This window comes from Bacillus benzoevorans (assembly GCF_014207535.1).
Classification (GTDB): Bacteria; Bacillota; Bacilli; order Bacillales; family Cytobacillaceae; genus Bacillus_BD; species Bacillus_BD benzoevorans.
This window is the reverse complement of record NZ_JACHGK010000005.1, coordinates 173,015-230,685: the sequence shown is the minus strand read 5'-3', so window position 1 is coordinate 230,685 and position 57,671 is coordinate 173,015. Positions and strand designations below refer to the sequence as shown.

The 57,671-nt window shown below is 38.2% G+C and carries 54 protein-coding genes (1 of these 54 cut by a window edge); 18 read left to right on the top strand and 36 right to left on the bottom strand.

Translation table 11 applies throughout. The features are described 5' to 3' along the window. Positions 1-301: 301 nt before the first annotated feature. Positions 302-1,420 (top strand): tyrosine-type recombinase/integrase, encoded by a 1,119-nt coding sequence (locus HNR53_RS09795; RefSeq protein WP_184525375.1) that lies wholly within the window; start codon positions 302-304, stop codon positions 1,418-1,420. 375 nt (positions 1,421-1,795) lie between these two features. Here the strand turns inward: HNR53_RS09795 and HNR53_RS09790 are convergent, their stop codons facing one another. Then, complete coding sequence (locus tag HNR53_RS09790) at positions 1,796-3,529, bottom strand: methyl-accepting chemotaxis protein (RefSeq protein WP_184525373.1); 1,734 nt, start codon at positions 3,527-3,529, stop codon at positions 1,796-1,798. A 1,150-nt stretch (positions 3,530-4,679) separates the two neighbouring features. Between HNR53_RS09790 and HNR53_RS09785 the strand changes: the two genes are divergently transcribed. Then, positions 4,680-4,877 (top strand): DUF8096 family protein, encoded by a 198-nt coding sequence (locus tag HNR53_RS09785; RefSeq protein ID WP_184525371.1) that lies wholly within the window; start codon positions 4,680-4,682, stop codon positions 4,875-4,877. A 155-nt stretch (positions 4,878-5,032) separates the two neighbouring features. Here the strand turns inward: HNR53_RS09785 and HNR53_RS09780 are convergent, their stop codons facing one another. After that, a complete protein-coding gene (locus HNR53_RS09780; protein ID WP_184525369.1) occupies positions 5,033-5,956 on the bottom strand; it encodes an SDR family NAD(P)-dependent oxidoreductase in 924 nt (307 codons plus the stop codon). Between the two features lie 48 nt (positions 5,957-6,004). Then, complete coding sequence (locus tag HNR53_RS09775; protein WP_184525367.1) at positions 6,005-6,574, bottom strand: TetR/AcrR family transcriptional regulator; 570 nt, start codon at positions 6,572-6,574, stop codon at positions 6,005-6,007. A 184-nt stretch (positions 6,575-6,758) separates the two neighbouring features. Here HNR53_RS09775 and HNR53_RS09770 point away from each other — a divergent pair, with 184 nt between their 5' ends. Beyond that, positions 6,759-6,881, top strand: coding sequence for a DUF4023 family protein (locus HNR53_RS09770; RefSeq protein ID WP_184525365.1), 123 nt, complete (start codon positions 6,759-6,761; stop codon positions 6,879-6,881). A gap of 175 nt (positions 6,882-7,056) precedes the next feature. On the opposite strand, the gene HNR53_RS09765 is transcribed toward HNR53_RS09770, so the two are convergent. Then, the gene (locus HNR53_RS09765; protein WP_184525363.1) at positions 7,057-7,917 is read right to left on the bottom strand and encodes a dimethylarginine dimethylaminohydrolase family protein; all 861 of its coding nucleotides are present in this window, start codon (positions 7,915-7,917) and stop codon (positions 7,057-7,059) included. A 156-nt stretch (positions 7,918-8,073) separates the two neighbouring features. Here HNR53_RS09765 and HNR53_RS09760 point away from each other — a divergent pair, with 156 nt between their 5' ends. Continuing rightward, positions 8,074-8,991, top strand: coding sequence for a DUF4003 family protein (locus tag HNR53_RS09760; RefSeq protein WP_184525361.1), 918 nt, complete (start codon positions 8,074-8,076; stop codon positions 8,989-8,991). A gap of 210 nt (positions 8,992-9,201) precedes the next feature. Here the strand turns inward: HNR53_RS09760 and HNR53_RS09755 are convergent, their stop codons facing one another. The 10 genes from HNR53_RS09755 to HNR53_RS09710 all read right to left on the bottom strand — a co-directional run bounded on the left by HNR53_RS09755 (position 9,202) and on the right by HNR53_RS09710 (position 21,306). Continuing rightward, positions 9,202-9,372, bottom strand: a complete 171-nt coding sequence (locus tag HNR53_RS09755; protein ID WP_184525359.1) for a hypothetical protein — start codon at positions 9,370-9,372, stop codon at positions 9,202-9,204. A gap of 208 nt (positions 9,373-9,580) precedes the next feature. Then, on the bottom strand, positions 9,581-10,168 hold the full coding sequence (locus tag HNR53_RS09750; protein WP_184525356.1) for a DUF3501 family protein: 588 nt from the start codon (positions 10,166-10,168) through the stop codon (positions 9,581-9,583). A 221-nt stretch (positions 10,169-10,389) separates the two neighbouring features. Beyond that, complete coding sequence (locus HNR53_RS09745) at positions 10,390-10,818, bottom strand: rubrerythrin family protein (RefSeq protein ID WP_184525354.1); 429 nt, start codon at positions 10,816-10,818, stop codon at positions 10,390-10,392. Positions 10,819-11,140: 322 nt separating this feature from the next. Next, positions 11,141-12,127, bottom strand: coding sequence for a VOC family protein (locus HNR53_RS09740; protein WP_221452275.1), 987 nt, complete (start codon positions 12,125-12,127; stop codon positions 11,141-11,143). A 161-nt stretch (positions 12,128-12,288) separates the two neighbouring features. After that, on the bottom strand, positions 12,289-12,705 hold the full coding sequence (locus HNR53_RS09735; RefSeq protein ID WP_184525352.1) for an NUDIX hydrolase: 417 nt from the start codon (positions 12,703-12,705) through the stop codon (positions 12,289-12,291). A 57-nt stretch (positions 12,706-12,762) separates the two neighbouring features. After that, entirely contained in the window at positions 12,763-14,604 is a 1,842-nt protein-coding gene (locus tag HNR53_RS09730) for a 2-aminoethylphosphonate aminotransferase (RefSeq protein WP_184525350.1), read from the bottom strand. Continuing rightward, positions 14,597-15,727 carry a phosphonopyruvate decarboxylase gene (gene aepY / locus HNR53_RS09725; protein WP_184525348.1) on the bottom strand — a complete coding sequence of 377 codons (1,131 nt, stop codon included), beginning with the start codon at positions 15,725-15,727 and terminating at the stop codon, positions 14,597-14,599. Before aepY ends, HNR53_RS09730 begins: the two co-directional genes overlap by 8 nt. Continuing rightward, complete coding sequence (aepX, locus tag HNR53_RS09720) at positions 15,724-17,241, bottom strand: phosphoenolpyruvate mutase (RefSeq protein WP_221452274.1); 1,518 nt, start codon at positions 17,239-17,241, stop codon at positions 15,724-15,726. Before aepX ends, aepY begins: the two co-directional genes overlap by 4 nt. A gap of 18 nt (positions 17,242-17,259) precedes the next feature. Then, positions 17,260-18,669, bottom strand: a complete 1,410-nt coding sequence (locus HNR53_RS09715) for a Mur ligase family protein (RefSeq protein ID WP_184525346.1) — start codon at positions 18,667-18,669, stop codon at positions 17,260-17,262. Beyond that, entirely contained in the window at positions 18,670-21,306 is a 2,637-nt protein-coding gene (locus HNR53_RS09710) for a putative amidoligase domain-containing protein (protein WP_184525344.1), read from the bottom strand. A gap of 170 nt (positions 21,307-21,476) precedes the next feature. On the opposite strand from HNR53_RS09710, the gene HNR53_RS09705 reads away from it, so the two are divergent. Next, the gene (locus HNR53_RS09705) at positions 21,477-22,163 is read left to right on the top strand and encodes an N-formylglutamate amidohydrolase (RefSeq protein ID WP_184525342.1); all 687 of its coding nucleotides are present in this window, start codon (positions 21,477-21,479) and stop codon (positions 22,161-22,163) included. 53 nt (positions 22,164-22,216) lie between these two features. Here HNR53_RS09705 and speE read toward each other — a convergent pair whose 3' ends face one another. Both speE and zupT read right to left on the bottom strand, forming a co-directional pair. Beyond that, positions 22,217-23,101: a polyamine aminopropyltransferase gene (gene speE, locus HNR53_RS09700; RefSeq protein WP_184525339.1), complete on the bottom strand. Its 885-nt coding sequence runs from the start codon at positions 23,099-23,101 to the stop codon at positions 22,217-22,219. Between the two features lie 158 nt (positions 23,102-23,259). After that, positions 23,260-24,066: a zinc transporter ZupT gene (zupT, locus tag HNR53_RS09695; RefSeq protein WP_184525337.1), complete on the bottom strand. Its 807-nt coding sequence runs from the start codon at positions 24,064-24,066 to the stop codon at positions 23,260-23,262. A gap of 359 nt (positions 24,067-24,425) precedes the next feature. Here zupT and HNR53_RS09690 point away from each other — a divergent pair, with 359 nt between their 5' ends. Then, on the top strand, positions 24,426-25,325 hold the full coding sequence (locus HNR53_RS09690) for a LysR family transcriptional regulator (RefSeq protein ID WP_184525335.1): 900 nt from the start codon (positions 24,426-24,428) through the stop codon (positions 25,323-25,325). Between the two features lie 402 nt (positions 25,326-25,727). After that, the gene (locus tag HNR53_RS09685; protein WP_184525333.1) at positions 25,728-26,000 is read left to right on the top strand and encodes a hypothetical protein; all 273 of its coding nucleotides are present in this window, start codon (positions 25,728-25,730) and stop codon (positions 25,998-26,000) included. Positions 26,001-26,071: 71 nt separating this feature from the next. Here the strand turns inward: HNR53_RS09685 and HNR53_RS09680 are convergent, their stop codons facing one another. The 4 genes from HNR53_RS09680 to HNR53_RS09665 form a co-directional block, all read right to left on the bottom strand. Continuing rightward, complete coding sequence (locus HNR53_RS09680) at positions 26,072-27,124, bottom strand: amidohydrolase family protein (protein WP_184525331.1); 1,053 nt, start codon at positions 27,122-27,124, stop codon at positions 26,072-26,074. A gap of 34 nt (positions 27,125-27,158) precedes the next feature. Next, positions 27,159-28,073, bottom strand: a complete 915-nt coding sequence (locus HNR53_RS09675) for a VOC family protein (RefSeq protein WP_184525329.1) — start codon at positions 28,071-28,073, stop codon at positions 27,159-27,161. Positions 28,074-28,329: 256 nt separating this feature from the next. Beyond that, positions 28,330-28,971, bottom strand: coding sequence for a nitrous oxide reductase accessory protein NosL (locus HNR53_RS09670; RefSeq protein ID WP_184525326.1), 642 nt, complete (start codon positions 28,969-28,971; stop codon positions 28,330-28,332). Positions 28,972-29,098: 127 nt separating this feature from the next. Further along, positions 29,099-29,326: a group-specific protein gene (locus HNR53_RS09665; RefSeq protein WP_184525324.1), complete on the bottom strand. Its 228-nt coding sequence runs from the start codon at positions 29,324-29,326 to the stop codon at positions 29,099-29,101. Between the two features lie 223 nt (positions 29,327-29,549). Here HNR53_RS09665 and HNR53_RS09660 point away from each other — a divergent pair, with 223 nt between their 5' ends. Continuing rightward, the gene (locus tag HNR53_RS09660) at positions 29,550-30,578 is read left to right on the top strand and encodes a M42 family metallopeptidase (RefSeq protein WP_184525416.1); all 1,029 of its coding nucleotides are present in this window, start codon (positions 29,550-29,552) and stop codon (positions 30,576-30,578) included. A 50-nt stretch (positions 30,579-30,628) separates the two neighbouring features. Here HNR53_RS09660 and selB read toward each other — a convergent pair whose 3' ends face one another. Continuing rightward, positions 30,629-32,509 carry a selenocysteine-specific translation elongation factor gene (gene selB, locus HNR53_RS09655; RefSeq protein WP_184525322.1) on the bottom strand — a complete coding sequence of 627 codons (1,881 nt, stop codon included), beginning with the start codon at positions 32,507-32,509 and terminating at the stop codon, positions 30,629-30,631. Positions 32,510-32,652: 143 nt separating this feature from the next. Beyond that, on the bottom strand, positions 32,653-32,853 hold the full coding sequence (locus tag HNR53_RS09650; RefSeq protein ID WP_184525320.1) for a cold-shock protein: 201 nt from the start codon (positions 32,851-32,853) through the stop codon (positions 32,653-32,655). A gap of 454 nt (positions 32,854-33,307) precedes the next feature. Here HNR53_RS09650 and HNR53_RS09645 point away from each other — a divergent pair, with 454 nt between their 5' ends. After that, positions 33,308-33,454 (top strand): hypothetical protein, encoded by a 147-nt coding sequence (locus tag HNR53_RS09645; RefSeq protein WP_377802221.1) that lies wholly within the window; start codon positions 33,308-33,310, stop codon positions 33,452-33,454. A gap of 64 nt (positions 33,455-33,518) precedes the next feature. Here the strand turns inward: HNR53_RS09645 and HNR53_RS23405 are convergent, their stop codons facing one another. Next, on the bottom strand, positions 33,519-33,644 hold the full coding sequence (locus tag HNR53_RS23405) for a hypothetical protein (protein ID WP_281391788.1): 126 nt from the start codon (positions 33,642-33,644) through the stop codon (positions 33,519-33,521). A gap of 187 nt (positions 33,645-33,831) precedes the next feature. On the opposite strand from HNR53_RS23405, the gene HNR53_RS09640 reads away from it, so the two are divergent. From HNR53_RS09640 to HNR53_RS09630, 3 genes are all read left to right on the top strand, one after another. Continuing rightward, on the top strand, positions 33,832-34,731 hold the full coding sequence (locus tag HNR53_RS09640; protein WP_184525318.1) for a TetR/AcrR family transcriptional regulator: 900 nt from the start codon (positions 33,832-33,834) through the stop codon (positions 34,729-34,731). 148 nt (positions 34,732-34,879) lie between these two features. Further along, positions 34,880-35,380 (top strand): MerR family transcriptional regulator, encoded by a 501-nt coding sequence (locus HNR53_RS09635; RefSeq protein ID WP_184525316.1) that lies wholly within the window; start codon positions 34,880-34,882, stop codon positions 35,378-35,380. A gap of 121 nt (positions 35,381-35,501) precedes the next feature. Then, entirely contained in the window at positions 35,502-36,215 is a 714-nt protein-coding gene (locus HNR53_RS09630) for a TVP38/TMEM64 family protein (RefSeq protein ID WP_184525314.1), read from the top strand. A gap of 53 nt (positions 36,216-36,268) precedes the next feature. Here the strand turns inward: HNR53_RS09630 and ltaS are convergent, their stop codons facing one another. From ltaS to HNR53_RS09605, 5 genes are all read right to left on the bottom strand, one after another. Beyond that, a complete protein-coding gene (gene ltaS, locus HNR53_RS09625; RefSeq protein WP_184525312.1) occupies positions 36,269-38,233 on the bottom strand; it encodes a lipoteichoic acid synthase in 1,965 nt (654 codons plus the stop codon). A gap of 382 nt (positions 38,234-38,615) precedes the next feature. After that, positions 38,616-38,900 (bottom strand): ferredoxin family protein, encoded by a 285-nt coding sequence (locus HNR53_RS09620; protein ID WP_184525310.1) that lies wholly within the window; start codon positions 38,898-38,900, stop codon positions 38,616-38,618. Then, positions 38,900-40,195 (bottom strand): FAD-dependent oxidoreductase, encoded by a 1,296-nt coding sequence (locus HNR53_RS09615; protein ID WP_184525308.1) that lies wholly within the window; start codon positions 40,193-40,195, stop codon positions 38,900-38,902. Before HNR53_RS09615 ends, HNR53_RS09620 begins: the two co-directional genes overlap by 1 nt. Continuing rightward, a complete protein-coding gene (locus HNR53_RS09610; RefSeq protein ID WP_184525306.1) occupies positions 40,188-41,216 on the bottom strand; it encodes an electron transfer flavoprotein subunit alpha/FixB family protein in 1,029 nt (342 codons plus the stop codon). Before HNR53_RS09610 ends, HNR53_RS09615 begins: the two co-directional genes overlap by 8 nt. 29 nt (positions 41,217-41,245) lie before the next feature. Then, positions 41,246-42,064: an electron transfer flavoprotein subunit beta/FixA family protein gene (locus HNR53_RS09605; RefSeq protein ID WP_184525304.1), complete on the bottom strand. Its 819-nt coding sequence runs from the start codon at positions 42,062-42,064 to the stop codon at positions 41,246-41,248. A gap of 507 nt (positions 42,065-42,571) precedes the next feature. Between HNR53_RS09605 and HNR53_RS09600 the strand changes: the two genes are divergently transcribed. Continuing rightward, entirely contained in the window at positions 42,572-43,108 is a 537-nt protein-coding gene (locus tag HNR53_RS09600; protein WP_184525302.1) for a ribonuclease H-like YkuK family protein, read from the top strand. Between the two features lie 238 nt (positions 43,109-43,346). Here HNR53_RS09600 and HNR53_RS09595 read toward each other — a convergent pair whose 3' ends face one another. The 3 genes from HNR53_RS09595 to HNR53_RS09585 are packed head-to-tail and all read right to left on the bottom strand — an operon-like array spanning position 43,347 to position 48,580. Further along, positions 43,347-44,981: a response regulator gene (locus HNR53_RS09595; protein ID WP_184525300.1), complete on the bottom strand. Its 1,635-nt coding sequence runs from the start codon at positions 44,979-44,981 to the stop codon at positions 43,347-43,349. A gap of 17 nt (positions 44,982-44,998) precedes the next feature. Further along, the gene (locus HNR53_RS09590) at positions 44,999-45,859 is read right to left on the bottom strand and encodes a CheR family methyltransferase (protein WP_184525298.1); all 861 of its coding nucleotides are present in this window, start codon (positions 45,857-45,859) and stop codon (positions 44,999-45,001) included. Between the two features lie 12 nt (positions 45,860-45,871). Beyond that, on the bottom strand, positions 45,872-48,580 hold the full coding sequence (locus HNR53_RS09585) for a response regulator (protein WP_184525296.1): 2,709 nt from the start codon (positions 48,578-48,580) through the stop codon (positions 45,872-45,874). A gap of 287 nt (positions 48,581-48,867) precedes the next feature. Here HNR53_RS09585 and HNR53_RS09580 point away from each other — a divergent pair, with 287 nt between their 5' ends. The 3 genes from HNR53_RS09580 (at position 48,868) to HNR53_RS09570 (ending at position 51,396) form a co-directional block, all read left to right on the top strand. Next, a complete protein-coding gene (locus HNR53_RS09580) occupies positions 48,868-49,818 on the top strand; it encodes an endonuclease I family protein (protein ID WP_184525294.1) in 951 nt (316 codons plus the stop codon). Between the two features lie 88 nt (positions 49,819-49,906). After that, on the top strand, positions 49,907-50,647 hold the full coding sequence (locus tag HNR53_RS09575; protein WP_184525293.1) for an ABC transporter ATP-binding protein: 741 nt from the start codon (positions 49,907-49,909) through the stop codon (positions 50,645-50,647). Beyond that, entirely contained in the window at positions 50,644-51,396 is a 753-nt protein-coding gene (locus tag HNR53_RS09570; RefSeq protein ID WP_184525291.1) for an ABC transporter permease, read from the top strand. The genes HNR53_RS09575 and HNR53_RS09570 overlap by 4 nt, the downstream gene beginning before the upstream one ends. A 69-nt stretch (positions 51,397-51,465) precedes the next feature. On the opposite strand, the gene HNR53_RS09565 is transcribed toward HNR53_RS09570, so the two are convergent. Continuing rightward, on the bottom strand, positions 51,466-51,678 hold the full coding sequence (locus tag HNR53_RS09565; RefSeq protein ID WP_184525289.1) for a DUF1540 domain-containing protein: 213 nt from the start codon (positions 51,676-51,678) through the stop codon (positions 51,466-51,468). 215 nt (positions 51,679-51,893) lie between these two features. Here HNR53_RS09565 and HNR53_RS09560 point away from each other — a divergent pair, with 215 nt between their 5' ends. Then, complete coding sequence (locus HNR53_RS09560) at positions 51,894-52,724, top strand: hypothetical protein (protein ID WP_184525287.1); 831 nt, start codon at positions 51,894-51,896, stop codon at positions 52,722-52,724. Between the two features lie 35 nt (positions 52,725-52,759). Here HNR53_RS09560 and HNR53_RS09555 read toward each other — a convergent pair whose 3' ends face one another. Together HNR53_RS09555 and HNR53_RS09550 are read right to left on the bottom strand one after the other, a co-directional pair. After that, the gene (locus HNR53_RS09555) at positions 52,760-54,748 is read right to left on the bottom strand and encodes an acetoacetate--CoA ligase (RefSeq protein WP_343065310.1); all 1,989 of its coding nucleotides are present in this window, start codon (positions 54,746-54,748) and stop codon (positions 52,760-52,762) included. 98 nt (positions 54,749-54,846) lie between these two features. Next, on the bottom strand, positions 54,847-55,602 hold the full coding sequence (locus HNR53_RS09550; RefSeq protein WP_184525285.1) for an NRDE family protein: 756 nt from the start codon (positions 55,600-55,602) through the stop codon (positions 54,847-54,849). Positions 55,603-55,760: 158 nt separating this feature from the next. Here HNR53_RS09550 and HNR53_RS09545 point away from each other — a divergent pair, with 158 nt between their 5' ends. Then, a complete protein-coding gene (locus HNR53_RS09545; protein WP_184525283.1) occupies positions 55,761-56,330 on the top strand; it encodes an NAD(P)/FAD-dependent oxidoreductase in 570 nt (189 codons plus the stop codon). Positions 56,331-56,425: 95 nt separating this feature from the next. On the opposite strand, the gene HNR53_RS09540 is transcribed toward HNR53_RS09545, so the two are convergent. Then, positions 56,426-57,328, bottom strand: a complete 903-nt coding sequence (locus tag HNR53_RS09540) for an AEC family transporter (protein WP_184525281.1) — start codon at positions 57,326-57,328, stop codon at positions 56,426-56,428. 285 nt (positions 57,329-57,613) lie between these two features. Then, positions 57,614-57,671, bottom strand: the 3' end of a protein-coding gene (locus tag HNR53_RS09535) for a GNAT family N-acetyltransferase (protein ID WP_184525279.1). Its footprint extends 620 nt past the window's final position; 58 of the gene's 678 nt are visible here — the last part of the coding sequence; its start codon lies off the right edge, out of view; its stop codon occupies positions 57,614-57,616.

The window sequence follows — 57,671 nt, the reverse complement described above, 5'->3', positions numbered from 1 at the left end:
CTTACATCCCCTATTACACAGAAATCTAGTTAATTCAATTACGCTAAAGAGTAAATATTTTTATAAAATTAGTAAAATCGCTGAAAGGCTCTGTAACGAAATAAATGACCGTAGGTATTATAAATTAAAATTAATTTCGTCTGAGAGCGAATCTCAGGCACTCTAATAAGAACTATCTTTTGTAAGTGAATTCCCTATGTGGAACAAATATTCTATGATAGAATAGAAGTAAAGATAATTAAGTCTTATCTATACTATACATAATAAAATTATGATTAACTTTTTTGTAGGAGACGAAACCATGGACGAGTTGACTCTTTTTGATCACTTGACGAGTGAACAATACTTAACCCAAATGCGAAATAAATTAGAACAGCGCCATCTACTCGATGAACATAGAAATCTCACCCTCTCACATAGTTCTGAGCAAGATTTTCTAGAATTATTTTTTGTAGAAAAAATATTTACTTTAGATAAGCAATTTTCCCTCCACACGATAAGAGCTTACCGTTCGGATGCTAAAACATTACTACAATTTTTAATGGAGCATTCTCTTTCTTTTCGAGACATAGGCTTTCCTGAAGTAAAAGCCTATAATAAATATATTAAAGACAAGTACGCACCTAAATCTGCTATAAGAAAATTGGAATTTTTTCGAAGATTATTGGACTTTGGATATGAAACGCAATTTTACCAAGCACATCTTTCAACTTGGATCTCTAAGCCAGCATCTAAAAAAGGACACTTTATAACCGAAGAAAGTCGTCCTGAAATGAAGCAAACTCGTGTCCAAGTCAGAGAATTGAATCAAAAAGATGCGGAGTATCTGATTTCCTGCTTCCCAAAAATTGTGAAGGCAAATACGAATCGAGAACAGTTAGAAAAACGTAATTTATTGATTGGATACCTTTTATATACCACGGGTCTTCGTGCCAGTGAGCTAGTAAGTTTAAATTGGGGAAGTTTTCGTTACAATCGTCAAGGTTATCTTTATGCCGATGTGATTGGTAAAGGGAAAAAGCCGCGATCAATTCCCATCAAAGAGGAAACAATAGAACTGCTATTTGAATATCGAAGAAGTCTTGGAGAATCTATTGAAATAAATCCAGAGGATACTAGTCCTCTTTTCTTTGCACTATATAATAAGAAAGAACCATGCCAACATAAAAAACGGTTAACCTATCCAAGTCTTTATAAAATTGTGAAGGAAGCCGTTCACTTGGCAGGAAAAAACTCGAAAGTTTCTCCACACTGGTTCCGACATACCTTTGTGACTATGTTGCTTGAAAATGATGTTCCGCTTGCTGTCGTTAAGGACTGGGCTGGTCATTCGGATATATCGACTACAAATATATACCTAGAACGTGTAAATCAAGATAACACACATATGCATTTACATAAAATGAATGTGTTTAAGTAATTGATTCAAATTTTATAAATCGTATTTCATATAATGATTTACCAATTTAGCCCTAACTTATTAAATATTACATTAGCCTGTCATGTGGCAGGTTATTTTTTTATTGAAGGAAATTATTATATTTTGTCGAAAAATACCAATATACTACCATACAATGTATTCTGCATAAAAAAATGTCGTTTATGGCGGTATGTTTATTGAATGTAAAAAGCTAAAAATATGCCAATGATGAATAAAAACTTGCATATTTTTAGCTTTTTATCATTTTGAACGCTGATCTTCGTTATGGAAAAGTGCCCGATCGGAATATTTAACAATACGAAATATCTACAAAATAGTTTCCGTTTATTTTGCTAACTCAACCTAAAAAATCATTTACCTAATCTCCATGATAGGAAATACTGTTTCTTTCGTTTTTAATTGAAATTTATTTGCTTCATTACGCAACTGCTTTGAAATGTAAGCTAGTTCATCAGCACTTGCAGTAATTTCCTCAATCGTTGCAAATTGTTCCTCTGAGGCTGCGGCGACTTCTTCCGTAGCAGCTGCTGATTCCTCTATAATACTCGAAATATCCTGAATAGCATGTTGAACCTGTAAAGAGTTCATATTTACAAGTTCAAATGTTTCTTTTATCTGTTGAACATCCACTTCTGTTTTTTCTACTTTTTCAACTATTTCCCTTAACGCATTTCCACCTTTATTTATAAGTGAAACTTGTTCTTTCATCGCAACTAAATTACTCTCCATTGTACGTACAGTAACAGACGTTTCATCCTGAATAGCGCTAATTAAATTTTTTATTTGTCCAGCGGATAGACTAGATTGTTCCGCTAGCCTTCGAACCTCATCAGCTACAACGGCAAATCCTTTCCCTTGTTCACCTGCTCTAGCTGCTTCAATTGCAGCATTTAAAGCAAGCAAATTGGTTTGTTCCGCAATCCCTGTTATCACGGTAATAATCCCACCAATTTCTTCAGATCTATTCCCTAGCTTCTGAATAGAATCCGTCGCATCAGAAACAGTTTGTGTAACAGTGACTAAATGTTCGATGGCTTCATTTATGGCCTCTCCTCCTTTACGAGCAATAGATGTTGAATCCATTGCACTTTTTGCTGTTTCTTCTATCTTGTCCAAACTAGTACTAACTACTTTAACAGTTTGTTCCATCATTTTCACTATTTGTCCTGCTTGATCTGCTTGAGAGCCTGAACCCATTGCCACTTCATTCATAGTTACACCAATTTGATTAGCCGATTCACTTGTTTGTTTAGCCGATTCGGCCAATGAATGAGAGGTTTCAGCCACATGATTTGCGCTACTTGCTACGGTTGTTGCGAATACCTTTAAATAATCTCTCATTTTTCTAAACGCATTGGCCAACTGTGCGATTTCATCGTTTCCTTTAGGTGTGATAATCTTCACATTCAAGTTAAGATTTGCTATTTCATTTGCCGTATTTTTTAATTGAATTATGGGGGATATAATTTTTCTTTTTGTATAGAAACTAATAATTAATATAATAAAAATAGATATTGCTAATGAAATCCATAAATTATTTATAGCCGATTGTTGTGCAATCTTTATGTAAGGACTTTCCGGAACGCCCACAAACCAAATACCTATTACTTCACCTTTACTATTTAAAATAGGTTCATAGGCTGTTTGATACCAATTCCCCACAACATTCGCTCGTCCGATAAATCTTTTCTTTTGATTTATCACAACATTTGCCACATCATCTGCAACTTTTGTATTAATCGCGCGTTTTCCATCTTTCATTACATTTGTGCTAATTCTTGTATCATTTTGGAATAATGTTGTTGAATCCCCGTTTGTTAACTTACCTATACTATCCACAATAGTCATATTTCCAACCATATTCACATTACCTTTATATAGTTGATTATCGATTATTTCCCACTCTCCCGAAATCTTTTGATCCACATAATTATAGCTTAATTGCAAATCAGAAATAAGTTTCGTCTCTGCGCTTTTTAGTAGGTTTTCCTTAGTTAAATAATAATTAATACTAGAAAGAAGTGCTGTTAAAAGTAAAATACAACTGAATATCAATACACTTATCTTCTTACTTATTGATTGTTTCATAATAATCCCCCATATAAACCTTATGTTTTTTACAGTCTTTTCATTTTTAAACATAATTTTTTAAAGAACACACTACAAACACATAATATCTTTTCTTTAGTCTCCCATAATGAATTCCATGACTAACTCATGGATATTTGCGGTCTCCTCTTTTGAAAGAGTATGCCTTTATCCTCATTAATATCCTTTACAGGTCACTAGTATTATAAACTGTGTTTATAGAAAATAAGGTCTTTATCAAATTCATACTTAATAATAAAACTATATTTTTGTGAATCCAAGAAGATTCGGCATCGTTCACCATACATCTATAATTAATAGTTACTTATACCTATAAGAAGTTAGTTAATGGTAAGTCTAAATTCCTATATCGATATTTTTAAACAAGAATGAGTGTTAAAATTCACTGTATGAAGAAATCAATTTTCATACAATATATCCGTTCTTCACAATATCCACTTAGCTTTTAAATTGTAATTAAACAATCGGGTGCTTATCTACTGTATTAGAGATAAAACGTTGATATGATGCACCTTTTATCTTTGTGTACATGTATTTATAGTTAAGTGTTTAAAAACTTGACTTCTAGCCTTTATGGTCTGTGGACAGGATTAGTCCCGAAAGGTTGAAGCAATTGTTTCAGTAAGCGAGCAAGCCTAACATACCCACCCCTACAAGTAAAGTTCTATCGTTGTTTAGGTTGACTTTTTATGACTTCTTCCCTATTCATAATAATTAAGATACACGTACTCATATTTGACTTGTTGGAGACTCAGAATTTTCGGCCGCAGGCATTTGCTTTGCGCCAATTCACAGCATATAAGGCATGTATTACGAATGAACGAACATTATGGTCAATATACGATGAATAAACGTTATTTTAGTACCTTGTATAACAGAATTGATAACGCGGTTGTTCGAAATTTCGACCTAAATAAATTGTTCTACCTGCTAACAGGGATATTCCTGTTATTTAGAATAACCATTGTCATCTCGCTCCCTGTTAAGTTATAATTATGACGGAGTAAATCGTCACATTTCCTAAACTGTAGGTCGTAGGTTCGAACCCCATCTGGGACGTAACAAACCTTTAAAATTCAAGGGTTCTTTTTTGTACTACATCATATTTGGTTAAAAAAAGGTGATCATAATGGAACATGATAATAATAATCAATTGGATCAAAACGAGAACAAATATGACCTGACTAAAATTTATGATTATAAGGAATTTCCGGATAAAATCAGCGGTCGTTGTGATAACTGCGGCAATACTTTATTTAAAAGCTCTGTAAAAGACTTTATCTTTATCAGAGAATGCCGAAACTGCGGGATGAAAAAGAGTATTTAGCTCTTCTTCATCCCGCAGTTTCGTATTTAGTTCTTTTACGAGTGTAAAATTAGCTTTTTCTGGAATTATTGATCGAGCGAAAATATAGAATTTTATGTGTATTTAGCACACAGTGCTATTAGTAATTATTTTGCTGTGATAACCATATTCTTTTCTTACCCCAAGTATTCAAGCGTTTGTCGCAGTCCTTCCCGATAGGATGTTTGCGGAATCGGCCCAATCCGCTCCTCATATTTTTCCCCGCTTAATACAACCGGGGTCTCATTTAAATAAAACATTTCCGCCACTTCACGCATCTCACGGTTAAACAAGCCTAACATTTGGATCATACTTTTTGAAACAGTTGACACCTTCTTTTGATAATGGGTCAATTCCCGCAGAATGGAGACAATTTCTTCCCCGGTAATTACACCCGCACCTGGGATATTCCAATTTTCTCCGTAGGCATTTTCCTCTAACGCTAACTGTACAAGTGCCTTGGCTCCGTCAGGGGTAAAAATAAATTCCCGTGGAATCGTTTGTTTCCCCACAAAAATGGCTCTTTTGTTTTGCAAAACATTCTGTAGCGTGACATGAAGAATCGTATTATAAGCATTTGGACCATAGAAATCCGGAAAGTGAGCAATAATAAATGGAACTCCTGATTGTTTGATCGTGGTTTCAACCTCCAGCCGAATTCGCCCTTTCTTCGTACATGGATTTTTGGGCTGCGTTTCCGTTACATTCGTACCAGCATTTCCATAAGCATAAATATTATCTACAACGGCTAGTTTTGCGGAATGAGCTTTAGCCGCTATGATAACATTGTTCATCATCTGCAATAAATTCTCTTCCCATTCTGTATAAGGAATATTCGCTGCCTGAAATATGATATCCACATCCTGAGCAGCAGCCGTAAGGTCATCCAATTGAAAAATGTCTCCCGCTGCTATAGTAACATTTGTATCCTGGGCAAATAATTTTTTTAATTTGTTTTCCGTCCGGGCAAATGCTTTTACCGCTATCCCCCTTTGCGATAATTCCTTGACTATGGCGTAGCCCATACCTCCGGAAGCACCTAAAACTAATGCCTTTTTCATGTAAATCTCCCCTTTTTATTAACCAGTGGTCAATTAATTTTAAAAAAATTAAGTTATGGCTTTCACTAAAAACTTGGCATGAGAGTTAGCTAGACTCTCGATTTCAGCGAAACCAGCTACATGGCGGCAATAGTGTGTAACAAAGCCATGCAGGGACAAAAATACAGACCAGATATCCTGCAGGGCGATGTTCTTCCCACAGAGAGCATGCACATTTTGCGCGAAGTTTTCATAGGTCAGATTTGGTCCTTGATTCAAATAGTCTTTTATTTCCTCGTCTTTTATGAGAAACATAATTTCATAATGACTTTGATACGACAGTCCAAAGCGAATATAACCAATAAATATTTGCCGCAGTTTTTCTTCTGTTTCTAACTCCAGCTGTAGGATATGGTTTAATTCTGTATTAAGCATGTGAAAATGCTCCTCGACAAGGGCGTAAAATAATTCGGCTTTATTTTTAAAATGATAATAAATAGCGCCATGGCTGTAATTCAGTTCTTTAGCAATTTGCCTCATGGACACATGCTGATACCCCTTTTGGGCAAATAAATCCCGTGCTGCATTCATAATCATTTCCCTTGTCAGCTCTTGTTGTACTGATTTTCGCGGTGACATATTAACCTCCATTATTAACCACTGTTTAATAAACAGTATATGTATTTATTAAACGATGGTCAATTAATTTACAGAAATTTTACAGATTTTAAAAAGGTTCATCCTGATGGCGGATTCAGTTTACATTTTTTCTTTTAAAATGGAGAAATTAATAACGAGCAACGATAAAGGAGGGAGTTTCATTTTGGAAAATACAAGCCAATTTGTCCAAAACTTGCATGAAAAACAAAAGAAAGATGAACAAAACAGAAAACGAAATAAAAAAAATCATGCTGAAGGTCATTTGCCAAATAAACAGCATAACTAAGGACCAGTTTTAAGGACAATGAAAAGGCTTGATTTCTAAGCTTTTTCATTGTCCTTATTTGTTGAACCTTAGAAAAAATGGGGGGATAGTCCAATGAAAATAGCCTTGCCTTTGTGCCGGTGCTTTCATTCGATATGATGTGTATTTAGCACATAATGCTTTAAGAAATTATTTTTTAGTGTTCTCTTAATATTGGTAATGTACAACAACGAAAAGAACCGCCCGATTTAATGATTTCCGTAATATCAACCTCGATCACCTCAAAACCCCGTTTGCGCAGCTGTTCGTTTACGCTTTTGTTAACCGGCAGACTAAGAATGCGGTTGTGTCCGATAGAAAGCACGTTTGTTCCAAGGGTAAATTGTTCTTCCTCTGATACCTCAATCAAATCATAGCGTGAGGAAAAACGAGCAATATCCTCCCGTTTTAAGGCTTCTGGAAAGATTATTGCAGTCTTTCGCGAGATCACATTAAATACACAGTCTAAATGCAAAAACTTTTCCTGAAAGTCGATTGAAATCACTTCAAACTGTTTATTTAACAATTCACTCAGATGATTTACCGCTTCTTGATTGGTCCGATTGCTTAAACCGATATAGATGGTATCCCGATCAATGATGACATCCCCACCTTCTATTTGGTCGCCGATAATATTATAGTAAGAGATCCCTTCATCTTCTAACCATTGTCTTAATACATTTTCCTCTCCCTTGCGCACATCATGGGCCATATCGGCAACAAATATCGTTTCACCAAGAGTAAAACCAATGTCGCGGGTAAATACCTGTTCAGGAAATTTTGCATGATATGGAAGCAAATATACTTCTATACCAGTGCTCTGCAAGGTTTTCACAAATTGGTTATGCTGCTCTAAAGCCAGTTCTATATGTATTCCTTCATCCTTAAAATGCTTTTGAGTTTCATTAATCACATCCCTGATATTCATATATTGCGGCTGACACATGACGACCTTTTTTAGTTCGTCATATTCATTAAAACAACTTAATCTTTTTATCTCTTTTGTGACATTTTCCATATGTAAAAACCTCCCGTTATCCATATTATCCGCTATCGATATCAGTTGTATGTTAAATATTTTTATATGGTAGTATATTTAGCGGAAGAAAGAAACTTTATCCAATTGTCATCCGTATGAATAACGATAACAAATTCCTATTTGGGAGTGATTTCGATGAATAATAACTTATTTGAGGAAAATATAGAGATCTTGAGAAGTGTGAGTAAGTGGGTGGATTCCCGCCTTATTTTCATGACTGCTGCGCAGCTTACAGCTAAAGGAAAGAGAATTAATGCCAGTGAGTTTCAAGAAACAGTTAATGCTGTGAAGAAAAGTGCCTCAGCATTCTCACCGCTAAGAACGATTTATTTTTCCATTGCTGGTTTGATTTATGCGCAAGAAAATCAGACCCATGAAGCAATTAATCGTTTACAGCAAAATTACAAGGAATTAAAATCTGCAGGCTTACGTTCATCTATTTATACTTATATTGCGGCATTGTTAATGGAGGAAAATGTAGATGCACGCAGAGTGAAGGAAATTTATGATGGAATGAGAAAATATCATAGATTTCTAACCTCATATGATGATTATCCCGCTGCCGTTATGATGGCCAAGCAGTCAGCGAAAATGGAGGATTTGCTGGAAAGCAGTGAGAAATATTATATCACGTTAAATGAAAAAGGATTTAATAAAGGCAACGATCTGCAACTTTTAGCAAATATGCTCGTGATGAATGGTTCCTTCACCACGGATATTGTCAATAAAGTGATCTATGCAAAAGAAACTTTTGAACATAATCGGATTAAGATTAAAGTGATGCAATATCCGGCTATCGGCCTCATTGCCCTTTCTAATAAAACAAATGAAGCGTTGTCGCTTTCCCGTGAATTGTCATCCATGAATGCCTTCCGCTGGTACAAAAATATGGCCGTTACCATTGCGGCCATATTCGTGTCACAGGAATACACCGATGCACCTGCGGGTTTGACTGCTGCTATAGAAGCAATGATTCAAGCACAGCAGGCAGCAGTTATTGCGGCGACGGCTGCTGCGGTTTCTGCCTCATCCTCGTCATCCGGCGGAGAGTAAATTCTGCAAACAGTTCTTTTGTTTACAATGACTGTTCATGAATCATGACCTGTCTTAACTCTATTTATAAGCAAAAAAAAGCGTATCTGTTTAGATACGCTTAACGGCTGAACTAATTTATATTAATTCCCCTCTTCACCCCAAATACTCTCTTCGAGTACACCAGAATCTAATTCTTTATCATCAAATCAGACTCGAATGGGACCACCTCTATAATGCAATTCTTTCCTTAACTTCACTCCAACTCACTTCTTCTAAAACAATTTCCTTCACCATTTTACTTATTAATTCATACTTTTCTTTTTGAGTTAAACCCTTGAAATCTTCATCCTTAAATGAAATTACAAAATCTCTCGGAGTTTTCGCTACAATTTTCATCATTATCACCACATAAAGTTTTTTTTAGAAGCTTATTCCATTGGATTTCAAATTATGAATCGGTAGATCACATTGAGATTTATGAAGAGGGGAAATAGCCTGTGCATTTTACCATTTCAATTTTGTATTTATTTGTAAACACAAAACCCACAGGCTTTTTATTTAACTATTTTTATATGATTAACATAATGTTACCTATTTATAAGCAACATTATACTAAATCCTTTTGGATACTGCTTATGTTATTAGGAGATAGAGTCACACTCGCTGTCAGGCTTGGATGATTAAGGATTAATTTGACATCAATAGAGTCAGCGGAACTGCCTGTGAGAAGGTTAATAGCAGTTTGAGTTAATGGGAATTTCAAATAATGAACACTGGTTGTAAAATCGCGATCATCATGCTCTTCTTCGAAAACTGCCTGATTCGTTTCTCCAGCTATCGTCAATGTCAAATGATGTTCAATTCCCTTTAATTTGACTAACAAGTCCTGCAGCTTTTCTTGGTTATCTAATTCAATAAAGAGTGTAGCTGATAATTCATTTTCACCCGGAAGCATTCCTGAGTAAATGTCAAGATACTCTTCAATCTCTGCCGGATCCTCTAAATCCTCACTATGAAGTAATTCTAAAATTTGGAATAATACAGTATTTTTATTTTCAAATAATATCGAAATATATTCTCCTAATTTGATTCGGCGGGTTTTTTTATAATCGATCATTTTCTTTACATATTCATCTCTGCCCTGTCTGTATACATTTAAAGGGACAATGTCTTGTTTGCTAATGGTCAAAGTCATAAAAGTTCCACCTTTTCATTTTATGGTGCAGAAAATGTATTCCGATTTAGAAATAGTATTTAAGTAATAAATTCGCCAAATAGGACCTTATTTCCTTCCGGTTTGTTACATTTTCTTTTCTTATCCTGCTGCATATGTGAACGTATTTCTTCCTTAAGAAAACTATCGCGGTTTATGTTTAAAACAACCGCCCTAATGACTATTAGGGCGGTCAACACATATTAGTCCTCTAAAGAATCAAGTAATTTTTGGAAACGCTGTGCATGAACGCGCTCAGCTTTTGCCATTACTTCCATCCATTCTCCGATTTGTTCAAAACCTTCTTCACGTGCTGTCGCCGCAAATCCAGGGTACATTTCAGAATACTCATAAGTTTCACCAGCAATTGCAGAAGCAACCATTTCTTTCACGCTGCCTACAGGAAGGCCTGTTGCTGGGTCTCCTTCACCATTATTACGTAAATGGTCAAAGTGACCGAAAGCATGTTTAGTTTCTCCGTTTGCGATGCTGCGGAATAAGCTTGCGACTTCTTCTGCACCTTCTAAGTCTGCTTTTTCTGCAAAATAAAGATAACGTCTATTTGCTTGAGATTCCCCTGCAAAACCTGCTTTTAAATTGTCGGCTGTTTTTGTTCCTTTTAAATCCGCCATGTTTCTTTTCCTCCCAATAAATAGATTTGAGTTAGTGTAAGACCCGCTAACCCATGCTTTCCATCTCACGGTCAATGAATATCTTAAGGTATCCTTTAATAGCTGTTCTATTCAAAATATCAGTTGTAAAAAACTATAGGATTAAGTATATGTACAAAGTTCCTGTGAATCATGTTAACCGTGACTACTATTATTATATCGATCCGTGTCGAATTATTCAAATATAACGTTTGAAATTTAATAATTTCTCCATAATGTTAAAGATAATAATATGTATAAATGCTGCTGCCTTATTAAGCGGCAGCAGCAAAAGATTTTTCATTTAATAGGTTTTAACTGGATGCGATAATGTTGCTGGTGTCCCGTAACTCCAATATGAATCGGGAAGTGATGCCGCCATTAGATTATGCCGCGTTCTGGACATCTCCGTTTTATCCCAAACAATCGGCTGCCATGCCGGATCATAAATCATACCGCTTACATCTCCTAATAATTCAATCCGATTCCCGCCCGGCTCATACACAAACATACAGAACGTTTCGCTGATGCCATGTTTATTTGGCTGTGCTTCGATATAGATTTCATTTTCTTTTAATAACGCTGCAAGTTCATATAAGTTTTGCGGTGTATGATACCAATAGGATAAATGATGCAGCTTTCCTTTTCTTCCCGTAGATTCTTTCATGACCGCTATTTCTTGAAAAATATCAGAAACACTCAAAGAGCTTTCCACTATAATCCCCTTATCAACCATCTGTTCTCTTAAGCGGAATCCAAGAACCTCCTGCATAAAATGTGTGGTCCTGCCTGGATCAGTATCCATTAGATGAACGTGATTTAATCGATTGGCCGGCACCCCTCTATTGGGACGCTTGGAAACAGTATGTAACGGTTTTTTATGTAGATCATGCGAACATGAATATTCAATATCCCATAATAATTCCATCATATGCCCGTCAGGAGTCGTAAATTGATAGGCTCTCCCATGGCCAATATCGCCATCTGTCCAGCCGCGTCCTAAACCTGCGGCCTGGATGGCAACTGACCTTCTTTGTAAGCTTTGCGGAGAAGCCGTTCTCCAGGCAATATGACCTAAACCCGCTTCTTTGTGTTCAGTCACCTTCAATGAATGGTGATAAAGATCCTCGTAAGCACGGAGATATACTGATTGACCATCCCTAGCTGTTTCTTCCAATCCTAAGAAACTGGTAAAAAACTGGACCGTTTCTTCAGGATTTGGGGACAATATTTCAACATGTGCAAGCTGCGCAACATCAAAATTTGGTTCTTTATAAGTATTAATAGACAATTTGATATACCTCCCATTTTGTATCGGTCATTATGTTAATATTATAATAAAGCAAATATACGGATAAATCAAATATTTCTGAAAAATTTAATAATATTTTTTGCCATTTTTCTTCTTTTCTGTGAAAAATGAACAGGCCTAGTTCAATTGAACGCAGGCCATTAGTTGTTTATATAATAAATACTGAACGGAATCATAGCTGGATTTAAACATCGGCGAATCCTCTCTTTATATACAGGACGGGTAATTTTCTGCTGGGCTAAAGTTTCTGAAAAATACCCGACATCCAATGTTTCATTGGACTTCTTCAATTCTCCGCGCAAATGGACCCCTTCAAATATTGAAATCAATGTTTGCTTTTCTATATTTTGTTCGAACCCTAAAAAGCGTGTCAATCGTATATCGGTCCCAGTTTCTTCTTTTACTTCTCTCACAGCGGCTTCCCCTATTGTTTCTCCGTAGTCCACATAGCCGCCGGGAAATTCCCATCCTCTTATTTTATTTTTCACAAGCAGGATTTCCCCTTTTTTGTTCAAAACGCAAATAGCAACTGAGAGTTTATAGCTGGGAATAGTCATTTGCCATCACCACCTTTTCTTCATTGTCTGATTAACGGCTCTTCTCGCCTTCTTTTCCTATTCCTTTACTATTTTTCCGATATACTCCTCGAGCAAGACAATGAAGTTTTCCATATCGTGTTTGGTGATAGCCCCAATATTGGCGATACGGAACGTGTTTAATCCAGCAAATTTACCAGGATAAATCGTAAAACCTCTTTCAAAGAAGTAATCATGCATTTCCGTAAAATGGTATCCCCGAATCTGCGGTTCAATAATCGCCGTGATAATCTTGGAATGGTCGGCCAGATCCACTAAGGTTCTTAAGCCAAGGCGGGTAATTCCATTTATTAGGACCTCCCAGATTTCACAATACCTTTTGTACCGGGCTGCAAGCCCTTCCCATTTTGTTTCAATGATCGCTTGCTTTAATGCATATAGAATTTGGACAGGTGGTGTATATCTCATTTGTTTTGTCCGTGAAAAATGATCAAATTGGGAATATAAATGGAGATACAGATTCCGCGGTCTGATGGATTGTGTAGACATAAGTTCTTCTTTATTGGCAATAACGAAGGAGACCCCTGCCATTCCCTGTAGATTTTTATTGGCACTAGCAGCAAGATAGCTAATATTCATATTTTTCATATCGATTGGAACAGCGGCAAAGGAGCTCATCGCATCGACAATCATTTTGATTCCATAACGGCCGCAAATGGCGCCGATTTTATCAAGGGGATTCAGCAATCCTGTGGTTGTTTCATTATGAACAACCGCAAGATGAGATATGTTTTCTGCACTTATCTGAATATATTCTTCCAGCCTTTTTAGGTCAATTGCTTTATCGTAGGGGCTGGCATATTCGATATAGGGCAAGGAATAGTTTTCCGCCATTTCACAGATTCGTCTCCCATAAGCACCATTATGAATAATGAAAAGGGCTTTATCCTCTATGACGGAGCTGATAATGGCTTCAACAGCCGCTGTTCCTGAACCGGCAAACAAAACAGCGGCAAATTCCTTCGGACTGCCAACAAATTGGGTCAATTCTGTGGCAATATATTGCATCACTGCGCTGAATTCACTCTCTCGCGGGCAGATATCCGGAACAATTTGCGCGTACTTCACGGAATCAGTAGTGGTTGCTGGACCAGGATTTAAAAGGATATTTCGTTTGACCGGAGAAAACGCTGCTTCATGTGCTTGAATAAGTGGATAGATCACCTCGACAGCCCGCTGCCAATGATCTTCATCATCTACTTCACACCATACTAAACGGTTAACTGTATGAACGGCCAGATTTACATCTATTGCCGCGCTAACTAATGCCTGTTCATAATCCATTTTTGGGTGCTCAGGGAACATCATCTCAGCAATACGGCACATTTTCATGAAAGTATTGTAAGACAGCTTCGTGATGCCAACGAATTCTCCAAAAATCCGCGTCATGCCGGCCTTGTTTTTCGATAACCGTTGTAATGTTCCTTTGTCATTGATTTCAATCCACACCTCATCACCGGAATTAGTAAAATCACTTGCTAAGATCACATCTCGATTACCATGTTCCAATGCTTCCGTCATGATTTTTTGTTCATAAATTAAATCAGATTCCAAAAGAATGAAATCCTCTTGTATCGCATCTTGTAATGCATATAAAGTCTGCATACTGCCGCTTGATTCATATTGGGCATTATAAATACATTTCACCGAGGGATAGCGCTCGGAGAGTTCCTCATACATTTCGTGGCAATACCCTGTTCCGATGATGATCTTTTCAATACCGGATTTGAATAGTTTTTTGAGCGAATGCTCAATAATGGGCAGATGATCTAATAGTAAAAACCCCTTTGGACGCTCTGCCGTCAGATTGCCCAGTCTGCTCCCCATTCCCGCAGCTAAAATAACGGCTGTTTTAATCATTCAGAAACACCTGCAGTCTTTCCTTTACTTCAAAGGGCTTAATGGATGGACGCCCCAGCTCTTTCAGAGAGCCATGCGCAATTTTCAGGTGTAAAAAGGTGAGCTTTTTGCTGCTTTTCCATTCCTGAATATAACCGTCCAACTCGGATAAGGAATGGACGTAAACTGCTCTGTGATAACCGCACGCGGCAGCGATATCGACAAACTGTACATTATGTGAGACGGTTTGCTGTCCGCCTGTTGAATCGTGTGTTTGATTATCGAGTAGAATGTGAAGCAGATTCGGAGGACTATTATAACCATTAGTCGCAAGACTTCCTAAACGCATGAGGATAGCTCCATCCCCGTCAATAGCAATCACATCCTTTTCCTTTCTTGCCAGGCATATTCCAAGGGCAAGCGAAGGGACACAGCCCATTGAACCGACCATATATAATTGATTGGATGCGTCTTTTAATTGGTAAAGTTCCCTGCCCGTTTTGCCGGTGGTGGCCAGCACTACGGTTTCTTGATCGGCATGTGATTGGATAACTTTTAACGCGTCGATCCGGGCGGGAAATTCGTCAGCAGTGCTTTTGCTCAGTTTAACAGCATTATTGGTTGTTTTAACTGTCTGTTTTTGCAGCTCGGTTTTTGCTAGCGTACCTTTTTTAACAATAAAGAAAAAGGGCTCATTTTTATCAATGAAGGCATTAGCCTTGTTCAGCTGCTGCAAAGCCTCTTCCATCCTATCAGAAAGGTACTCCCAATGGATGTTCATGCTTGTCAGCCATTCCGCTGTAATCCTGCCCATTAATTCATGCTGTGGTTCGTCATTTAGACCAGCTGCACCGCGGAGACTGACAAAACCCAATATCGGAATACGAAATGGAAAAATAAGGGATGTTAAGGGGGATGAGGCATTCGTTAAACCAGAATTTTGCATCAGGACAACAGATTTTTTTCCTCCTATTGCCGCTCCTGCTGCAATGGAGACAGCTTCTCCTTCATTTACAGCTGTTATATATTCACATTCATTAATCGCAAAATTAATCAGCGGATTTAAAAAGGAACAGGGGACACCTGTAAAAAAATGAAAACCTAATTTTTTACATTCAGTACCAAACTGATAAGTCTCGATCATTTTTCATCACCTTGCTGCCTCAGTTTTTCATAGTCATTTACATTCAGCCATTGTCCTTTAATATATTTAATCACAATGCGATGATGCTTCATCATGGAGGCAAATAATTCTTCAAAAGTCAGTTGGGCAAAATCACTTCTTTTCGAAAGCATCGCTAAAGTTTCGCATAAAATTTCAGCCCCTTTTGCCGATACCTTCCAAAGACCGAAAAATACACCGTGCGCGGAACTATTGTTCAACTGTTTTGAAAATTGTTTCATCGCAACTGTTGCGGAAAAATGCAGCCTTGTATAGGGTTCAGTCCCGGTAATGCCGTATCCAGCTTGAACTTTCTCTGCGTCTGCATCAGCTAAAATGACAATATCATTCTTAACAGATAATAATTCATCAATGAGATAAGGTTTGTAAGTGATTTCTCCGAAGCTGATAATGGTCTCACCGCTTAGGTTTCTACTTGCTTGATATAACAACTGTAGGTCAGTTTGCCTTGCTGCATCTTGATGGCTCTTATTCTTGTTGGAAGCATCCTCAATGCTGATGTTTTTGATTCCGCCTAGATTCAATTGGTCCATTTGCTGCTGGACCAGATGTTTCGCCTCAGGGTATCTTACCAAGATCAGCGCTTTCGCCTCGTGTTCAGGCTGCGGAAGATAGATTTTTTCGGCATCTGCCAATTCTCCCGCACCTTGCAAGGCAAATACTTTTTCTAGCGGCGCCACTTCGTTTTCAATCGAACTGATGCTTTCTTGCTCATAGATTTGCCTCGATACATTCTCCATTGCTGTAATAGAGGCACGCAAATTATGGTTCGCCCAAATGACCATACTGATGGAAAGCTGCCGCAGTTTCTCAGTTGGCACCGTATAATACTTGGTTGGGACCACGACAACCGGGAGCCGGTCCCCCCATTCCTTCATAAAGGCTTCAATCTCATGGATCGTATTTTTTTTACTATGGATGAGGATGGCATCGCATCCGGCTTCCATATATGATTCCGCACGGCGCAGCGCTTCTCTAAGACCCCAACCCGCTATAAAAGCCTCGACACGGGATATCACCACAAAATCATCATCTTTTTGCGTGTCTTTCATCGCTCTTATTTTTTTGCTAAATTCTTCTATATCGGCAAGCGGCTGCGCTTCTCCTTTAATAAAAGAATTCGTTTTCGGAAATAGCTTATCTTCAATACAGACTCCTGCAATGCCTCGCTGCTCAAGCTTTTTGACTAACCGGCGGGCGTTATTGAAATTTCCGTAACCGGTATCACCGTCTAGCAAAATAGGGATGGTTGTGGCGTCACTCATAAACTCTAATACTTCTAAAACTTGCGTCCATGAAGCTTCATTATTATCTCTTACTCCCATTGCTGCAGACATCGATAGACCGCTTGCCCAGATCCCTTTAAATCCGGTATTTTCTACAATTTTAGCAGACAATGCATGATGAGCCTCCATGAGCAGTTCTAGCTGCGAACTTTGTAAAAGCGCGCGCAGCTGCGTTGTTTTTTTTATCATTAGTTCTGCTCCTTTCTTCTACTCATCCTTATTTGGAATTAGATACTTTTTAAATGTTTTAAAAGAGGGCTGCTTCATAACACGGTGGGTAATTTTTAATAAAAGTACCGTGTCTTTGTTCACTTTATCTTGCAGTCTAGTGTTAAGTTCTGTTCCCGTTTCACAGAAAAATACTTTAGACTGATCCATTCCCGCATCCAGTGCCCCTTTTCCAATTTCCACCGCTTCTTTTCCTACTACAATTAATAGGTCTATCCCGAAATGGACTGCCGTTTCACCCAGCTTACGGTACTCCAGAGTGGCATATCGGCTATCTCCAAGCTGGGGCATGTACCCTAACAAGGCAATGGATAACTTTCCTGTGGCCGCTTCCTTCAATACTTGAAGTCCGGTCTTCATGGAGAGCGGGGAAGAATTCCAAGTATCATCAATCACTGTACAGCCATTTACTCCTGATTTGAATTCCAGATGTTCTTCTACATGTTCAAAATCAGCGAGATATTGTATCGCCTTTTCTAAGTCAACCCCTGCCGAGACAACGGCGGCAAGAGCAGCAAGAGCATTGTAAACATTATGCTCGCCTAAACCCGGGACATAGACATGATACGGCTTTCCTTCATACTGCAGCTTGAATCTCATTCCTTGTTCCCCATATTGAATGTCCTCTGCATGGAAATGCATACCTGCCCCTTTACCAAAATAAATCACCTGCTTAAATGGACTGACATCCACGATTCGTTTAATGTTTTCATCGTCACCATTCAGGATCAAAATGCCTGTTTCAGGGTCTAATCCGTCGGTAATCTCGCCTTTGGCCTTCATATACACTTCGGGTGTCTCACAATCAGCCAAATGGTGAACATCGATGTTAAGCAGCACACGAATCTGCGGTTTAAAATAGCGGCAGGCAATTTTTAAATAACCGGGATAGGCAACGGGCATTTCATAAACAGCTATTTCCGTTTCCTTCTTCAATCGCATTAAATATCGCAGATTAACGCTCATTGAATTCATGCTCATCCAGGTATAATCAATGTTATAATCATGTTCAAGCATTTGAGCAATCATTTCTTTCGTGGTCGTTTTGCCGCATGTACCGGTAACCCCAATGACCGGGATATCAAATAGACCCCTGTAGTAATCAATAAATTTCCAATAGGCCTCCTTGACATTGTCGACTGCAATCACACTTATTTCATCATGTAAATTTTTGCATTGTTCCGGTACATCTGTGACGACAGCAACAGCTTGTTTAGCAGACCAGTATTGACCATTAATCGAATCCCTATTTACATGAAAAAGCAATGTGTGATGGTCAATGTCTTTCTTCGTTCTTTTTATCACACTTTTCATGATGTGATCGTCTCTGCCATGAATGACATGTCCGTCCAGATGCTGTACGATTTCGCGCAGGACTATGTGTATCATTTAACTAAACCCTCCTGATTCCTCTTTATCATTCCAGACAAAGCCTGAAAGTGCTGTAGCATAATTAAGCAGCCGTTGTGCCGCTAGATTGCGAAGTTTATAGGCATTGACTTGGGAAAATAAATTATCCGGCTTCGCGTTTACCTCAAGAATTTTAATCGTATCATATTGATCAATACAGATATCCACCGCTAGTTCACCAAAAGTCCCCACTGTGTGTTCAATCGTCTCGACAACACTTTTTGTCACCTTTGTAATTTGATTTTTGATGATTCGTCTTTCGTTCGGATTCGGATACAATTTACTCAGGACAATACTTGCACGCCGGTTAATTTCCGTTTCCACCGTCATGATACCCTCATTTGTTAAGCGTGCCACCATCCCTGTCCTTACCCACTTCATTCTGCCATTTTTTTGCATATACACTCTTATTTCTACATAATGTTCATTTAATTTTTTTCTTCTGACAGCTTCTTGAAGTACATAAGGACCCCTTTCTATTTGCGGAAATAAGGTTGCGGTCAGATCCTCTACTGCCCCAAGCGGCTGGAAGTTTTGCTGTTTCGGATTCATCCAATACAGACCTGAAGGGTTTTGCATCACCTGTATGATTCCTTTCCCTAACGCCCCTCCTAAAGGTTTAATAAAAACTTCCCCATACAGATCGATCATCTCTTTGATATCTGATGGCTGCTTATAAATGCACGTATCAGGCAGATACTCTTCATGCTTTTCCTTTAAAACCTGGTAAGACAGCCATTTATCTCCTGTTAAATCAAATAGTTTCGGGGAATTGATAAAAGGGATTTGATAAATAAACTGAAGTTTAGCCCGAATCTCTTCTATTTCTTTTATTTGTTTTTTTCTGGTTAGGAAATAACGATCATAGATCACTGCCGGGAATGGAAATAACCCTTCACCTTCCGTTGTCGTCCCTTTTATTAACTGCTTTTCCCAGATAATATCTTTTGGCTCAAACACATAAACAAGCATTTGCTTATTTATCGCCATTTTACTGATATGCTGGAAGTAAGTACCCTGCCGCTCGAAAGGCCGATTGGTAAGAATCCCTAAAATAGGACCAAGAATGAGGGAACCATTTGCTGGCAGAATTTTGGGATTCCATTCTTTCGGCAGCGAAAGATTTTCCCGCAATTTCGGTGTGAGTTGGATGATCTTAGAATTTCGAAATGAAAAGGAATACGGTCGAATGGTGGCTTTCGACATAGACTTCCCTGCACATACAAACGTATCTTCCCCGACAGATAAGTGGAATTTTTCCCGTATTTTTTTCGGAACGTGTATGATTAGTCCTCTTTCATACTCCTGATTTGGGATTTCTAGATTCCAATTTTTCCTTATGTCCTTCGCTTCATTTAATAAATAACCTTCTTCTATGCATTTAAAAAAGGGGGTTAATTCTTTTTCATAACTTAAATAATCTGTTTTGGTGATAATCTGTTTTTTTATGTCCTGCCAAATCGATTTTAATACTGGCTGATTCCCTTGATAGTATGCACGTTGTATCAGCGGATGAAATAGATAGGGTGTTTCCAGCTTTGTAAAATGAGAGACAGCTAGTTTAGCTAAACATAATACAGCTAAAGTGATCTCCGGTTTTATCATCCAAGAACTTAAAGATAAATATTCAAAGCCATAGGGTTTATGGCGGAATCTCCCTATGCCGCCATGCTTTGTCCTTCTTCTCTTCCTGCTTGTATTCGATTGCTCCAGCATGGCCAAGGGAAAAGCGAGAAAATAATCTAGGACACGTAATAATTTTACGGACGGCTTAATGCCCAAATGGAGATGACCGCCGCACTGATAGCCGTAAAATGGCATACTTCCAGCACGGATGGATATATTGGAATAGGGTATCCTTTCAGAGGCAGCAGCGATTAAGCTTTGAATATTGCGGAAAAGCTCATGGGGTGATTCCGACTGTTCCGGTCTTATTTCTGCCAAAGCAAATTCACCACTATCCTGTTCAATTTGCCTTTCGTCACAGCCTACCGCTCCTTCAAGCGGAAAAAACTCGGAAGCAGGCAGAAGTTCATCATCGCAGCTTAACATAAACTCAATATCTGCTCCAATAGTGAAGATTTCCTTTGCATCTTCCTCTTGTCCAAAATCCTCCGCTGGCAGTGGATGCACATCAAGCACGATGGCTTTTTCGCTGTTGAGCTTTCCTAGTTTCACATAGGCATGCTGCATTCCAGTAACGTATACTGCCCGTACCGCTAATTGCAGCCATTCTTTAGGCAGATCGCGCTGATCAATTTCCTCGTATTCCCAGCCATATTGCACCGTTCTGATTGGTATTTCCCGATTTTTAACCGCATGAACAATGGCTTCCTCTGTCTTTACAACATCCAACCCGAGAACCTCAAGCTTGTACTCATGTTCGATCACAACAAGTTTTGTAAAATAGTCAAAGTCCTCTTCGAGGGATTGCTCTTTTGAATGTATTATTTTAATATCCCTACCTGAGTGATGACCGAATTTTCTGCCAATGATTGGATAGGAGCAGTGATTAACATCGACTATTTCCACTGCCTGAACATTGTTTGTTTTCAACATTTGCAGAATAAGTTCTTTATCCTCCCCTATAAAGAACGGGCTGTTGATTAACTCCATAAGATAAACCACCCATTTAGTTTTTTTCAACCTAGCATGTGAAATGTGATGTTCGCATAAGTTTAAAATATCTTATGGTATTTTTTTGATTATTCCTGTGTTATTTTCTTAATATCTATTGTAAATTTAGTCATAACGGGCATTGGTCAATAATAATAAGGAGTACCGGAATGAGTATCCAATTCCAAAAGCTAGATTATATCCAATTTTTTAAAGGGAACGGCAAATTATTTTGTCAAGTGGATGCGCAGCACGCTAAAGGGCCTCAAGCTGATTTATATACCGGAAAAATCGTTGGAAATCTTGTCAGGAAAACGGGCTGTGCGGGCATAATCAGCATCGTGTCCAGAACGGTTTCGGATTTAAATCGAAAAGAGGACGGTCAAAATAACAAAGCGATCCAGCAGTACCGGAAAACGATCAATGAAATTCTGCAGTATTTACAGCTTTTGGATCGGGAACAACATCGTGTAGTCAAACCATTTCTCCATTTAACCATTCACGGAATGAAGGATGAGCATTACGGTCCATATGGGATTGAAATAGGTACGCTTAATGGGCTCTCCTGTTCCCGGGAAATGAAAAAATGGCTGCAAAAAACCATTACCGCCAAGGCAAAAATACTCATGCCCCAACTTAGCATTCAATTTGATCAGCTTTTTCATGGCGATGAATCTATTGTTTATCATCGGCTGGGAGATGGTGTCGGCTACATGGGCTACGGATCACATTTTCATACGTTTCAAATTGAATTATCTCGGACATTGAGGGAAAAACATCAAACTGAAATGGTCGGTCTTCTTTCCCAAGTTATTCTTACTTTTCAAACGGAAATAGCAGAAGGTAAACGCAAATAAGAGCTGCTGCATTTTTATTTACCCTGTGCAACAGCTCTTAAATCATTTGTATTTTATGACGAAGATTCATCCACTAGTTTTTTTACATATTTCGGTAAAGCAAATGCCGCCTTATAAACCTCTCTATCAATGTACTGTGTGTCTTGATCCTGAAGTCTTGTGAGATCAGCCTTAAGCGGATCCCATTTTTTTGATGCTAAGGTAAAACTCCAAATGCCGCACGGGAATAATGGAATCGTAACTAAATACGTATAAACGATCGGGAAATGGACTTGAACATTTTTTACGGTACGCTGTAAAGTAGAAATATTATAAAAAGGAGAACCAGACTGAAAAACAACAATCCCGTCATCTGTCAGACCATCATAGACAGCTTGGTAAAACTCCTTGGAAAATAATTTAGTTCCCGGACCAACTGGATCCGGACGGTCAATCATGAGTATATCATATAGATCCTTTTGTTTTTGTATCCAATCATAGCCATCCTCATGAATCATCGTCAATCTTGTTTCATTTTCATATGCGGAAGCAGGTGTCAAATATTTTCTGCATAATTCCGTCACCTTGGGGTCAAGTTCAACCACATCAATTTGCTCCACTTCCTTGTATTTCATCGTTTCCCGTGCCGGTCCGCAATCACCGCCGCCAATCATCGCTACTTTTTTCGGATGAGGATGTGTGACAAGCGGGATATGGCTGATCATTTCATTATAAATAAATCCCTCCTTCATGGAATTTTGCGGCGTTCCATCCAATACCAGCATTCTTCCAAATCCTTTTGATTCCACGATACTTATTTCCTGATAAGTAGATTTTTCATAATGAAGTAAGGAATGAATTTTGTACCACTGTTCAATCCTGGCATTGCCGACAAAATTCCGTATCCATACCGTGCTGTTCTCTTTATGAAACCCATAAAGAGAGCGTTCCTTCGCCATCCCTTTCACCTGCTTTGTCGTTTGTGATTATGATATACAATATGAAGAAACAATGGACTTGTCCTAGTTAAATGGCCAATTTCTCCTTAGAACGCAAAAAATCCCCTTGAGTGAAAGACTGATATGTTCTCCTTTTTTCACTAGGGGGTTTTTTTAAGTTAAATAAATAACAACAAACTTACTGCCATCACCGCCATACCGGCGATTAATCCATAAATGGAGGTATGTGCTTCATCATATTTTTTTGCTGCCGGAAGCAATTCATCTAGTGAGATAAACACCATAATTCCGGCAACGGCGGCAAAAATAATGCCAAACATCGTATCATTTAAAAACGGCATTAAGACTAAATAAGCTAAAAATGCTCCAATAGGTTCTGATAAACCAGATAAAAAGGAGAGCTTAAATGCCTTTCGCTTGCTTCCTGTTGCAAAATAGACCGGTACTGAGACAGCAATTCCTTCCGGTATGTTATGGATAGCAATGGCCGTGGCAATCGCAACCCCCAGTGCCGGATCTTGAATGGCGGATGCAAAGGTCGCAATCCCTTCTGGAAAGTTATGAATGCCAATGGCAAGAGCGGTAAAGGTCCCCATTTTTAATAAGGTTTGATCTTTCATAGCTGCAGGCTGTGACATCTCTTCTATTTTCTTCAGTTCATGCGGATTGCTTTGCTTCGGAATAAATTTATCGATTAAGGCAATCAATACCATACCGCCAAAAAAAGCGATGACCGTGATCCAATTCCCCTGTACATTTCCGAGTTCACCTACTAAAGCATCCTTTGCTTTCACAAATATTTCAATCATCGAGACATAAATCATCACACCAGCAGAAAATCCAAGTGCTAAAGATAAAAATTTTGTATTTGTTGTGGAAGCAAAAAATGCCAGCACACTTCCTATACCTGTTGCCAGACCAGCAAATAACGTCAGTCCTAAAGCAATTAATACATTGGGTTCCATTTACTTTTCCTCCCTTAGAGACTTGTATGAAAATATCAGAACGACATTTATATTCGACAACGATCCCTAACTTTCCCTTTTCAAAAATTGTTGACTTTGTACAACTTTTACCTTAAAAATTTTTCTTTGAGCCTATTATATGCGTCTATCAAAAATACGTTTCTTATGGTAAACATTTTAATTCAATGTAAACAAAATAAGCAACATAAAAGTATTGTTAGTAAATGTGTAAACGTTTTTAATTTAGCGGCTTCTATGTTATTTTTAATATTGGAAATATTGATTGGAAATATTTATTTGAAATAATAGTATTGAATAAGAACCATTCGTTTCTAAATTATTTCGGGGGAGAGAAAAACTTGGATAACGAACAACTATTAACCTTTATTGCTGTATCTGAATTAAAGAATTATTCACGTGCCGCAGATCATTTAAATGTCACACAGCCTGCTGTTACAGCAAGAATTCAAAAACTGGAATTGGAACTTGATTGTAAACTATTTAACCGAAATGGGAAAAAAATCATTTTAACGGAAGAAGGAATGGTTCTGCTCCCATTTGCCCGAAAAATAGTCAACTATATGAATGAAGCAAAACAAACAGTTGATTTATTGAAGGTACCAACATTATCCATCGGCCTATCTCCAGCTATTTCTGAATCCCTTATTTTTCAGGTTTTGTCTTTAATGAAGGAAGAACATGATTTATTATTCGATATTGTTGAAGCGGATGATTCGATGGAAATTTCAAAAATGATTTCAGAGGGGCAGATCGATATTGGACTGATACGAAACGTCGTTTCCTTTACCAATCTTGAATCAAAAAGCCTGTTTCATGAAAAACTGAAATTCATCGTTAGTAAAAAGCATGAATTAGCGGACAAAGAAGAGATAAAACTGAAGGATTTAGTCGGACAAACCATGATTTGCTACCGCCGCCAAACTCCAATTGCTGTTCAAATTGATGAAAGATTAGTCGGCGTTGAAAATCTGCAGCGGATTGAGGTAGGCGGATTTGAAATGGTGAAGTTAATGGTGAAAAACAACTGGGGATTCGGGATTATTCCAGAATTAGCATTAGGAATTGACACTGTGACCATAAAAAAAGATTATGAGGTCATTCCATTTCCTGAATTTGATAACCTAATCTTTGATGTGACCGGAATTTATAAAAACGATTCTCCAAAATGGGAAAATCTCCATTTATTTCTGCATTATTTTGAAACGACATTAAAGACTTTGCGGCCAGGCAGGATGTGAATCATCCCTGTCTTCAGGTCCAGTCCTTATCGGATTGTATACATAATAGCGCTAAAATATGGAACAGAACGTACACTCCTTTGCCTAGTGAAAGGATACGGTTATCGGATGATACGTTCTGTGATTATCCTTATTTTTCATTCACCTATCACACAATTCCTAATTCCCTCGCCATTTCACCAGGAAATGAAACCGCAAGTTCGAAAACTCGAATTCTTTATTCGACAATAATTTCGCCATTGAACTTTTTTTGACTATATTTAAGCGTTTACAAACATTGTTTTGACAAGTTTTGTCGGAAAGGTTGATTTTCAGAAACGATCCTTTAAAATAATATTAAGGGAATGTAAAGGTATTGTAAAGATTTTATCGTGTCTCTTGACATCGAAGGGGGTATCTGATATGGAGATTCCAGAATATTGCGGCAAACTTGAATTTTCTGTCCTGCAATTCATCGTTGCTTTAACGGATGAAATTCGCCAAAAAATGGAACAAAGGAAATTATTTTATCAAGAACAAATCATCCGATTTGCGAAAAATAAAATTAATTTCTTCTTTAAAGGTTTTCAAATGAAGGATGCACTGCTCGCGGTTTATAAAAATGAAGTGTTTAATACGATCATGTTTAAAATAAAATATTTGTTAAAGGAGTATAATATCCTTCAATGTGTATAAAACATACAATTATATAAAAGAGAACTTTCTTTTTCTATAAGCTAGTAAAAGAAAGTTCTCTTTTTCAATTCTTAGTTTTCGCTTGTATTAGCCGCAGCTTTTTTGATAAAGTCTTCTTTCTTAAGACCAAGGAATTCAATTGCATTTTCCCCAAGCATTTTCTTCTTATCTTCTTCAGAAAGGTTTTCCATCACATCCACCACTTTACCTGAAGGAACTTCACGTAACACGAACGGGAAGTCAGATCCAGCGATTAACTTATCAGTACCAAATTTATTAATCATAAATTGAAGGTTTTGCGGATCATAAACAAGAGTATCAAAATAAAACTTATTCGCATAATGACTCGGTTTTTCTTCTGTTTTACGAGAATCTGGCCATGATTCCCAAGCTTGATCGATACGAGCAAGGACATAAGGGAATGAACCGCCGCCGTGTGCGAAGCATAGTTTTAAGTTCGGATGTCTATCTAAAATCCCACTATAAATCACGCTTGCAGCTGCAAGTGCTGTTTCAGAAGGCATTCCGATGCAATACATAAAACGATGTCTTGGCATTCTCTCTTGACCGACTGTTGCCCATGGATGTACGAATACTGGCACGTCCATTTTCGCAGCGGCTTCTAAGAATTTTTGAATTTCAGGTTCATCAAAGTTTTGTCCGTTTACATTACTTCCTACTTCGATCCCTACTAATCCTAATTCATTTATACATCTTTCCATTTCAGCGATCGCCAGTTCAGCGTTTTGTAATGGAACCGTACCTAAGCCGGCAAAGCGATCAGGGTATTCCTTCACAGTAGCTGCGATAAAATCGTTTTGTACTTGAGATAATTCTAGACATTTGTCTGCATCTGCCCAATAAGTGAACGTTACAGGGATTGGTGAAAGAACTTGGACGTCGATTCCCTCTTTGTCCATTTGTTCAATCCGTTTCTTAGGATCCCATGCTAAATGGTCAATTTTACGGAACAGACCGCCGTTGCGGTAAATTTCAGCACCGCAATCGCAAGTATGCTTTAATGTTGGAAAACGTTCGTCTCCGTATTTTTCTGCTAAATCAGGGAAATTCCCCGGAATAATATGTGTATGAAAGTCTACACGAAAGTGTTTTTCGTCTGCCACTTTAACGCCTCCTCATAAAAAAACTTAATTTTATTTAATTATTTACTTTTTCAGGCTCTTCAACAATTAATTTACCTTTTTCGCCCCAGCCTGGATTTGGTTTTCCGCCCCACTCGTCTAGTGTATACATAGTTGGTTCTAAGCGGCGAGCCTCACGTGGGTTTTCTTCAGGAAATTCTTCCATACCTTGGCTGTATTCGATTGTAAAGCCGTCTGGATCAGCAAAGTATAAGAAGATACTTCCTGATGGATGGTGTTTTCCTGGTCCAAATAGAATTGGAACATTCGCATCTTTCAAGCGGTTTACTTGAATACCAACGTCATCTACACGTTCTGCTTGATAGGCAAGGTGATTTAATTTATTTTCTTTTCCTTTTGTTAAGGCAAAGTCATGGTGATATGGAGATGGGAATGCTCTCATCCAAGACCAGCCTGTTTCTTTACCCATGATATCAGAAACTTTGAAGTTCAATGTTTCTGTAAAGAATTCAACTAATTCATCAAATTTATTTGTTTCATACACAACGTGTAAAAATCTTGTGATTCTTGCTGTTTTAGGCTGGAATGGAGTTCCCATTTGCATCATTTCAACATACAATTCATACGTAACGCCTAAATATGGATCTTTGAAGCGTAATGTTCTGCCTTGCGCTAGTTTTTGGCATTCTTCTTTCGCTAATTCCTCAGGATTTAAACCTTTTTCTGTTAAATAATCAAATACTCCTTGGAACTGCTCAGCTTTTTCAAGTTCATAAGCTACGCGGATTAAACCTGCTTCTTCTCCTTGTTGCAGGATTAAATTGTGGTGATCGTGACTGCTTCTGAGGTATGCGGTTTCATTTTCTCGCTCAACAAATTGCATCCCCACTATATTTTCATAAAAATCTACTGATTTATCCAGATCAGTTACACTTAATACAACATATCCTAGCTTTTTATAACGAATCATGTCAGTACCCCCTGTTAGTGTCAATAAGTTTCTTGAATATATATTAAATTTAACTTACTATTAGAAAAATGTCTAATCACATATTTTTGGGTTTTTCACTATGTTTATAAGATTATTTTTAGTATTTTACAATATTGTCATGTTGTTTATATGTTTTGCCAAAACTGCTCTTTTCATTTATATTGAATCTATTGTGAATCTTATTTTTTGCCATTAAACTCAATAGAAAAGGCGGGCTGTTATGCCCCCCTTTTTTTTAATGATTCATATTCATTTCCTGGTTGTGTGCAGCATCAGCATTTCCTGCTTCTTTTTGCTGTTCAGCCTGCATTTGCATTTTTTTCATATAGCGTTTTTCCGCTTCAGTATCAATGTCTTTCCAGCTTGAAAGAACACCGTTCGTTTGATTTTCGCTCATGTATTTGTTGGCGCTTTCTTTATCCTTAAAGAAGGCATAGCCATATTTCATTGGTGTTTGGACATCTGCCTTTACAACAACGGCACTTTCCGCATCAATCCATTCTTTTGTGTTATAATCGCGAACCCATGAACTAGTAAAATTTTCGTTAAATTTCCTTTCAGCATTCAGCAGGCATCCTGAATCATCCAGATAAACATGGGTTCCGTCTTCTTTCACTGCCTGAGCAGTAAAGACGCCCATCTCTTCATCCTCTGTATAAATTTTCATATTACAAAAATAGCATAGATCCTCTGCTGTTGGTTCCTGCGGCTTGGCTGCTTTATTTGTCTTCTCTTTTTCAGCAGGCTCCGTTTTTGCTGTTTCTGTTGTTTTGGCATCATTGCCTTTCTTTTCTATATTCGCTTTTTCTTCGGTACCACAGCCAGCGAATAGCAAAATAAATAATAAAAATAAGACCGCGAACGAAAATTTCTTCATATTCTTTCCCCCTTGTTCTGTTTCGAATTAATCCTATCATTCAATTGTGAGAAAGATGAGAAATTATGAAGAAATTTTTGTGTGGTTGGCTAAATTTGTAAATAATGACTTCCTATAGAAATGATTGCTAAGTAAATAAACGTATTATTTTTTTATTTCGTTCTTCTTTCTCCTCATCAGAGACCAAATCATATTTTTTTAACAGATGAAATAACCCATTTAATACTTGTTGTGAATGCTGACTAGCAAAAAAATGTTCGAACAAAGGGTGCATTTCCTTTGGCAGAAACTCAAGCTGTGATTCATATTTTTTCCGGACATCATCATGTGTATGATCTAATTTGCATTCGCTCATATCATTACCCCCTTCGTGTTTCCTTCATAATGGAACCATGTATCTTTAGGTCATGCATAGTAAATTATACTTAGCTTCCGCTACAGCAGCAAATAATAACGCTGATTTTTTTTATTTCGCTAAATGGTCCTCATTTTTCTCATTTTGCGCATGCCGCGGTATACTATTAATAGTCATTTAGAAGGGAGATCATGTCTTGAACCAATCTAGCGCAAAAGAAACGATGTCTATTTTAAAGGAACTAGTTTCCATTCCAAGTCCTTCCGGCAATACCTATAAAATCATTTCATTTGTGGAACAATTTTTCCAAGGTCTAAACATTGCCACAAAACGCAATCATAAAGGCGGTTTAATTGCCACCCTTCCTGGCAGGGATGCTTCCCGTCACCGCATGCTGACGGCCCATGTGGATACTTTAGGGGCTATGGTAAAGGAAATAAAGCCCAGCGGACGATTGAAAATCGATTTAATCGGGGGTTTTCGCTATAACTCCATTGAAGGAGAATATTGTTTCATTGAAACTTCCGAAGGTAAAACCTGTACGGGTACAATCCTCATGCATCAAACATCGGTACATGTCTATAAAGATGCAGGGAAGCTGGAGCGCAATCAGGATAATATGGAGGTACGAATAGACGAAGAAGTTCATAATGCCGAGGATGTCCGAGCACTGGGAATTGAAGTTGGTGACTTTATTTCCTTTGATCCACGGGTAGAAATCACGCCGGCAGGATTTATTAAATCCCGGCATCTTGATGATAAAGCAAGCGTTGCGCTGCTTATGCAGTTATGCAAAAGGCTCACAGCGGAAAACCTAACACTTCCCTTTACCACCCATTTTCTCATTTCCAATAATGAAGAAATCGGTTATGGAGGTAATTCAAGTATTCCTCCCGAAACAGTTGAATTTTTAGCCGTTGATATGGGAGCAATCGGCGACGGGCAGGCTACTGATGAGTATACGGTATCGATATGTGCAAAGGATGCAAGCGGACCATACCATTATGGACTGAGGAAAAAACTTGTCCAGCTGGCCAAGGATCATAACATTGATTATAAAATTGATATCTATCCTTATTATGGCTCCGATGCCTCAGCAGCGATCCGGTCAGGTCATGATATCGTTCACGGTTTAATTGGACCAGGTATTGATTCCTCCCATGCCTTTGAACGGACACATGAAAAATCACTTGAAAATACAGCCAAACTGCTTTATCAATATATTCAGTCTGAGATGATCGTCCATCATTGAAAAAGCCGGGAAATCCCGGCTTTTTCTTTCTATACATAACTTTAAGCTTTCTATTGCCATATTCGTTTATTTTCTTCCCTTTTAGTGATTTGCATTTGATCCAGTTTTTCCAAAAACGGGATCATTAATTTTCGTGATACCCCAAGTATCTCCTTTACTTCTGGGAGGGTAAATTCCGCTGCTGTTTTGCTCCGCAGTGTTTCAACAGCCGTTTTGAAAACCTCGCCATGCCAATAATACTGACCATCAAGTGAGTAAACGAGCTCCTGCTCCTCCAAAAATCGTTTCAGGTCATTTGTTAGATGCTCCGGTATTCCTTCTCCTTGAAAATAATGACTGAGAGGATTGACGTTATAGCCGTCCTTACGTAATTTACCGAGTAAATTCTCTGTCCGCTTTTGCCAGTTTTTCGGCACGGAAGGCATAAAGCTCTGTAAAGCAATAAATTGCTCCTTTTTCTTCAACTGTTGACTTTCAACAGCCTGCTTTAAAACATATTCCAATAAAGATTTATGAAAGGTTTTCTCTAACGAATGGAAAAGCTCTGCTTTATTCATTCCATGTTTCATCGGATGGTGTGAGTGATATAATCCAAGTCGATCGATCAGTTCCTCTTGAATCGTCTCTATGACGGAAAGAAGCGTATATTCCTTTTTATTAAACAAGACAAATTCATCACTGTTGATTTCGTTAACGATCGTATCCTCATCCAAAGAAGTTGTTTTGATTAGTTCAGGGAGTGTTAGACTCTTTTCCTCCACCAGTGCCGCTGTTATTCTTTCCTTTGGCGTTCCTTCCTTTTTTTGCTCCAACTGTTCGATGGTACGGTAGCCGAATTTATACTTTTCACCGCGCGGTTCAATTACCCAGCCCCCTCCAATCGTTTCCTGCGGGCTTGGCCGGCGTATGATAAAGCGATCGCCCCTTTTAGTGACGATTTCTTCATCAAGCCTTAATTGACAAAGAATTTCTGATTGATCTGTTTCAATTTCATTTCGATCAAAGAAAACAATTTGTCCCATTACCTCCGCCGTTCCAATATGACATTTAATCGGCATTCTCTGCTTTACGATATAATCCAAATCACTTACCATATGTATCGCGACATCAATCGTTTTCGTGACAATAAAATGCTCTGATGAGACAAGTACATCTCCGCGTTCCAGCTCTTCTTTTGCAACACCTGATAGATTGATCGCAGCCCTTTGTCCGGCAAACGCTCTTTCTCTCTGATGATGATGGACTTGAATTTGCCTCGCCCTGACATTCAGTCCTTTTGGCAGCACCTTTAATACCTGTCCCTCCTCGACTGAGCCTTCATATACGGTCCCTCTAACAACAGTTCCTTGCCCTTTTACGGTAAAGACCTGGTCGATTGGCAGGCGGAAAGCACCCCGGATATCGCGCATTTCGAGTCCTTTTAGACGCTCGATAATCATCGTTCTTAAGTCCTCAATTCCTCTATGCGAAACACTGTCCACAAGAACAAAGGGAGCCTCTTCAAAGACCGTGTTTTGCAGCTCCGTGAATATGTCCTCTTTCACCAGATCAATAAATTCTTCTTCAACACGGTCAATTTTTGTTATCGCTACTATCCCGCTTTGGACCCCTAAAAACTTTAATATTTCTAAATGTTCCCGTGTCTGCGGCATAATCCCTTCATCCGCTGCTACAACCAGGACAACGAGATCAATTCCGGCCACCCCGGCAATCATTTGGCGAATGAAGCGTTCATGTCCTGGAACATCTATAACAGAAATCTCGATCTCCTCATCTTCGTATAAAGGAGCAAATCCCAGTTCAATGGAAATCTGCCGTTCCTTTTCCTCTTTTAAACGGTCGGTATCAATATTCGTTAATGCTTTTGTCAACGTTGTTTTTCCATGGTCAATATGCCCGGCCATGCCAATGGTAAAATATCGTTTATTCATGGATGCACCTGCTTTTTTCTGCTTTTTTAACATTATAGCATGTTGCGTTTGGGGATTCTATTTCTGGCAAAAGGAGGCTGCCAATATGAGAAACACTTAAAAAGCTCAGCCAATAATGGCTGAGCTTTCATCATATGGTCGAATTATAATTTAGTTACGTTAGCAGCTTGAGGTCCGCGAGCTCCTTCGACTACTTCGAAAGATACGTCTTGACCTTCTTCTAAAGTTTTGAAACCGTCTGTTTGGATTGCAGAGTAATGTACGAATACATCGTTTCCGTCTTCAGCTTCGATAAATCCGAAACCTTTTTCTGAATTAAACCATTTAACTTTACCGTTTTTCATAAAAAAAAATCCTCCTAATGGCTTAGAAAAAGCCATGTAAAAAATTTACCATTTACAACGTAATAGCTTTACTTTCATTACTCATCCAAACAGGTAGTTCTTTTTCGAATAAGCAGTTTGCAAAATTCTAGCACGATGCAAAAAGGCTAATTAAAATGTACCATTTCTCATCGATAATGTCAAGGAAAGGTCCCCGTCATTCCTTTTATATTAAGGATGTAAGCACTATCATAAGTACGGCACTTTGAATTAAGATTTCGTTCTCCACCTTACTATATGTTGAATCATTTTAAGTGGAGACAGTCCAATATATGTTATTTTTCTGTCCCTCTTATGTTTTCACTTTGAATATGTTTATCTGTAAATCCCACTTATACTCTGATTCTTTTATCTAAGCGTCACCAGCTTGTCCGCATACTGTGCATTTTATCTTACATTAAAAGGAGGAAAACAAATGACTAAAAAAGAGCATCTGTTAACAAGTGATCTTTCTCAATTCCATCAACAGAGCAATCAAGTCTATAATGAATTTCCATTCTGCGAACTAATCTCAAGCAGGATTAACGAGTGGAATGAAGCAATTAGTAAATCTGCAGCATAATGATTCATATTTGCGTAAATAAAGCTGCCCTTTCATATGGCAGCTTTATTCTATGTATATCATGTTATTCATCTTCTTCATACGCTTCTTTACACTCATCACACCAATAGACAATACCGGAATTGCCGATAAATTTCACTTCTACCAGCTTTCCTTCAGCATAGCATTTTGGACAAACATGAATGGTCATATTAGTCTACCTTCCTTTAGTCTTAAAATAGGGTTTTGCCCTATTATATTTTACTACTGAACGCAAATTATGCAATGCCAGTCCATCAAGCACAGAATTCACAAATTTTCAAAATTTGCAATCTAATTCATCATTATATAGTATTATTTTAATCATTATAGTTCAAATCTAATTAAGGTGGTACTCGATGTTCGAAAGAAAACAGCATGTGGTCAATAAAGCCCATCAATTATTTATTGAAAAAGGATTTCAATCCACCTCTGTGCAGGATATTTTAGATGAAAGTGGTATCTCTAAAGGAACGTTTTATAATTATTTTTCATCAAAGAGTGATTTATTTAAAGCAGTTCTTATTTCAATACGCAAACAGCACGAGGTTAAACGAAATGAATTGTTAATCGGGGAAAACCGAGCGGATATGGAGATCTTTATTAAACAGATAGATATTATTATGGAATCTAATAAAACGAATAAATTGTTTACACTAATTAGCGAAATCCTGGTTTCCAACGATCCTGATTTAAAAATGTTTATTACTGAGTATCAATTTGCCCATTTAAGCTGGATGTTTGAACGCTTAGTAGATATTTTCGGCGAAGAAAAGCGCCCTTATTTATTAGATTGCGCTATCCTATTCTTTGGTATGTTACATCAGTCGCTTCATTATAATGTACTCGCTAAAGATAGTTATTTTAACCGACTAGAGGTGATCCGCTACTGTACTGCAAGGCTGATACAAATGGTCGAGGATGTTAGTGCAGCAAAAGTTCAAATGCTGGATCCTGATTTATTCAAAAAATGGCTTCCTTCTTCAGAGAATAGTTGTTCATCCTATAATGAAATCTTTTCTTCCCTCGCGGATTTAAAGAAAACGATTATTCATGTTGTGCAAACGGAAGCAGTGCGCATGAAGCATTTGCAAAACTTAAACTTTATGCATGAAGAATTAACGAAGTCCAAACAGCCAAGACTTTTTTTAATTGAAAGTACTCTGTTATCAATACAGTCCTGTCCCGAAATCCAGCAAACGGAAGAGCTGTCGAGACTGAAGCAACTCTTATCTGAACATGTGCTAAAAGATTATTAATTTCCTGGATGTTTTTCTCATCAATATAGCAAAATATCGACAAATATTGGTTTGCTGTATTTTCTTTGCCGAATTCCTTCTTGTTTTGTCATCTTGGCAGGATTGTTTAAACAAACCGAGAAGATGTAAATAAAGGAGGGAAGAATAATTGAATACTAGAGCAGTTGCTGAATTATTAGGGATATCCGTCAGTACCGTACAGCGCTGGGTTAAACAATTAGGTTTAGAAATGGAACGAAATGAATTAGGACATTTTATTTTTTCTGAGGAAGATATTGAATTATTAAAAGAAGTAAAAAACCAGCTGCAGCAGGGAAAGATACTTCAGGAAATTGAGGTTTGCAGCAGCAGTAAAAGAACGGGCTCTCTAAAGACTGGTCAATCGGATGATTATGTGGATAATTTAACAGCCAAATTAAAAGAAATTGAAGATAGTCTGCAACAAAAGGCAGATTCGGTTGTTTCTTACCAACTCCTTCAACACCGCCGCGAGATCGAAGAACTGCAAGATCAAATATCCAATTTAACTGCAAAATTATCAAATATTGAGGAACTTCTGCAGAAAGACCGAGAAGCAGCGGCATCTAAAGAGATGATGAACAAGACACCGCGAAAAAGGAATAAATTTTTTCAGGCCATTTTCGGATAAAGGCTGACACAGCTTGGTGCTGTGTCAGCCTTTATTTGCGCTGTTTTAACAGCTTTACAAATGATATGATGATATTATAAAAGTATGATTGACCAATAGCTAAAGAAAGATTTGGTGCCGCATGAAAAATAAAAGCAAGTTTTTGCTAAAGCTCATTTTAGTACTCTTGATATTATTTCTCCTCCCCCTGTTTGCTAAAGTAAATAGTCAATTATTCCATTCTGTTTTAAATGGTGATATTCAGGCAATTCGTGCTTCTGTTGCTGGAAACTTTATCTCTGCCTATTTATTGACGCTCATTTTAATGATCATTCAAAATACCTTTACCATTATTCCACTCATTTTAATTATCACGCTTAATTTTACGTTGTTTGGATTTATTAAAGGGTTTATTTGGGGATGGGTAACCAGTGTCATCGCAGCGGCAATGATCTATTTATGCGTGAAATATATCTTTCAAGATAAACTAATGAAGAAATTTAAACCGGAGTTAATCCAAACGGTCGAGCAAAAAGGTTTTTCCTATGTATTTAAAGGAAGACTCTTTCCTTTTGTTCCTACAAGTCTGGTAAATATTTTAGCAGCCTTAAGCTCAATTCATTTTAAAGATTTTCTCTGGGGAACAGCTGCGGGAAACTTTCTCTACTTCTTTATTTTAACTTTGATTCCAGCCGGCTTCTTTTCTTCTGCTGTCAATCATTATGTTTGGGGTGCGTTGATCCTACTATTCATTATGATCTTTTATATTCTTAAACGAAACCATAAACAAAAACAAAAATCGCTTATCGTCCATCAAACAGAGCAAAACCATACACATTTCCACGATAGATCCTGATCCACAAAAAGGCTGCCTTGTCTCATTTAAAGGCAGCCTTTTTCATTCATTATTTAATTTTCTGTATTACTTTGGTCTCTATCCTTATTATAGTCATACTCAGTACGATCAACTGGTGTAAAGTTTTCCGGTGTATAGAATCGCAATAAATCGCCGTTTACCACTTTATCGGAAAGAGCTAACTTTGTTGCTACGATTTCTTGAAATTGTTTCGCAATTGCCAATTGTTCTTTTTGGTCTACAGTTAATTGCAATCCAGTTGCGGTATCATAATATTTTCCGTCAATGGCTGTGATCGTTGGACTAACAAACTCACCATTTCGGAAAGGAATAACCTCATCATGATCTTCTGAGAATAGGTCTGTCCCTAATTGGACATAATTTTTTGTATCGATCCCTAGTAAATGCATTAACGTTGGCATAACATCAATTTGTCCGCCGTATTCGTGGCTAATGCCACCCTGCATTCCGGGTACACGGATAAATAACGGTACACGCTGTAAATTTGTGCTTTCAAATGGAGTGATCTCTTTTCCCATTATCTGCTCCATTGCTTTATTATGGTTTTCTGAAATACCATAGTGGTCACCATACATAATAATAATCGAATGATCGTACAGACCAGATTCTTTCAGATAATTAAACATTTGTTCCAATGCTTCATCCGCATAACGAGCCGTTTGGAAGTATGAATCAACTGATTTATCACCGGTAGTGGCCGGTGCGATAGTAGCCAGCTCATCCGCAATTGGATATGGATAATGATTCGTAACCGGAATAAATTTGGCCATAAATGGTTGTGGCAATGATTCCAACAACGGAATCGATTGTTGATAAAACGGTTTATCCATTAATCCATAATCAGCCAAATCCTCTTTTTTCATTTCATAATAACTAGAGTCAAAGAATTTCTCATAACCAAAGGATTTATAGATTTCATTACGGTTCCAGAAGCTTCCGGAGTTCCCGTGGAAGACTGCCGTTGTATATCCCTGCTGATCCAAAATAGCTGGTGCAGCCTGGTACGTATTCAATCCTTTTGTTGTAAAAGCAGAACCCTGCGATACCCCATACAAAGAGTTTTCCAGCATAAATTCCGCATCAGCTGTTTTCCCCTGTGCTGTTTGATGGAAGAAATTATCAAAATACATGGTATTCGCATCTCTTGTGAGAGAATTTAAAAACGGTGTTACTTCTTCCCCATTTAGTTTGTAATTAATTAAAAAGTTTTGCGTCGATTCAAGATGTAAATAAATTACATTCATTCCTTTACCTATTCCAAAGGTTGCAGGATTAGGAGCCGCATAATTGGAATGGGTAAAGTTGATAACCTCTGTAATATCATTACTGTCAGCTGTAACGCGCTGTGCCGAAGCCTTCGTGCTCTGAACAGCATCATAAATGGTATAATTGAAGGTTCCCAAATATTTCACTACATATCGGTGGTCAAAGCCTCTTGTTAATAATTGCGGACGGTCTGCTTCAGCTAAAGCCAGATTCAGACATGAAATACCTAAAGCTAAGGAAATAAGAGCAGCTCTTTTCCGGCGGCTGATATCCTTTACTTCGATTTTTACTATTTTAAATACAAGTAATCCAATTAATAGAATGATGTCAGCAAAAAACAAGAAATCATATCCCTCTAAAAGGGAACCAACACTGCTGCTCACATCACCAAAGTTCTGGGTCTGAAAAATAGTCGGCAATGTAATAAAATCATTAAAAAACCGATAGTACAAAATATTAGCATATAAAAGGAATGACATCATGAAATCAATGATAATCAGCCATATATATTTTCTTCTGCCTTTAAATATGAGTGCCACTCCTAAAAATAAAAGAGATGACCCCAATGGATTCAAAAATAAAAGGAATTTCTGAAGAGTGTTTTCTATTCCTAGATCAAACTGTGTTAATTGGATCAGGTATGTTTTTATCCAAAGGAGAAAAACAGCTAATAAGAAAAAGCCAATATATCTTTTAGAAATATTTTGACCTATATTAAACACTTTATTCATTTTTGCACCTGCCTTCTAACAATAGATTTTAACATATTCTTAACGAAAATTGTATTGTTATTTTACTTTCTAGTATTTAATTCATCTTTAACCCACACTCTATTAATTAAACTAAAATATTAATACAGGAGTAAACTATACTCCTGTACTCCGGGAAATGTCAAGCAGGGAAATTATGTATATTAGATACCGGCAGGGTATGCTTCTCAGTTTACAAAAAAAGCTGTCCTAAAAGGTGCTTTGCATCTCGATTAGGATCTATCTAGTATTTTTCCCTTCATGCATACCAGATATTCTTCCTTGATGCCAAACCCTATAATTATAGGACAGCCGCTCTTATAATGAACCAATGCAAAATGGAGCATGTGACTTTTAAGAACTCTTAAGCCAATCTGAAAATAATCCCATGACCGCCTTTAGGATATTCCCATTTAATATTTTGATACGGACATCCAATGCGGCAGCTGCCGCATTCATGGCAGCCCTCGTAGCCAACCTGCATTCTGGTCCCTTCCCATTTGTACACTTCTGCAGGACAGAATACCGTACAAAGTTTCTCAGGGCATTTTGTGATGCAAATGTCGTGGTCCAATACAGTCAAATGGGACTTTGTATCACATTTGAAACGGAGAAGATATTGTTTTTCTTCAATATTTGTTGTTGACATTATTTCACCGCCTTCCAAGCGCGATAGAGATCCTTAATTACATTGAACGTTCCTTTTTGCCCTTTAATGCTGTTCATGATCTGTTTCTGCTTTTCTTTCTTCGGTGTACCGTCAACGGTAAAGAAAGTACTTGCTGCCTGGTTCATCATCGGTACATACTCGCGGAAATATTGCGGATTGTGCTCAAAAGTATGAGCAGCATCTTTATATTTTTCTAGATCCTTCATAATGAAGCTTGTATTTAAGTTATCCCGGTAACTGTTTAAACTTGCTTCGCTGAAGTCATTCCGCTCCTTTGCTTCAATAATGGCTTCAGCTGCCATTTTACCGGATGCCATTGCCATATTAGAACCTTCACGGTGGATAGCATTAACGAGTTGTGCTGCATCCCCTACAACTAATACACCGTTCCCTGCTACTTTCGGCACAGAACGGAAACCGCCTTCTGGGATTAAATGGGCCAGATATTCAGCGGATTCCCCTCCTGCAAGCAAAGGTTTGACCATCGGATGGCTTTTTAGATAATCCAATAAATCATAAGGCTTTAATTTAGCTTGAATCATGCTGGACAAGGTCGTCCCTACTCCTATATTTAAACTTTCTTTATTCGTATATAAGAAAGCGGTACCAAGATTTCCTTTCGTAGAATCGCCGAATATTTCAATCGTGCATCCTTGATTCTCTTCTAAATTAAAGCGATCGTTAATTTTTTCTTTTGGCAGATTAATGACTTCCATGACGGTTAATGCCACTTCGTCTGGACGCAATTCTTTATGGAATCCAAGCTGCTTTCCGAGAAGAGAGTTTACGCCATCTGCCAAAACAACTACATCTGCATAAACTTGACCGTCAGGACGGTCTGTCCGCACACCGGTTACTTTTCCATTTTCAACAATACATTCAGTAACAACTGTCTCATTAATTAATAGAACGCCCTCTTCCACCGCTTTTTGCGCAAACCATTGGTCAAATTGGGCTCGGAGTACGGTAAAATTATTATACGGTTCCACTCCCCATTCCAGTCCTTTATAGCCAAAGGTAACAGCAGACTCTTTATCCATCATCCAAAAGCGCTGTTCAATAATCGGTCTTTCCAGCGGTGCTTCCTGCCAAAACTGTGGAATCAATTCTTCCATTTGTTTCCGGTAGAGAACGCCTCCCATCACATTTTTACTGCCAGGGTATTCCCCTCTCTCGATTTGTAAAACTTTTAAGCCGTTTTTTGCACATGTATAAGCACATGCCGTCCCGGCAGGACCAGCTCCTACGACAATAACATCAAATTTCTCAGACATGGCTAATCTCACCGCCTTCTTCCACACGAATTTGTTTGAATTCCTCGATCAATCTAGGGATAATTTCGAATGCATCTCCAACGATTCCATATGTTGCCACATCAAAAATAGGTGCTTTTTTGTCTTTATTAATTGCAATAATCAACTCTGAATTCTTCATCCCGACGACATGCTGGATGGCACCGGAAATACCAATGGCAAAATAAATTTTAGGTGTCACCGTTTCCCCAGTCTGTCCAATCTGTAATTCGTGAGGAAGCCATCCAGCTTCAACAACGTCTCTTGTCCCGCCGACACTTGCACCGATTGTTTCGGCCAGTTCATGAATGAGCTGGAAGCCTTCTAAATCTCCCATGCCTTTACCCCCGCATACAATGACATGCGCATCAGCCAGATTGGCACTTTTCTTGACATCTTTGACAATTTCAAGGACTTTTGTCCGCATATTCTCTTCTTTTAGAGAGATTGTTTCTTCAATAACCTTTCCTTGTCTGTTATAATCCGGTTCTATGGCTTTCATTACTTTCGGACGCACGGTAGCCATCTGCGGTCGGTGTTTTTTACATAGAATAGTAGCCATAATATTACCGCCAAATGCCGGTCGGCTCGCTTCCAGTAATCTTTTTTCGACATCTACATCGAGCATGGTTGTATCCGCTGTTAAACCGGTATTTAAGTCAGTCGCTACCGCACTGGCCAAATCTTTTCCGTTAGGAGTCGCCCCATAAAGAATAATTTCCGGTTTATAGTTTTGCGCGAGACGAATGAGACCCTTCATATAGGACTCGGTCCGGTAATGCTTTAAAACGGGATGGTCAACAACGTAGACAAGATCTGCACCGTATGCAATCACCTTGGACGTAAGCGGTTTCACATCATCCCCCAATAATACACCTGCCAATGGAACTTCAAGACTATCTGCCAATTTTCGCCCGGCACCCAATAATTCTAACGAGACACCTTCAATGTCCCCTTCATTTTGCTCGATGAATACCCAGACACCACGGTAATCTTCAATCATGAAAGATCCCCCAATCCATTTATTGTTCCTTATTTCACATTAAATAGCTCTTTTCTCTCCGCCAGCACATCCATCAGCTGTGCGACTTGTGCATCCGGCGTTCCGTCCAGCATATGTCCTCCCTCAAGTTTTGGCGGTGTAAACATTTTACCTACAATTGTGGGAGATCCTTTAAGCCCCAATTGGGATCGGTCGACCTGATCTAAATCATTTACAGACCAGATATTCGGTTCATATCTGGCGGCATTAATCATATTTGTCAAAGGTGAATATTCTATTTGATTGACTTCCTTCTCAACTGTTAATAAACAAGGCATCTTTACCTGAAGGAGCTCATAACCGTTTGAAAGCTTTCTTTTAACTAACACGGTTTTATTATTTTCATTAATCTCACAGACTTCAATTACATTTGTGACGGGAGGAATATCTAGTCGTCTTGCCATCCCTGGTCCTACTTGCCCGGTATCACCATCAATCGCATGTTTTCCGCATATCACCATATCAATCTTGTTCTCTTTTGAGATTTTCTCAAGTGCTTTTGACAATGCATAGCTGGTTGCCAGTGTATCAGCACCGGCAAATGCGCGGTCTGTGATTAAATATCCTGCATCAGCACCAATTTCAATACTTTTCTTTATGACTGCTGTTGCTTGCGGCGGACCCATAGATAAAACTGAAATTTCCCCTTCGCCTAATTTCCTTCTTACCCTTACTGCTTCTTGTACCGCATGCGCATCATAAGGATTCAAAATGGCCGGTGCGCTCCGCCTGTCGAGTGTGTTTGTCTTAGGATTAATTTTAATAATTTTCGTATCTGGAACTTGTTTGACACAGACGACGATATGCATGAAAAAAACCCCTCCTTCATTCGATAAAAATGCCTTGTTCTATTTTTATATTTGAAATGCTGATGAAATGGTTTTGTCAAATCAAAAGCATTGGACACATAGATTAACAAGTGGTTTTGAAAACGATTACATTTGAAAGAAAAAGAGTTAGATAAAGAACATTGATTTGAATTGATAGAAAAGAAGATTCTTGCTGAAGAAATAAAGCAATTGTTACGAAATTTATTTTATTATATCAAATATTTAATGAATGTCGATATCAAAAATGATAATTATCACATGTTGTTCACATTTTATCATGATCTCCGGGCAGAAGTGTACTTGAAATATTTACTCCTCTTTCGTTTCCTTTTTCTTTACAACTCCATTCAAAAATCATTTATTTTCTTTTACACAACAAAAAAAAGAAACTGCATACATATGATTATAGTAAGAAATTTCAAATCACTGATTTTTTCCGTTTGTGCCGGGTAGTCTGAGAATGAATGAACTAAGGCAGGTGAAAGGATGAACTATCCAATTGAAGATCCGTTATTGTTTCATAATTTACAAGAAAAGAATATGACGTTTGAAAATGTTTATGCGCGAATTATTCGATTTATGAACTTAAGCCATAATGGAAATTATCGTTTAATGATTGGTACGGATTCTCAAGTCCATCTAAAATCAACCATATTTATTACCGGAATTGTCATACTTAATGAAGGAAAAGGTGCATGGGCCTGCATTCGCAGAGTCAGTATGCCCCGCAGAATGGAGCGTTTGCATGAAAGAATCTCTTATGAAACTTCATTAACAGAAGAAATTGTATCTTTGTTTACAGAAGAAAGGAAATCGAACATGATCGATATTGTTCTCCCATACATATATCAAGGGGCATCATTCACGATGGAAGGTCATATCGATATTGGTTCCGGAAACCGGAATAAAACAAGAATTTATGTGGAAGAAATGACAGCGAGAATTGAAGCAATGGGTTTGGAACCGAAAATTAAACCGGAATCCTTCGTAGCCTCAAGCTATGCTAACCGCTTTACAAAATAAACAGTTCCCTCTAACAAGCCAATTATGCTAACTTTTCCCATCGTTAAATAAAAGCATAACCGATCTGATTGTTTAACCTGGTCGATTATGCTTTTCGGTCTTACCAAATATTGTTGCAAGGTGCAGTATACAAACTTTTGCGGAAATGAGCATTGCTTTTCCTAATATTTTACAATCATTAACTATTTATTAATCTACTTTTCAGAAAAAGTTTAAATCTTTACAATAGAAAGGTAATTTAATAAATAACCGTTTCCGTGCAGAAGAGAGGCAAAGAAACAGATACAGTCGTTCCTTGACCGCATGCACTATCAATAAGCATTGTACCATGATGGCTTTCGATAATACTGTAGCACACCATTAATCCTAAGCCGGTACCGCGGTCTTTCGTTGTAAAAAATGGCTGACCAAGCTTAGAAAGAATTTCGCGCGGTATGCCGCATCCGCCGTCAATGAATTTAATTTCGAAATATTTTTCCCCTTCCATTACTTGAATGATCACTTCTCCGCCATCTTCCATTGATTCAATGGCATTCTTGACAAGATTAATAAAAACCTGTTTGATTTTATCCTCAATGCCAAAAATATAGCGATCACTTAAGGATTGGCTGCTCTCCAGCTTTATTTTTACCCCATAAAGATTCGCCTGGGCATTCATAAGTGTAATAATATTTTCTAATATATCCCCTAAGTTTATTTGTTTAAATTCAAGTTTACTAGGTTTTGCCAGCAATAACAATTCACCGACAATCGTATTAATTCTTTCAATCTCTGTTATCATGATGTCCATATATTCATGATTGCAGTCCATTTGATCACCTAATAACTGGGTAAACCCTTTTAAACTGGTTAACGGATTTCTGATTTCATGGGCAATTCCCGCTGCCAGCTCACCTACTACGGTCAGTTTTTCAGATTGCTGCATAAATTCACGGCTTCTCTTTAATTCTGTAATATCACGAATCATTAAATGGAGGGCCTGTTCACCCTTATAGATAAGCGGGATACTTTTCACTTCAGCATCGATTACCTCTCCGTTCATGCATACTAAACGCGCTTCCAGAGTGAACTGTCCTTTCTCCCTCTCTTCCTTCAATTTTTCAATTCTTTCATAATCACCCGGGTGGATTAATTTTTTTATCGGCTGCTTTAATACATCTTCTTTTGAATTTGCCTTAAACAGCTGAACGCCGGTCTGATTGATAAAAGAATACGTGTCGCAGTGATCTTTTTTTACAAGAATCGCCATCGGTGACTCTTCTGTCAGCTGCCGGTATTTTTCTTCACTTTCTTCCAGTTTAAGCATAGCGGCTTCTTTTTCATTAATTTCACGGAGCAGCTTTTCATTCGTTAAGCTCAGTTCATTTGTTCTTTCTTTGACTAATGCTTCCAGTTTCTCTTCATTAATTTGCAGAGCCCGATAGGCTTCCGCCAGTTCGTTCGTATATTTGGCAATTGTTTTGGCTTGCTCTTCTACTTTCTTTTTATTTAAATACATGGCCACTAAGCCATCTACCTTATAGGTTAAAATCAGCGCATCAAAAGGTTTGATAATATAATCAATCGCCCCGACTGAATAACCATGCAATATATTTTCAACCGTCTGGCTTAAAGCTGTAATAAAAATAATGGGCACATTTTGTGTTTTTTTTCTTTTTCGGATCATTTTGGCCGTTTCAAAACCATTGATTCCAGGCATTTGCACATCCATGATGATAACGGCAAACTCTTCCTTTAACACATATTTTAACGCTTCTTCGCCCGAATAAGCTTTTATTAGATTATAGTTTTTTGCAGATAACACTGCTTCTAACGCGATTAAATTTTCTTCCCGATCATCAACGAGTAATATATTGACAGTTTGATTTTTCATTCTATCCTCACTTCCATTTATTGAATCCTGCGAAATATTTTTTCATCTTCATCAAAGACCGTATAATATTTTTCTTTTTTGGAAAATGATAGACCCTCTCGATTACCTAGAGCTAAAAATCCTTTTGAAGATAGACTATTTAAAAATAAATCATGCACCCGTGCCTGCAATTCCCGATCAAAATAGATTAATACATTTCTGCAAACGATCAGATGAAATTCATTAAAGGATCCATCGGTGACCAGATTATGTTGGGCAAAAATAATATTTTTTGCCAGTTCTTTATGGAAGACAGCCTTTTCACCTTTTACCATATAATATTCTGAGAAATCATTGATTCCATCTGAGTTTACATAGTTATTCGTATATTCCTTCATTTTTTTTAGTGGGAATTGGGCTAGCTTTGCCTGTTGTATGACATGATTGTTCATATCTGTGGCATATATTTTTGCCTTGTGATACAAACCTGTTTCATGAAGTAATATCGCCATTGAAAAGGCCTCTTCGCCGGTCGAACAGCCCGCGTGCCAGATTCGGATACTTGGCAATTCGGATAAGAGCGGCAGGACTTTGCAGCGAATCGCTTTAAAAAACAATGGATCTCGAAACATTTCTGTTACATTGATCGAAAAATCAAGATAAAGCTTTTCCATCATCAGCGGCTCATGCAGAATTCTATCAAGCAGAGCTGTAACAGTCTCCATTTTTTCAGCCTTTATCCGATGCCATATTCTGCGGCGAATAGATGAGAAAGCATAATGACGGAAATCGAAGCCATAATGGCGGTAAATCCCCTCTAATAAAAGATCGATTTCAATTTTCTCCAAATCACTGCATTGATCCTGTTCCAAGTCTTGCATAAAATTTTTGAATTTCATAAATGCCCCCTATCATTGATAAAGCCAAACTTTCAATAAAGAAAGGAGTTGTTCTATATTCACCGGTTTGCTTATATAATCAGAAGCCCCGGCATTGATACATTTTTCTCGATCATCTTTCATTGCTTTTGCTGTTAAGGCAATAATAGGCAGCTTTTCAAGAGCCGGCTGTTCTCTTATTTTTTTCATCGCGTCATATCCATCCATTTCCGGCATCATGATATCCATTAGGACGAGATCAATCATAGGCTTTTCATTTAATACCTCTAGTGCTTCCCTTCCATTTTCAGCAAAGTGTACATGGATCCCGACTGATTCCAATGTGGTGGTTAAGGCGAATACATTCCGCATATCATCATCAACCAATAAAATATGCTTTCCTGCGAGGAAGTTTTCTCTTACTGCTATCAGTTCTTCCTCAAGGACAGAATGATCATCACCGCCATGCTGTAACTCTTCATCATTCATTTGGTATATGCCTTTGGATTCAATAGCTGCTGCAGCCTCCTTTCTTTCTATTGTGTGAGTTGCATTTAATTCTACTAATGCCGGTAAAATGAATGTAAATTCACTTCCTTTGTTTTCGTTGCTGTTTACGGTAATACTGCCTCCAAGAAGAGCAGCTAAACCTTTGCTGATCGATAGCCCTAGTCCAGTTCCGCCATATTTACGGCTTGTTGTACCATCTGCCTGCTGGAAAGCTTCAAAGATCAGTTCTTGTTTTTCCTTAGGAATCCCTATGCCTGTATCGGATACACAAAAGGCTAAAGATTCTGTTCTCTGTGGATGGGATTTGGAGATGGAACGGTATACTTTTACCCTTACACTGCCTTCAACCGTGAATTTCAGTGCATTAGCCACTAAGTTTTTTAATATTTGATAAATTTTTTGTTCATCAGAATAAATGATGCACGGAACATCTTCATCAATGCTCACTTCAAAGTGAATCCCCTTTTGCTCTGCCATGGCACTAAATTGATTATTAATCAAAGAAATAATACCCCTGGTATCAATTTCACTGATTTGCGGGTCAACCTTTCCCGATTCAATTTTTGAAATATCCAATATTTCATTGATGATCCCAAGTAAATCCTTACCTGATGAGTGAATGGTGTTCGCATATTGAATTTGTTTTTCTGTTAAATTACCTTCTTTATTTTCTTCCAGTATTTGCGCCAAAATTAATAAACTATTTAATGGTGTTCGTAATTCATGCGACATATTCGCCAAAAACTCTGATTTATATTGAGAGCTTAATAGAAGCTGCTGTGTCTTTTCCTCTAAAGCAAATTTCGCTTTTTGCAAATCCTCGGACCGTTGTTCAGACTGTTTATATTGCCCTTCCAATTCTTCATTGATCGTTCTTAATTCTTCCTGCTGCAGCTGTAATTCCTCTGACTGACTTTGCAGTTCATCATTTAATGTCTGTGTTTCTTCTAACAATTGATGAACCTGCATTTGTTTTTGAATGCGGTTTAAAATAATCCCTAATTGTTCTGTTGCCTTTTGCAATAATTCATCATGGAATTCAGTAAACTCATAGATACTCGCAATTTCTAAAACTGCTAATACCTCACCGTTCAATTGAATCGGCAGGATCATAATGCTTCTTGGCTCCGCTTCTCCTAAACCAGAAGATATTTTAATATAATTCTTGGGGATATCATGCAGCCTGATTGGTTTTCCATCGAGCAGACATTGACCAACAAGACCTTCCCCATACTCGACACGCTGCTTTCCCATATAATCCCCGTAAGAAGCCAACTTTTCCACATATGGACGGTCGCCTTCTCTTTTTATGTAAATCACACCATAGCTTGCTGCGACGATCGGGACAAGTGACTGTATATATCTTTCTCCTAAGCCGGAAATATCCAATACATCCTGCGCTAAAGCAGACAGTTCGGCTAATTGGGTTTTCAGCCAGTTTTTCGTTTCGATACTTTCTTTATACAGGCGTTCTTTCTTTTCGTGCGTTTCAAGTGCTGCAGCCATCTGATTGTAGGCAATGGCAATTTCACCGATTTCATCCTTTTTAATAATCTTAATCCGCGGCAGCTGCTCTGAACCGTTTTCAACACTATTCATGACATTTTTAACCCTTCCGAGCCGTACTGTAATGGCGCGAATCGACCAGATAGATAGAAGCATTCCAATGACGATGCCGCTAATAATAGAAGCGGCGCCAACTTTAATCACAAAGTGAAGTCTCTCTTCCGTATTTTTCATCGTTTGATCCATGATGATTTCTTGTTCGTTAATTAATTCTGTCGATAAATTAAAAATAGAATCTCTGCTGCTGTTTATTTTTTTTACAGTGTTTTCATCGATTTCACTATTCATACTTTTCACTAGCGCCATTCTTTTGTAAAGCTCTGCATATTCCTCTACCTGTCTTGTGAGGCGATGTAACTGTTCCTCTTCCTTTTCATTTACCTTGAATTGTTTGAGGATATTAACGCTTTCATTAATTGTCGTTAATCTTTCATCTACTGATTTTCCTTTAATATCTATTTTAGATGAGCCCGATATATCCGATGATAAGAAAAACGTTTCAACCCGAATGACGTGCAGTCTTTTAATGATTTCATAATGTTCCTGAACTAATTCGTTCATTTCTTGATTTTGTTTTGTTGGAATACTGATATTCAATAATAACAAGATCGTCATCATCATGATCCCTAACCCAAATCCAACATAAAGTCTTGTCGCAAATTTCATACGTTCAACCCCTATTTGTTTTCTAAAATTTATTCCTTTGAGCCGCTTTTTTATAAAAATTGACATTGTTCTTTTCGATTCGATCCATTCAATTTATATATTATTAAAAAAATTCAGACTTAATAGGTTATAATATAATGCACTCTATAATCCATGTCAATCATTATCAATTTATGTTTTCGCAACTTTGTGAAATGATATACAAATATAGATACATTAATGTTTGATGATCATTTGTTTAGGCTGTAAGATAGGGATAGACTGAAATATTCGACAGGGTGGATGGAATGGATAGTGAAAAGACAATACATGCAATAATTCAGGAGCGAATAAACGAATTAGAAAATTCCTTTTGTCATAATATTGATGAATTGCTCACTGAATTAGAAATAAATAAGCAGCAAATCTGTACAAATTTAAAACTATACTATAATGAAAGAAAAGATCAAAAGGACATGCAGCATTATTATCAAAGTGTCATGAATTTGAAGGAAAAACAGCCATTATTTTTCAAATTTCATGACTTAGTGAAAAGGTCACATAAAGAGCGGCTTCCTTATTTTATGAGTAAGGATCAATATTTATATAAATGGGTTGATTTACAGCCTGACGGTTCGTTGAAAAATATTTATTCCGGAATGCGCCAGAATCCGGAAACACTCATTGTTGCAGACTTTGAAATCATTCAAAAAAAGCATGCTGAATTTCAGAAACTGCTGAAGAGACGAGACACAAAAGTTGGGAATAAGACGGTAAAAATTCCAAAAATCGATAACGATTTAAAGTTTAACACAGAACATATTGTGCCCCTTTCATGGTATTTAGCCAAAGAACCGATGAAAGGAGATTTACATCATCTTTTTGCCTGTCAGCCGGAATGTAATATTAAAAGATCCAATTATCCCTATGCTGATTTTTCATTCTATATCCCTGAATCACCTGAAGAGAAGATTCAGAATCACTGCGGTGTGACAATGGACGGCCGCTTTGAACCGGAGTATGGCAAAGGAACGGTTGCCAGGGCGTTGATGTATTTCCTATTACGTTATCCCGGGACTATACATAAAACATTTCTACGGAAAATAGATCGCTCACTGCTCTTAAGATGGCATCAGCAATTTGACATAAATATATATGAAAAACATCGAAATCAAGCGATCTTTTTAATTCAGGGAAACCGGAATCCCTTTATTGATTTTCCGGAGCTTGCCGAGGAACTGCTCCCGGATTATTTGTAAGACCAAAGTTCAAGTCTGCTTGTATGAGTAAATAACGGCCACTATTTCTTACAAAGGGAAACATCATGGACGGAAGAAGGATGGAGACATGGAAACGCTGATATCAATTGAGCATATTGTAAAGAAAAATAAACAGGGAACCCCAATTTTAAGTGATATTTCTGCAAAAATAATGGACGGAGAACTAATTACGATTATTGGTCCCTCCGGTTCTGGTAAAAGTACTTTCCTTTCACTTATTAACAGGATGGCTGATCCGGACTCTGGGTCGCTTTATTTCAGGGGAACACCTTATCATGAGATCGATGTTCTGCAGTTGCGGAGGAAAATCGGTATCGTGTTCCAGCTGCCAACAATGCTTCCAGGAACCGTTAGGGATAATTTATTCATTGGACCTGCCCTTTTTCGCGAAAGTTTAAGCGAAGCTGAAATTGACGAACTGCTTGATGGAGTTGGTTTGCCTCCATCTATAAAGGAACAGAATGCCCGCTCCCTTTCAGGCGGTCAAAAACAAAGAGTATCCCTAGCCCGAACCTTAGCCAATCGGCCTGACGTCCTCTTATTAGATGAAGTTACGGCGTCACTTGATCCGCATAGTACAGAGGATATTGAAAATCTTATCGAAAAGATTCATCAGTCAGGGAAAACGATCCTCTGGGTTACTCATAATTTATCTCAGGCTAAAAAAGCCGGGCAATTCACATGGGTATTTGCCAATGGGAAAATTATTGAGCAAGGACGAACCATTGAGATTTTTTCGGCTCCTAAACAAACAATAACGAAGGAGTTTATTGAAACCTCTTTTGCAAAGGAGTCCATTCTCTCATGAGTTCAATGGCATTACTATCTACTCTTATTTTTGTGGTATTTGCTATCCTTCTTTCCAGATGGCAAAAGGTCGGGCTGGAAAAGGATATGTTGATTGGTACGATACGCGCTGCCATTCAGTTGATTGCCGTGGGCTATATCCTGCATTTTATCTTTAACCTTAAGTCCTGGCCGTTAATCATCTTAATGATCTCTGTTATGATCACAGTTGCCGTTATCAATGCGCGTAAAAAGGGAAAAGGTTTTCCTGGTATTGGGTGCCGGATAGCTGTTGCGATTGCGTCCACCGAAGTCTTAACAATGGGTCTCTTGTTATCATTAAGAATCATTGAGCCTGCTCCGCAATATGTGATTCCTATCAGCGGCATGATTATCGGAAATGGAATGGTTGTCTCCGGTTTGTTTTTAAATCGATTAAAATCTGAACTTGAGACAAGAAGAGATGAGATAAAAGTATATTTAGGTTTAGGAGCCACTTCCAAACAGGCGATTTCTCATGTCATGCGTAACACAGTAAAAGCCTCTATGCTGCCAACAGTCGATGGGTTAAAAACGGTTGGGTTGGTGCAGCTGCCGGGGATGATGACGGGGATGATTGTTGCCGGCGCCGATCCGATTGAAGCGGTGCGTTATCAGATTCTTATTATGTATTCCTTCACTTCTTCAGCAGCCATTATTGCCATCATCATGGCCATACTTACCCACGGTCTGCTATTTACAAAAGCGCAGCAATTTATCGAATATGATTAATATTAATGAAGCAAAACGACTCATTTTATCAGCCGTTTTGCTTCATTTTTTCAACATATGTCCATTGAATTATTCTTCTTTTGCCTTAAATGTTTTACAACACGTCTCTCTTGAGTGATTGGCTTCCTCTGAACGATCTGCAAAACCAAATTCTTGAGCAAACTCAGAATCATACTTGGACTGGTAATCCATATCAATGTTTATTTTGTCAGCGCCGCAAACATTTCCTTGTACATGGAAGGCACAGTTTTGTACAGAACAATTTACTTTAACATTTGGCAAATGAATCCCTCCAGCTTTAGAATTGGAAGAAAGAACGTCCTTTCTCTTTTCGAGAAGTATCGTTCTTTTCTATTCTGTCCCCTTAATCTCAAGAAAAACAGATTCTTTCAGCATTAAATGACGGTAATTGTTCCAAATTTTATTGCAGGAATTTTTTTCGAAAACAATTCAAAAGATACAAATGTTGATAAAATAGTTAGGGGAACGAGGGTCAGATGAAAAAAATTGTTTTTCTATTCACTTTAATTTGTCTGCTTTTAGGAAATATTACTTCTGTTGGGGCACTGACACTTGAAAATAAGGACAATCCAACTAGTTTTACTGTCAAGATCCTACCATGGGATGAAGCAAATAAAGTCATTCCCAAAAAGTCCATTTTTACGATTATCGATGTTGAAACCGGCTTGCATTTTGAGGTACAAAGAAGAGCTGGGAGTAAACATGCCGATGTTCAGCCTCTCACCTTTAAGGATACGAAAATGATGAAGACCATTTATAATGGCAAGTGGAGTTGGAAAAGAAGGGCAATTTTAATTGCGACCAAGGATCAATTACTTGCTGCATCGATGCATGGAATGCCGCATGGTGCTGGTGCCTTGAAAAATGGATTTCCCGGGCATTTTTGTGTTCATTTTTATGGCAGTACCACACATGGTTCAGGAAATGAGGATTTATCCCATAAAATCATGATCCTCCGTGCCGGAGGAAAATTGGCCGACTATTTAAATGAAATTGAACCGGTCCAGGTATTGAAGGTTTTTGAAACCGCCGTTAATCAGAGGGATAATGAAACGGTAAGGATGCTTTTTTCCAATAAAGAGAAACAACTCCATAAAAGGCTGAAGAATATTATGTTTTTTTCCATGAATCGGAAATCGGTTCAGATTGATAACGAGCACAACCCTTTCATCCAGCGAATTTCAGTGGATGCTACCGTTTATCATTGTGATTTCAGCAAACAAAGAAAGAGCATGGACATTATTCTGTTAAAGGATTCGCTTACCGGGCAATGGAGAATTGATGGCAGTATTGCGGATCAATTGTGAAAAGAAAGCTGTCACAAAAACTGTGACAGCTCTTTTTAAATGGATAATTGATTTTTCAATTCGATAAAAAAGTCAAGACACTTCGGGTTTTTCATTGAACCATCATTTACAGCTTTCTCCAACGGGACACCCATTAAAAGCTTTTTGACAGGTACCTCCAGTTTTTTACCATTTAAAGTTTGCGGCACTTCAGAAATTTGAAAAATCCGATCCGGCTGATGTCTCGGTGAACAGTTTTCCCGGATGCACTGTTTGATCTCTTCTTCTAATGTTTTTGTAAATGGGACACCATGATGTAAGACGACAAAAAGCAGCAGCATGCCCTTGTTATTCCTGTCCGTTAGGTCAACCGCGAGACAATCCTCGATTCCAGTGATGTTTGCGGCTGCTCTGTATAGTTCACTCGTACCAATACGGATTCCTCCGCGGTTAATGGTTGAATCAGAACGACCATATATGGATAAGCTGCCATTTGTTTTAATTTTAATGAGATCCCCGTGCCGCCAAACATCGGAATACGTCTCGAAATAACTGCTCTTATAGCGTTTATTATTTTGATCATTCCAGAAATATAATGGCATGGACGGCATCGGCTCAGTGACAACCAACTCCCCGACCGCATCTATGATCTCCTTACCTGATTCATCAAACACTTTTACACTAGCTCCCAAGTGTCGGCATTGAATTTCACCTGCATGGACCGCAAGCAGCGGTGAACCACCGACAAATGCAGAACAAATATCCGTTCCACCGCTTAAAGAGGACAGCCAAATATCCTCTTTTACATGACGATACACCCACGCAAATGCTTCGGGAGAGAGCGGCGCCCCTGTTGAGCCGATACTTTTCAGCTTATTTAACTGGCAGGCATCTTTTGGCCTCATCCCTGTGTTCATACAAGAATGCAAATAGGCAGCACTTGTTCCAAAAAATGTGATCCCTGTTTCTTCAGCGAATGTCCACATGAAGTCGTTCTCCGGATATCCCGGATGACCGTCATATAAGACAATGGATCCTCCTGTTAACAAACCGCTAACCAAGAAATTCCACATCATCCACCCCGTCGATGTATACCAAAAGAAACGGTCCTTTTTTGTGATATTCATCTGCAGATGACATTGTTTTAAATGCTCCAGCAGAATTCCTCCATGACCCTGCACAATTGCCTTCGGCAGTCCGGTTGTACCAGATGAGTACAAAATCCACAAAGGATGATCAAATGCAACTTGTTCAAACCGAATCACATTCTTGTTCTTTTGTCTCTCAAGCAATGTGTCCCAAATTACAGTATTTTTGAGCTCATGAATATCCGGACTTTTTGCTATATATGGCAGTATAATCGTATTCTCGATGGACGGAATAGCCTTTTGAATCTCCTGAACACTGGGGATTCGCTGATAATCCTTCCCACGATAGCGGTAACCATCTGCGGAAATCAGCAGTTTAGGTTCAATTTGTTTAAAACGATCCACAACCGCAGCACTGCCAAAATCAGGAGAACAGCAGGACCAGACTGCACCGATGCTGGCACAGGCTAAAAAGGCAATGATGGTTTCCGGAATATTGGGGAGAAATCCAACCACTCGATCCCCGGGTTTCACACCGTAATTCTTTAAGGCCGCCGCAAAGACAGCCGTTTGTTCATAAAGCTCCTTCCAAGTCAGCTTTTGCAACTGCGGACGAACTTCTGATTTGGCTATGACAGCCACTTTTTCATCAGGCTGATGACGAAAAATATGCTCTGCATAGTTGAGCCTCGCTCCTGCAAACCATAGGGCACCAGGCATTTTTCGTTCCGTAAGCACCTTTACATATGGGGCAGAATAGCTAATATTGAAATATTGCCATAAGGATTCCCAGAAAGTTTCTATCTCTGTAACCGACCATTGCCAAAGGTCTTTATACCGGTTAAATACCAGCTCTTTATTTTTATGCAGCCAGTCCAGATACTTCACCATATTTGATTGCTGCTTCCATGTTTCAGACGGCTCCCAAAGAAACATGCCTTCCTCAATTTCCTGCACCAAATCTATCACCTCTGTCACTGAAATAGGGATCACTGTTATCTTCTATTATTTTTATGACAGATGATTTATGAATAGTACGAAACACCATGCACCTACTATGGTTCAATAATAAAATGCTGTTCCACCATTTCATTATTTTGATATACCCGTTCAATAAAATCTATTTTTTTCTCTCTCATCAATAATACAGTAGAACTTCTTGTACCATAGTCATCGCTTTTTATAAATAAAGGAGACAGCATTCTCTCCCACTCCAATGAAACTCCTGTATGTGGCAGCAGTTTATCCGGAGCAGGATCAGCATGCTGCAGAAGCCGAAACAGTTCTTCTTGCATGGGCAGGCTGGGATCAGATAAAGTTTTTAACAGACCTGCCTTACCGAATTTCACTTTCGGCCATTCGGTATTGAGAAAATGGTTGCTTAAACCGTAGATTCCAGGCTCTAAAACTTTCATTTGGCTGTTTACATTTGAATAATAGCAGAGCTCGTTCACATCACCTAATAGAATATTATACCCCGGATATTCTCTCTGATTCTGTTCAAGTTTTTTTAGATAATCCTCTGTGTCCCCATCATATGTTAGATACTGCGCGACCAGTTCACCGCGTGACCTTTTGCCCGCTGTTTCTTCGTTTGGATTGCGGTAATTGGTTAATGCCGCAAAACGCCCTTCTCTTGTTACGCCCATCCAAGTTCCCCACTTTTCCAGATCTCTTCCGGCAAGAATCTCTTGTCTATCATCCCAGTAATGTGCCGCTTTTGTCGGTCTTTGATAAAATTCATCGCGATTGGCAGCAACAATGAGAGGGATATCAGGATGGACATGATAGGCAAAAAGAATTAAACACATCGATACCACAGCCTTTACAATGTTCGTCAATATCATTATTTTTTCTATTATAAATGAAATTGTGACAATATTATAGCATTTACTGTCAATTACTTCCTATCCTTCCAAAATAACACTATATTAATAAAGGTACATAGATAAAAATGAGGTGTTTAAAGATGAAAGCAGATGTTATTGTTATTGGCGGAGGAATCAGCGGTTTATCTGCCGCTTTGTTTACCGGTCATGCCGGCTTAAAAACGATTGTGTTCGATGCTGGAGAATCACAAATAAAAAAAGTAGCAAAATTAAATAATGTGTTGGGCGCACCAGGTGTTTCCGGTGATGAATTGCTTGAGAAATACCGCCAGCAGTTAGGTGATTTTGCAGAAGTAAAGAGTGAAAAAGTGGATTTTCTGCAAAAAGAAGGCGATACTTTCATTGTCAAAGCAAATGGTGCAACGTATGAAGCCGTTCGCGTCATTATCGCAACCAATGTTGATACCGCTTTGCTGGAAGCAATCGGTTTAGAAATCGCTGTTAATGAAAATATTAAGAGCGGAAAAATTAAAAAGGTTGTCGGCGTAAACTGGGAGGGAGTAACTTCTGTACCAAATCTCTATATTGCCGGTCTTTTAACCGATCTGCCAAGCCAGGTGATGATTGCAGCAGGACAAGGTGCTGCGGTTGGTGTACGTGTTGCCCAAGATGCGACTGGCGACAAATATATGTGGCATGATGTAAACTAATTCATTTTGCCCTGTACGATTTTTCGATAAATGTTCAAAGGTATTTACACCAGCGTGTAAATACCTTTTTATTGTGTATATAAATCATCCTGTTTCTAACCAATAAAATAAAGTGTCAACGGAATCGTAATCAAACTAAGAAGTGTTGTGACCAACGTGGTAAACGACGTTAAATCAGGTTTAACATTAAATTGTACCGCCAGCATCGTTGTATTGGCTGCTATCGGCATCGCGGCTAACAAGATATAAACATTCTTGATTAGATCATTAACAGGCATAAAGCTAACAAGGAAAACAGCAAGTATGGGTGAAATGACCATCCGAATAACCGTCATGGTATTGATGTATTTTAAGGCAAAATGGCTCGATTTGATCTCCGCCAGCTGCATCCCGAGGATTAACATGACTGTGGGGATTGAGGCATCCCCGACCATGCCGATGCCGTCCATAATCGTTTCTGGGAGCTTTACATTTGTCAGCTGCATCAAAACTCCTAATAAAAAGCCATACAGCACAGGCATTTTTAAGACGTTTATCAAGGCATCTCTCGCACGGGTAGATTTTTCACTTCCAAAAGAAGCAATAAAGATCCCGAGTGTATTAATAATAAAGGCATGAATCACCATAAGAATAACGGCATAATCAAACCCTGCTGTACCAAAGGCAAACAATGCCACGGGCGCTCCATAATTACCGCTATTAGGAAAAACGGTACCCAGCAGCATCGCCGACAAATGTGATTTATCGGCTTTTATGAAGAAGCCCCAAATAACCGTAATGGCGAGTAGAATAATTGCTAAAATAAATGTAAATAGGAACATATAAAAATACTCAATATTCAATTCGTTTGAATAAAACGTATCAAAGGTTAAAAATGGCAGCATTAAATACAACGACATTGTAGAAATCGATTTAATATGAAATTGAAACAGTTTCTGCCCGATAAATCCTGTTCCAAAGATGAGAAAGGCCGGCAGCACAATTAACAGCAGATCCATTCATTTAATCCCCTTCCAACTCCCTTCTAAGTTACTTTTTCATAGCTTAAGAGAGAAATTCTATCATAATCAAATTCGTAACATGTAAGATATATCATAGAAATCTCCGGATATCAAAAGATTCTGAGATCTATATGCAATAATCTGCTATTTTTTTATATTTTGTATTAATAAAATGAATTGAATTGAATTGAGTTGAATTTACTTTAAGGTAATTATGTTATGTAAATTAATGGTGAAGAGCCCTGTCATGACTCCTTATTACACCTTTTGTTTAAAGTCAGCCTATTCTTTGAACATTTCCTCCCAGCAGTTTGATAAGATCTTCTTATCAATCCCGTTT

Coding starts and splice junctions, on each gene's coding strand:
- HNR53_RS09540 (WP_184525281.1), bottom strand. CDS start 57,328: ATGGATCTGCTGTTAATTGTGCTGCCGGCCTTTCTCATCTTTGGAACA.
- zupT (WP_184525337.1), bottom strand. CDS start 24,066: ATGGAACCCAATGTATTAATTGCTTTAGGACTGACGTTATTTGCTGGT.
- HNR53_RS09575 (WP_184525293.1), top strand. CDS start 49,907: ATGGAAACGCTGATATCAATTGAGCATATTGTAAAGAAAAATAAACAG.
- HNR53_RS09545 (WP_184525283.1), top strand. CDS start 55,761: ATGAAAGCAGATGTTATTGTTATTGGCGGAGGAATCAGCGGTTTATCT.
- HNR53_RS09660 (WP_184525416.1), top strand. CDS start 29,550: ATGTCTATTTTAAAGGAACTAGTTTCCATTCCAAGTCCTTCCGGCAAT.
- HNR53_RS09610 (WP_184525306.1), bottom strand. CDS start 41,216: ATGATTGAAGATTACCGTGGTGTCTGGGTATTCATCGAGCAAAATGAA.
- HNR53_RS09735 (WP_184525352.1), bottom strand. CDS start 12,705: ATGACTATTCCCAGCTATAAACTCTCAGTTGCTATTTGCGTTTTGAAC.
- aepX (WP_221452274.1), bottom strand. CDS start 17,241: ATGATAAAAAAAACAACGCAGCTGCGCGCGCTTTTACAAAGTTCGCAG.
- HNR53_RS23405 (WP_281391788.1), bottom strand. CDS start 33,644: ATGACCATTCATGTTTGTCCAAAATGCTATGCTGAAGGAAAGCTGGTA.
- HNR53_RS09550 (WP_184525285.1), bottom strand. CDS start 55,602: ATGTGTTTAATTCTTTTTGCCTATCATGTCCATCCTGATATCCCTCTC.
- HNR53_RS09580 (WP_184525294.1), top strand. CDS start 48,868: ATGGATAGTGAAAAGACAATACATGCAATAATTCAGGAGCGAATAAAC.
- HNR53_RS09775 (WP_184525367.1), bottom strand. CDS start 6,574: ATGTCACCGCGAAAATCAGTACAACAAGAGCTGACAAGGGAAATGATT.
- HNR53_RS09620 (WP_184525310.1), bottom strand. CDS start 38,900: ATGTCAACAACAAATATTGAAGAAAAACAATATCTTCTCCGTTTCAAA.
- HNR53_RS09730 (WP_184525350.1), bottom strand. CDS start 14,604: ATGATTAAAACAGCCGTTATTTTAGCTGCGGGAATGGGGAGCAGACTG.
- HNR53_RS09780 (WP_184525369.1), bottom strand. CDS start 5,956: ATGAAAAAGGCATTAGTTTTAGGTGCTTCCGGAGGTATGGGCTACGCC.
- HNR53_RS09670 (WP_184525326.1), bottom strand. CDS start 28,971: ATGAAGAAATTTTCGTTCGCGGTCTTATTTTTATTATTTATTTTGCTA.
- HNR53_RS09605 (WP_184525304.1), bottom strand. CDS start 42,064: ATGCATATCGTCGTCTGTGTCAAACAAGTTCCAGATACGAAAATTATT.
- HNR53_RS09595 (WP_184525300.1), bottom strand. CDS start 44,981: ATGAAAAATCAAACTGTCAATATATTACTCGTTGATGATCGGGAAGAA.
- HNR53_RS09570 (WP_184525291.1), top strand. CDS start 50,644: ATGAGTTCAATGGCATTACTATCTACTCTTATTTTTGTGGTATTTGCT.
- speE (WP_184525339.1), bottom strand. CDS start 23,101: ATGGCGAAGGAACGCTCTCTTTATGGGTTTCATAAAGAGAACAGCACG.
- HNR53_RS09650 (WP_184525320.1), bottom strand. CDS start 32,853: ATGAAAAACGGTAAAGTTAAATGGTTTAATTCAGAAAAAGGTTTCGGA.
- HNR53_RS09675 (WP_184525329.1), bottom strand. CDS start 28,073: ATGATTCGTTATAAAAAGCTAGGATATGTTGTATTAAGTGTAACTGAT.
- HNR53_RS09630 (WP_184525314.1), top strand. CDS start 35,502: ATGAAAAATAAAAGCAAGTTTTTGCTAAAGCTCATTTTAGTACTCTTG.
- HNR53_RS09795 (WP_184525375.1), top strand. CDS start 302: ATGGACGAGTTGACTCTTTTTGATCACTTGACGAGTGAACAATACTTA.
- HNR53_RS09615 (WP_184525308.1), bottom strand. CDS start 40,195: ATGTCTGAGAAATTTGATGTTATTGTCGTAGGAGCTGGTCCTGCCGGG.
- HNR53_RS09745 (WP_184525354.1), bottom strand. CDS start 10,818: ATGGCGGATTTAAAAGGAACAAAAACAGCCGACAATTTAAAAGCAGGT.
- HNR53_RS09715 (WP_184525346.1), bottom strand. CDS start 18,669: ATGATACACATAGTCCTGCGCGAAATCGTACAGCATCTGGACGGACAT.
- HNR53_RS09710 (WP_184525344.1), bottom strand. CDS start 21,306: ATGGAGTTAATCAACAGCCCGTTCTTTATAGGGGAGGATAAAGAACTT.
- HNR53_RS09750 (WP_184525356.1), bottom strand. CDS start 10,168: ATGACTTTGACCATTAGCAAACAAGACATTGTCCCTTTAAATGTATAC.
- HNR53_RS09785 (WP_184525371.1), top strand. CDS start 4,680: ATGGAACATGATAATAATAATCAATTGGATCAAAACGAGAACAAATAT.
- HNR53_RS09600 (WP_184525302.1), top strand. CDS start 42,572: ATGAACTATCCAATTGAAGATCCGTTATTGTTTCATAATTTACAAGAA.
- HNR53_RS09645 (WP_377802221.1), top strand. CDS start 33,308: ATGACTAAAAAAGAGCATCTGTTAACAAGTGATCTTTCTCAATTCCAT.
- aepY (WP_184525348.1), bottom strand. CDS start 15,727: ATGATCGAGACTTATCAGTTTGGTACTGAATGTAAAAAATTAGGTTTT.
- HNR53_RS09760 (WP_184525361.1), top strand. CDS start 8,074: ATGAATAATAACTTATTTGAGGAAAATATAGAGATCTTGAGAAGTGTG.
- HNR53_RS09590 (WP_184525298.1), bottom strand. CDS start 45,859: ATGAAATTCAAAAATTTTATGCAAGACTTGGAACAGGATCAATGCAGT.
- HNR53_RS09705 (WP_184525342.1), top strand. CDS start 21,477: ATGAGTATCCAATTCCAAAAGCTAGATTATATCCAATTTTTTAAAGGG.
- HNR53_RS09560 (WP_184525287.1), top strand. CDS start 51,894: ATGAAAAAAATTGTTTTTCTATTCACTTTAATTTGTCTGCTTTTAGGA.
- ltaS (WP_184525312.1), bottom strand. CDS start 38,233: ATGAATAAAGTGTTTAATATAGGTCAAAATATTTCTAAAAGATATATT.
- HNR53_RS09755 (WP_184525359.1), bottom strand. CDS start 9,372: ATGATGAAAATTGTAGCGAAAACTCCGAGAGATTTTGTAATTTCATTT.
- HNR53_RS09765 (WP_184525363.1), bottom strand. CDS start 7,917: ATGGAAAATGTCACAAAAGAGATAAAAAGATTAAGTTGTTTTAATGAA.
- HNR53_RS09665 (WP_184525324.1), bottom strand. CDS start 29,326: ATGAGCGAATGCAAATTAGATCATACACATGATGATGTCCGGAAAAAA.
- HNR53_RS09790 (WP_184525373.1), bottom strand. CDS start 3,529: ATGAAACAATCAATAAGTAAGAAGATAAGTGTATTGATATTCAGTTGT.
- HNR53_RS09685 (WP_184525333.1), top strand. CDS start 25,728: ATGGAGATTCCAGAATATTGCGGCAAACTTGAATTTTCTGTCCTGCAA.
- HNR53_RS09640 (WP_184525318.1), top strand. CDS start 33,832: ATGTTCGAAAGAAAACAGCATGTGGTCAATAAAGCCCATCAATTATTT.
- HNR53_RS09585 (WP_184525296.1), bottom strand. CDS start 48,580: ATGAAATTTGCGACAAGACTTTATGTTGGATTTGGGTTAGGGATCATG.
- selB (WP_184525322.1), bottom strand. CDS start 32,509: ATGAATAAACGATATTTTACCATTGGCATGGCCGGGCATATTGACCAT.